At 53.7% G+C, this 56,271-nt stretch carries 57 protein-coding genes and 1 tRNA gene (1 of these 58 running past the window's edge); 26 read left to right on the top strand and 32 right to left on the bottom strand.

Going from position 1 to position 56,271, the window contains the following annotated elements; all coding sequences use genetic code 11:
• The first annotated feature begins 34 nt into the window (after nt 1–34).
• Both ACJJID_RS16740 and ACJJID_RS16735 read left to right on the top strand, forming a co-directional pair.
• The gene (locus ACJJID_RS16740; RefSeq protein ID WP_444920456.1) at nt 35–1,282 is read left to right on the top strand and encodes an efflux RND transporter periplasmic adaptor subunit; all 1,248 of its coding nucleotides are present in this window, start codon (nt 35–37) and stop codon (nt 1,280–1,282) included.
• On the top strand, nt 1,282–4,413 hold the full coding sequence (locus ACJJID_RS16735) for an efflux RND transporter permease subunit (RefSeq protein ID WP_444920455.1): 3,132 nt from the start codon (nt 1,282–1,284) through the stop codon (nt 4,411–4,413). The genes ACJJID_RS16740 and ACJJID_RS16735 overlap by 1 nt, the downstream gene beginning before the upstream one ends.
• A 14-nt stretch (nt 4,414–4,427) precedes the next feature.
• On the opposite strand, the gene ACJJID_RS16730 is transcribed toward ACJJID_RS16735, so the two are convergent.
• Complete coding sequence (locus ACJJID_RS16730; protein ID WP_444920454.1) at nt 4,428–4,550, bottom strand: hypothetical protein; 123 nt, start codon at nt 4,548–4,550, stop codon at nt 4,428–4,430.
• Here ACJJID_RS16730 and ACJJID_RS16725 point away from each other — a divergent pair.
• The 4 genes from ACJJID_RS16725 to ACJJID_RS16710 all read left to right on the top strand — a co-directional run bounded on the left by ACJJID_RS16725 (nt 4,549) and on the right by ACJJID_RS16710 (nt 7,040).
• Nucleotides 4,549–5,295 (top strand): 16S rRNA (uracil(1498)-N(3))-methyltransferase, encoded by a 747-nt coding sequence (locus tag ACJJID_RS16725; protein ID WP_444920453.1) that lies wholly within the window; start codon nt 4,549–4,551, stop codon nt 5,293–5,295. The two genes, ACJJID_RS16730 and ACJJID_RS16725, sit on opposite strands and share 2 nt — an antisense overlap.
• Before the next feature lie 50 nt (nt 5,296–5,345).
• A complete protein-coding gene (locus ACJJID_RS16720) occupies nt 5,346–5,711 on the top strand; it encodes a hypothetical protein (RefSeq protein WP_444920452.1) in 366 nt (121 codons plus the stop codon).
• 14 nt (nt 5,712–5,725) lie between these two features.
• Nucleotides 5,726–6,373, top strand: coding sequence for an HAD family hydrolase (locus ACJJID_RS16715; RefSeq protein WP_444920451.1), 648 nt, complete (start codon nt 5,726–5,728; stop codon nt 6,371–6,373).
• 73 nt (nt 6,374–6,446) lie between these two features.
• Nucleotides 6,447–7,040, top strand: coding sequence for an OmpA family protein (locus ACJJID_RS16710; RefSeq protein WP_152455732.1), 594 nt, complete (start codon nt 6,447–6,449; stop codon nt 7,038–7,040).
• Between the two features lie 77 nt (nt 7,041–7,117).
• Here the strand turns inward: ACJJID_RS16710 and ACJJID_RS16705 are convergent, their stop codons facing one another.
• Nucleotides 7,118–8,821 (bottom strand): phytoene desaturase family protein, encoded by a 1,704-nt coding sequence (locus ACJJID_RS16705; RefSeq protein WP_444920450.1) that lies wholly within the window; start codon nt 8,819–8,821, stop codon nt 7,118–7,120.
• Nucleotides 8,822–8,975: 154 nt separating this feature from the next.
• Here ACJJID_RS16705 and ACJJID_RS16700 point away from each other — a divergent pair, with 154 nt between their 5' ends.
• Nucleotides 8,976–9,182, top strand: coding sequence for a ParD-like family protein (locus tag ACJJID_RS16700; RefSeq protein ID WP_444920449.1), 207 nt, complete (start codon nt 8,976–8,978; stop codon nt 9,180–9,182).
• The gene (map, locus tag ACJJID_RS16695) at nt 9,175–9,951 is read left to right on the top strand and encodes a type I methionyl aminopeptidase (RefSeq protein ID WP_444920448.1); all 777 of its coding nucleotides are present in this window, start codon (nt 9,175–9,177) and stop codon (nt 9,949–9,951) included. The genes ACJJID_RS16700 and map overlap by 8 nt, the downstream gene beginning before the upstream one ends.
• 80 nt (nt 9,952–10,031) lie before the next feature.
• On the opposite strand, the gene ACJJID_RS16690 is transcribed toward map, so the two are convergent.
• The 5 genes from ACJJID_RS16690 to ACJJID_RS16670 all read right to left on the bottom strand — a co-directional run bounded on the left by ACJJID_RS16690 (nt 10,032) and on the right by ACJJID_RS16670 (nt 15,709).
• On the bottom strand, nt 10,032–11,534 hold the full coding sequence (locus ACJJID_RS16690; RefSeq protein ID WP_444920447.1) for a tetratricopeptide repeat protein: 1,503 nt from the start codon (nt 11,532–11,534) through the stop codon (nt 10,032–10,034).
• A 186-nt stretch (nt 11,535–11,720) separates the two neighbouring features.
• Nucleotides 11,721–12,353: a DUF6058 family natural product biosynthesis protein gene (locus ACJJID_RS16685; protein ID WP_444920446.1), complete on the bottom strand. Its 633-nt coding sequence runs from the start codon at nt 12,351–12,353 to the stop codon at nt 11,721–11,723.
• Between the two features lie 228 nt (nt 12,354–12,581).
• Nucleotides 12,582–13,400: a prolyl hydroxylase family protein gene (locus ACJJID_RS16680; RefSeq protein ID WP_444920445.1), complete on the bottom strand. Its 819-nt coding sequence runs from the start codon at nt 13,398–13,400 to the stop codon at nt 12,582–12,584.
• A 38-nt stretch (nt 13,401–13,438) separates the two neighbouring features.
• Complete coding sequence (locus ACJJID_RS16675) at nt 13,439–14,767, bottom strand: aldehyde dehydrogenase family protein (protein WP_444920444.1); 1,329 nt, start codon at nt 14,765–14,767, stop codon at nt 13,439–13,441.
• Between the two features lie 27 nt (nt 14,768–14,794).
• Nucleotides 14,795–15,709 (bottom strand): CmcJ/NvfI family oxidoreductase, encoded by a 915-nt coding sequence (locus tag ACJJID_RS16670; RefSeq protein ID WP_444920443.1) that lies wholly within the window; start codon nt 15,707–15,709, stop codon nt 14,795–14,797.
• 79 nt (nt 15,710–15,788) lie between these two features.
• Between ACJJID_RS16670 and ACJJID_RS16665 the strand changes: the two genes are divergently transcribed.
• Nucleotides 15,789–16,742, top strand: a complete 954-nt coding sequence (locus tag ACJJID_RS16665; RefSeq protein ID WP_444920442.1) for a LysR family transcriptional regulator — start codon at nt 15,789–15,791, stop codon at nt 16,740–16,742.
• A gap of 280 nt (nt 16,743–17,022) precedes the next feature.
• Entirely contained in the window at nt 17,023–18,417 is a 1,395-nt protein-coding gene (locus ACJJID_RS16660; protein WP_444920441.1) for a dicarboxylate/amino acid:cation symporter, read from the top strand.
• Between the two features lie 31 nt (nt 18,418–18,448).
• Here the strand turns inward: ACJJID_RS16660 and ACJJID_RS16655 are convergent, their stop codons facing one another.
• Complete coding sequence (locus ACJJID_RS16655; protein WP_444920440.1) at nt 18,449–18,883, bottom strand: DUF1810 domain-containing protein; 435 nt, start codon at nt 18,881–18,883, stop codon at nt 18,449–18,451.
• A 260-nt stretch (nt 18,884–19,143) separates the two neighbouring features.
• The gene (locus ACJJID_RS16650; RefSeq protein WP_444920439.1) at nt 19,144–19,569 is read right to left on the bottom strand and encodes an acyl-CoA thioesterase; all 426 of its coding nucleotides are present in this window, start codon (nt 19,567–19,569) and stop codon (nt 19,144–19,146) included.
• 935 nt (nt 19,570–20,504) lie between these two features.
• On the opposite strand from ACJJID_RS16650, the gene ACJJID_RS16645 reads away from it, so the two are divergent.
• From ACJJID_RS16645 to ACJJID_RS16635, 3 genes are all read left to right on the top strand, one after another.
• The gene (locus ACJJID_RS16645) at nt 20,505–20,984 is read left to right on the top strand and encodes a hypothetical protein (protein ID WP_444920438.1); all 480 of its coding nucleotides are present in this window, start codon (nt 20,505–20,507) and stop codon (nt 20,982–20,984) included.
• Complete coding sequence (locus tag ACJJID_RS16640) at nt 20,981–21,289, top strand: hypothetical protein (protein ID WP_444920437.1); 309 nt, start codon at nt 20,981–20,983, stop codon at nt 21,287–21,289. Before ACJJID_RS16645 ends, ACJJID_RS16640 begins: the two co-directional genes overlap by 4 nt.
• Before the next feature lie 237 nt (nt 21,290–21,526).
• Nucleotides 21,527–22,270 (top strand): ion transporter, encoded by a 744-nt coding sequence (locus ACJJID_RS16635; protein ID WP_444920436.1) that lies wholly within the window; start codon nt 21,527–21,529, stop codon nt 22,268–22,270.
• Between the two features lie 188 nt (nt 22,271–22,458).
• On the opposite strand, the gene ACJJID_RS16630 is transcribed toward ACJJID_RS16635, so the two are convergent.
• From ACJJID_RS16630 to ACJJID_RS16580, 11 genes are all read right to left on the bottom strand, one after another.
• Nucleotides 22,459–22,872, bottom strand: a complete 414-nt coding sequence (locus ACJJID_RS16630) for a hypothetical protein (protein WP_444920435.1) — start codon at nt 22,870–22,872, stop codon at nt 22,459–22,461.
• 562 nt (nt 22,873–23,434) lie between these two features.
• Nucleotides 23,435–23,758: a hypothetical protein gene (locus ACJJID_RS16625; protein WP_444920434.1), complete on the bottom strand. Its 324-nt coding sequence runs from the start codon at nt 23,756–23,758 to the stop codon at nt 23,435–23,437.
• A 291-nt stretch (nt 23,759–24,049) separates the two neighbouring features.
• Nucleotides 24,050–24,709, bottom strand: a complete 660-nt coding sequence (locus tag ACJJID_RS16620; protein ID WP_444920433.1) for a hypothetical protein — start codon at nt 24,707–24,709, stop codon at nt 24,050–24,052.
• The gene (locus tag ACJJID_RS16615) at nt 24,706–25,755 is read right to left on the bottom strand and encodes a tyrosine-type recombinase/integrase (RefSeq protein WP_444920432.1); all 1,050 of its coding nucleotides are present in this window, start codon (nt 25,753–25,755) and stop codon (nt 24,706–24,708) included. Before ACJJID_RS16615 ends, ACJJID_RS16620 begins: the two co-directional genes overlap by 4 nt.
• Nucleotides 25,756–26,066: 311 nt before the next feature.
• Nucleotides 26,067–26,142 (bottom strand) — tRNA-Phe (locus tag ACJJID_RS16610).
• A gap of 125 nt (nt 26,143–26,267) precedes the next feature.
• A complete protein-coding gene (locus ACJJID_RS16605) occupies nt 26,268–26,543 on the bottom strand; it encodes an oxidative damage protection protein (RefSeq protein ID WP_152455703.1) in 276 nt (91 codons plus the stop codon).
• 15 nt (nt 26,544–26,558) lie between these two features.
• The gene (mutY, locus tag ACJJID_RS16600; protein WP_444920431.1) at nt 26,559–27,644 is read right to left on the bottom strand and encodes an A/G-specific adenine glycosylase; all 1,086 of its coding nucleotides are present in this window, start codon (nt 27,642–27,644) and stop codon (nt 26,559–26,561) included.
• A gap of 239 nt (nt 27,645–27,883) precedes the next feature.
• On the bottom strand, nt 27,884–28,411 hold the full coding sequence (locus ACJJID_RS16595) for a hypothetical protein (protein WP_444920430.1): 528 nt from the start codon (nt 28,409–28,411) through the stop codon (nt 27,884–27,886).
• Nucleotides 28,412–28,779: 368 nt separating this feature from the next.
• Nucleotides 28,780–30,945 carry an AsmA family protein gene (locus tag ACJJID_RS16590; RefSeq protein ID WP_444920429.1) on the bottom strand — a complete coding sequence of 722 codons (2,166 nt, stop codon included), beginning with the start codon at nt 30,943–30,945 and terminating at the stop codon, nt 28,780–28,782.
• Between the two features lie 175 nt (nt 30,946–31,120).
• Nucleotides 31,121–33,265, bottom strand: coding sequence for a TonB-dependent receptor (locus ACJJID_RS16585; RefSeq protein WP_444920428.1), 2,145 nt, complete (start codon nt 33,263–33,265; stop codon nt 31,121–31,123).
• An 87-nt stretch (nt 33,266–33,352) separates the two neighbouring features.
• A complete protein-coding gene (locus ACJJID_RS16580) occupies nt 33,353–33,658 on the bottom strand; it encodes a hypothetical protein (RefSeq protein WP_444920427.1) in 306 nt (101 codons plus the stop codon).
• Between the two features lie 116 nt (nt 33,659–33,774).
• Here ACJJID_RS16580 and hisB point away from each other — a divergent pair, with 116 nt between their 5' ends.
• The 4 genes from hisB to hisF are packed head-to-tail and all read left to right on the top strand — an operon-like array spanning nt 33,775 to nt 36,557.
• On the top strand, nt 33,775–34,362 hold the full coding sequence (gene hisB, locus ACJJID_RS16575) for an imidazoleglycerol-phosphate dehydratase HisB (RefSeq protein WP_152455691.1): 588 nt from the start codon (nt 33,775–33,777) through the stop codon (nt 34,360–34,362).
• Complete coding sequence (gene hisH, locus ACJJID_RS16570; RefSeq protein ID WP_444922647.1) at nt 34,362–35,012, top strand: imidazole glycerol phosphate synthase subunit HisH; 651 nt, start codon at nt 34,362–34,364, stop codon at nt 35,010–35,012. Before hisB ends, hisH begins: the two co-directional genes overlap by 1 nt.
• A 52-nt stretch (nt 35,013–35,064) precedes the next feature.
• Nucleotides 35,065–35,796, top strand: a complete 732-nt coding sequence (gene hisA, locus ACJJID_RS16565) for a 1-(5-phosphoribosyl)-5-[(5-phosphoribosylamino)methylideneamino]imidazole-4-carboxamide isomerase (RefSeq protein WP_444920426.1) — start codon at nt 35,065–35,067, stop codon at nt 35,794–35,796.
• Nucleotides 35,796–36,557, top strand: a complete 762-nt coding sequence (gene hisF / locus ACJJID_RS16560) for an imidazole glycerol phosphate synthase subunit HisF (RefSeq protein WP_444920425.1) — start codon at nt 35,796–35,798, stop codon at nt 36,555–36,557. The genes hisA and hisF overlap by 1 nt, the downstream gene beginning before the upstream one ends.
• A gap of 121 nt (nt 36,558–36,678) precedes the next feature.
• On the opposite strand, the gene ACJJID_RS16555 is transcribed toward hisF, so the two are convergent.
• The 3 genes from ACJJID_RS16555 to gpmI all read right to left on the bottom strand — a co-directional run bounded on the left by ACJJID_RS16555 (nt 36,679) and on the right by gpmI (nt 40,928).
• Entirely contained in the window at nt 36,679–38,040 is a 1,362-nt protein-coding gene (locus ACJJID_RS16555) for a S41 family peptidase (RefSeq protein ID WP_444920424.1), read from the bottom strand.
• Between the two features lie 213 nt (nt 38,041–38,253).
• Nucleotides 38,254–39,381: a murein hydrolase activator EnvC family protein gene (locus tag ACJJID_RS16550; RefSeq protein WP_444920423.1), complete on the bottom strand. Its 1,128-nt coding sequence runs from the start codon at nt 39,379–39,381 to the stop codon at nt 38,254–38,256.
• Nucleotides 39,381–40,928 (bottom strand): 2,3-bisphosphoglycerate-independent phosphoglycerate mutase, encoded by a 1,548-nt coding sequence (gpmI, locus tag ACJJID_RS16545; protein ID WP_444920422.1) that lies wholly within the window; start codon nt 40,926–40,928, stop codon nt 39,381–39,383. Before gpmI ends, ACJJID_RS16550 begins: the two co-directional genes overlap by 1 nt.
• Before the next feature lie 227 nt (nt 40,929–41,155).
• Between gpmI and ACJJID_RS16540 the strand changes: the two genes are divergently transcribed.
• From ACJJID_RS16540 to smrA, 6 genes are all read left to right on the top strand, one after another.
• Nucleotides 41,156–41,572 (top strand): rhodanese-like domain-containing protein, encoded by a 417-nt coding sequence (locus ACJJID_RS16540; RefSeq protein WP_253868751.1) that lies wholly within the window; start codon nt 41,156–41,158, stop codon nt 41,570–41,572.
• Between the two features lie 39 nt (nt 41,573–41,611).
• Nucleotides 41,612–41,872, top strand: coding sequence for a glutaredoxin 3 (grxC, locus tag ACJJID_RS16535; RefSeq protein ID WP_444920421.1), 261 nt, complete (start codon nt 41,612–41,614; stop codon nt 41,870–41,872).
• Nucleotides 41,873–42,030: 158 nt separating this feature from the next.
• Nucleotides 42,031–42,525 (top strand): protein-export chaperone SecB, encoded by a 495-nt coding sequence (gene secB / locus ACJJID_RS16530; protein WP_152455675.1) that lies wholly within the window; start codon nt 42,031–42,033, stop codon nt 42,523–42,525.
• Nucleotides 42,526–42,645: 120 nt separating this feature from the next.
• Complete coding sequence (locus ACJJID_RS16525) at nt 42,646–43,098, top strand: acyl-CoA thioesterase (RefSeq protein ID WP_444920420.1); 453 nt, start codon at nt 42,646–42,648, stop codon at nt 43,096–43,098.
• Nucleotides 43,091–43,954 carry an SDR family oxidoreductase gene (locus ACJJID_RS16520; RefSeq protein ID WP_152455671.1) on the top strand — a complete coding sequence of 288 codons (864 nt, stop codon included), beginning with the start codon at nt 43,091–43,093 and terminating at the stop codon, nt 43,952–43,954. The genes ACJJID_RS16525 and ACJJID_RS16520 overlap by 8 nt, the downstream gene beginning before the upstream one ends.
• A gap of 19 nt (nt 43,955–43,973) precedes the next feature.
• On the top strand, nt 43,974–44,561 hold the full coding sequence (smrA, locus tag ACJJID_RS16515; protein ID WP_444920419.1) for a DNA endonuclease SmrA: 588 nt from the start codon (nt 43,974–43,976) through the stop codon (nt 44,559–44,561).
• Between the two features lie 169 nt (nt 44,562–44,730).
• Here smrA and ACJJID_RS16510 read toward each other — a convergent pair whose 3' ends face one another.
• Together ACJJID_RS16510 and ACJJID_RS16505 are read right to left on the bottom strand one after the other, a co-directional pair.
• Nucleotides 44,731–45,228, bottom strand: coding sequence for an META domain-containing protein (locus ACJJID_RS16510; RefSeq protein WP_444920418.1), 498 nt, complete (start codon nt 45,226–45,228; stop codon nt 44,731–44,733).
• 64 nt (nt 45,229–45,292) lie between these two features.
• Nucleotides 45,293–45,766: an META domain-containing protein gene (locus ACJJID_RS16505; RefSeq protein ID WP_444920417.1), complete on the bottom strand. Its 474-nt coding sequence runs from the start codon at nt 45,764–45,766 to the stop codon at nt 45,293–45,295.
• A 180-nt stretch (nt 45,767–45,946) separates the two neighbouring features.
• On the opposite strand from ACJJID_RS16505, the gene pyk reads away from it, so the two are divergent.
• Nucleotides 45,947–47,383, top strand: coding sequence for a pyruvate kinase (gene pyk, locus ACJJID_RS16500; RefSeq protein ID WP_444922646.1), 1,437 nt, complete (start codon nt 45,947–45,949; stop codon nt 47,381–47,383).
• A gap of 185 nt (nt 47,384–47,568) precedes the next feature.
• On the opposite strand, the gene ACJJID_RS16495 is transcribed toward pyk, so the two are convergent.
• The 6 genes from ACJJID_RS16495 to hutC all read right to left on the bottom strand — a co-directional run bounded on the left by ACJJID_RS16495 (nt 47,569) and on the right by hutC (nt 53,548).
• Nucleotides 47,569–47,745, bottom strand: coding sequence for a hypothetical protein (locus tag ACJJID_RS16495; RefSeq protein ID WP_226649190.1), 177 nt, complete (start codon nt 47,743–47,745; stop codon nt 47,569–47,571).
• A 454-nt stretch (nt 47,746–48,199) separates the two neighbouring features.
• On the bottom strand, nt 48,200–48,694 hold the full coding sequence (locus tag ACJJID_RS16490; RefSeq protein ID WP_444920416.1) for a hypothetical protein: 495 nt from the start codon (nt 48,692–48,694) through the stop codon (nt 48,200–48,202).
• Between the two features lie 97 nt (nt 48,695–48,791).
• Nucleotides 48,792–49,130 carry a hypothetical protein gene (locus ACJJID_RS16485; protein WP_152455661.1) on the bottom strand — a complete coding sequence of 113 codons (339 nt, stop codon included), beginning with the start codon at nt 49,128–49,130 and terminating at the stop codon, nt 48,792–48,794.
• A 284-nt stretch (nt 49,131–49,414) separates the two neighbouring features.
• Nucleotides 49,415–50,965 (bottom strand): histidine ammonia-lyase, encoded by a 1,551-nt coding sequence (gene hutH, locus ACJJID_RS16480; protein WP_444920415.1) that lies wholly within the window; start codon nt 50,963–50,965, stop codon nt 49,415–49,417.
• 107 nt (nt 50,966–51,072) lie between these two features.
• On the bottom strand, nt 51,073–52,749 hold the full coding sequence (gene hutU / locus ACJJID_RS16475; protein ID WP_152455657.1) for a urocanate hydratase: 1,677 nt from the start codon (nt 52,747–52,749) through the stop codon (nt 51,073–51,075).
• An 88-nt stretch (nt 52,750–52,837) separates the two neighbouring features.
• Nucleotides 52,838–53,548, bottom strand: coding sequence for a histidine utilization repressor (hutC, locus tag ACJJID_RS16470; RefSeq protein WP_444920414.1), 711 nt, complete (start codon nt 53,546–53,548; stop codon nt 52,838–52,840).
• Nucleotides 53,549–53,738: 190 nt separating this feature from the next.
• Between hutC and hutI the strand changes: the two genes are divergently transcribed.
• Complete coding sequence (hutI, locus tag ACJJID_RS16465) at nt 53,739–54,968, top strand: imidazolonepropionase (RefSeq protein WP_444920413.1); 1,230 nt, start codon at nt 53,739–53,741, stop codon at nt 54,966–54,968.
• Nucleotides 54,952–55,914, top strand: a complete 963-nt coding sequence (gene hutG / locus ACJJID_RS16460; protein ID WP_444920412.1) for a formimidoylglutamase — start codon at nt 54,952–54,954, stop codon at nt 55,912–55,914. Before hutI ends, hutG begins: the two co-directional genes overlap by 17 nt.
• A 50-nt stretch (nt 55,915–55,964) precedes the next feature.
• Here hutG and ACJJID_RS16455 read toward each other — a convergent pair whose 3' ends face one another.
• On the bottom strand, nt 55,965–56,271 hold the 3' portion of the coding sequence (locus tag ACJJID_RS16455; protein ID WP_152455649.1) for an organic hydroperoxide resistance protein. 116 nt of this gene lie beyond the right edge of the window; 307 of the gene's 423 nt are visible here — the last part of the coding sequence; its start codon lies beyond the right edge, outside the window — the gene reads right to left on this strand; the stop codon is at nt 55,965–55,967.

Here is a 56,271-nt window from a genome sequence, read left to right as displayed (position 1 = left end):
CAGTTCCGGTCACAGAATGGGGTAGAGGGTGCCTGTGAAAGTGTCGAGCAAGAACAAGCTTTTATTTACCGTTTTGGCTATTGGGGTGGCCGCCATTACTGCGGTGGTGTTATTGAAGCCGAAGCCGGAAGAAAAACCACCGGAAGCGGTGGTACCGCCGGTGGCGGATGTCCTATATGCGGAACCGGGGCGCCAGACCCTGTTGGTACCGAGCCAGGGAACGGTGCACGCCCGCCATGAAATCGAAGTGGTGGCTCGTGTCGGCGGTGTGATTGAAAGTGTGGGTGAGGCCTTTGTGCCCGGTGGTTTTTTTGCCGAAGGGGAATCGCTGCTTCAGCTTGAACAGGCGGACTACACCCACAAAGTGACCCGCGCCGAATCGCAGCTGGCCGATGCCAAGTCCGCCCTGGCACAAGAGCAGGGCAGAGCCAAGCAGGCCAAGCGCGAGTGGCGCGACCTGGGCAGCGAGGCCGCCAACGCACTGTTCCTGCGCAAGCCGCACTTACAGGCCGCCGAAGCTGCAGTGGCCGCCGCGCGCGCGGATCGCGACCAGGCCAAGCTGGACCTGGCGCGAACTGCAGTGAAAACGCCGTTTGCTGGTCGCGTAGTGGAGACCTATGTCGATCTCGGTCAATACATCACTCCCGGCACGCCCCTGGCAAAAATCCACAGCACCGGTATCGCCGAAGTGCGCCTGCCTCTGACCGACCAACAGCTGGCACTGCTCGATCTGCCTCTGGGTAAATCCTTTGAACATGGCCCCGAGGTACGCCTGCGGGCAATGGTGGCTGGGCTTGAGCGCGAGTGGCGTGCCCAGCTGGTGCGCACCGAGGCCAGCATCGATACCAATAGCCGCTTTATTTATGCCGTGGCTCAGGTACAGAACCCTTATGAAGGCGATGTTCCCTTGATGAACGGCTTGTTTGTGGAGGCCGATATTGCCGGTCGCACTCTGGACGGCATTGTGGTTTTGCCGCGCCAGGCCCTGCACGAGGGCGACCACCTGCTGGTGTTGGATGAAGAGAGCAAGCTGGTGTTCAAAACTGTGGAGCTGTTGCAGAGCATTGGTGACCAGGTGTGGTTGCGCGGCGACATCGCCATTGGTGACCGCGTCGTGGTGTCCAGCCTGGGCTACTCCCGCGAGGGTATGGCACTTACTGCTAATCCACTCAACGAGAAGCCAGCCGGTCTGATTGATAGTGTTAAGAGCGATGCTGAAGCCGATTCAAACACCACCGGCGAGACCGCAGCAACAAATAGTGCTGCCCACGGAGGCCACTGATGAACGGCATTATTTCCTGGTTTGCGCGCAACAGTAAGGCCGCAAATCTGCTGATGATTATGATCATCATCGGCGGTTTCTTCGGAATCAGTGGGATTGATCGCGAGGTATTTCCGGCGATTCAGCCCGGTATTGTCGAGGTGGAAATCTCCTATCCCGGTGCCGGTCCGGCGGAAGTCGAGCAGCAGGTGACCGTGCGTGTGGAGGAGGCTATCTCTGAGGTGAAGGGCATCAAGGAGGTGAACTCCGCCTCCCGCCGCAGCCACTCCTCCATCGAAATTCAAGCGGTGGATGGTTACGACGAGCTGCGTCTGCTCAACGATATCAAGGTGCAGGTGGATAGTATTAACACCTTCCCCGAGGGTATCGAGCGCCCGGTGATTCGCCTGCAGGAGTGGGATACCCAGCTGATGATGATCGCCATTGGCGGTCCGGTTTCCGAGCGCCAGCTCAAGGAGACCGCGCTGGATCTGCGCGACAAACTCACCCTGATTCCCGGTGTGCGCCGTGTGGATATCTGGGGCGAACGCCCGGATGAGCTGTCCATCGAGGTTTCCGAGCTGGACCTGCGCCGCTACAACCTGAGCTTCAATGATGTAGCCAACGCGGTGCGCCGCTCCTCCCTCGACCTGCCCGCGGGTATGGTGCGTTCGGATCGCGGTGATATCCAGGTGCAGACCCGCGGTCAGGCCTATACCGCTGAGGACTTCGAGCGTATTCCGGTAGTCAGCCGTGCCGATGGCTCTGTACTGCTGCTGCGCGATGTGGCCACCGTGCGCGATGGCTTCGAGGAGTACAACAACGTCATTCTCTTTAATGGCAACCCGGCTATGAACCTGCGTGTGGTTCAGGGGGAGCCGCTGGATGTGGTGGCCACTGCCGAGCGTATCAAGGCGTTTATGGCGGAGGCGCGCACCCAGTTGCCGCCGGGTATGGAGTTCGACGTCTGGTTCGACTTCTCCAAAGCTTTTGAAGGCCGCATGAACCTGTTGACCACCAACGCCTTAAGCGGCTTCGCCATGGTCTTTATCATGCTGATGCTGTTCCTGCGTCCGGCGCTGGCGATGTGGGTAACGGTGGGCATTATTGTGGCCTTCCTCGGTGCTTTCTGGTTGCTGCCGGTCACCGGGGTCAGCCTGAATATGCTGTCGCTATTCGCCTTCCTGCTGATTCTCGGCATTGTGGTGGACGATGCGATTATTGTGGGGGAAGCGGTGCATGCGGCCCACGATCGCGGTGTGACCGGTCTGGCCGCGGCGGAAGAAGGTGTGAAGCAGGTCTCCGCGCCAGTGATCTTCGCCGTGACCTCCACCATGGTGTTCTTTATCCCCATGCTGTTCCTGCCCGGATATACCGCGCAGATGATGTTGGCACTGCCGGTGGTGGTGCTCTTGTGTCTGGTGTTCTCCCTGGTGGAATCCCTGCTGATCCTTCCCGCGCACTTGGTGGGTATGAAACCGGAACAGCCGGCTAAATCGAACCTGGGCATCAAGCTGCAAAAACTGCGTGGCCGCTTCGCCGGGGCCATGAAGACCGCTGGTGACAAGTACTACTTGCCGCTGCTCAAGAAGTCCCTTGGCAACAGCCGCACCACGGTGATGGTCTTTTTCATGGCGCTGGTACTTGCCATCAGTGTCTTTAGCAGTGGTTATGTGGGGTCTTCCTTCTCGCCACAGGTACCGTCGGATCTGTTGGAATTGCGTGCCAGCATGGCCGATGGCGAGCCTTTCCATGAGGCCGAGCGCGTGATGAATCAGGTGCTGGAGGCCGCAGACAAACTTTCCACTGATGAGGAAATGCTGAAGCTCAACGACGGCGAGCCCTTCGTAATGAACTCCATGGTGTTCAATTGGCGCGGCAACATCTTTGTGATCTTGCAGCTCACCGACGGTGAGATGCGCGATGTGACTTCCAAAACCCTGTCGCTGCGCTGGCGCGAGCTGATCGGTGAAATGCCGGCCAGTGTTGAAGACCTCAATATTGATGCCACCATCAACGATGGCGGCAACGGTATGAGCTTGAACCTGAGCACCGCTTCGGGGGATATGGACGAATTGCGCGCTGCCGCCGATGCGGTGAAGAAGAAGATGAACAGCTATGCCGGTGTTTACGATGTGCGTGACAATCTCACCAGTGCGCGTCGCGATATCGAAATTCAGCTGAAGCCCCACGCCACCACCATGGGTATCAACCTGGCGGATGTGGCCAGGCAGGTGCGGCAGGGTTTCTATGGCGAAGAAGTACAGCGTATTCCCCGCGGTCGCGAGGACGTTAGGGTGATGGTGCGCTACCCGCAGGAAGAGCGCGCCAGCGAAGAGCAGATGGATCGTGTGCGTATTCGCACGGCGCAAGGTGAGGTGCCCTTCTCTGCGGTAGCCGAAGCGGTCTATGTGCCCGGTTACACCACCATCCGCCGCAACAACCGCGAGCGCACCGTGCGTGTGTTTGCCGAGCTGACGCCGAACACCTCCACTGCGCAGGAAATTCTCAAGGATATGCGCGAGACCCTGGTGCCTGAGCTGGAGCGCCAGTTCCCCGGTTTCTCCCTGAGAACCGCCGGTGAAATGCAGGAGGAGGAAGAGTTCAACGGTGCGATCCTGGCGTTCTTCGTACTGTCACTGTTCGCTATTTACGCGCTGCTGGCCATCGCCTTCCGCTCCTACTCGCAGCCGCTGTTGATCCTCACTGCAGTGCCGTTTGGCTTCTTTGGCGCGGTAGTGGGCCACCTGTTGATGGGCCACGATATCAGCATTATGTCCATGCTCGGCTTCCTCGCCGCAGCGGGGGTTGTGGTGAACGATAACCTGGTATTGATGGATCGCATCAACCAGCTTCGCGCCCAGGGCGTAGCTGTTATGGATGCGGTGGTGCAGGCGGGTCGCGATCGTTTCCGCCCGATTATCCTCACCTCTATCACCACCTTTATCGGGTTGGTGCCGATCATGTTCGAGCGCTCTATCCAGGCGCAGTTCCTGATCCCCATGGTGATCAGCCTCGCCTTCGGCGTCCTGTTTGCCACCGCCGTGACTCTGGTGCTGGTGCCAAACCTGTACAAGGTGATCGAAGTGCTGCGTCCGAAAGGCAAGCGCCAGGGCCAAATTGACACCCCGGTGTCTCTGGAAACGGCCTGATAGCAATTTGCGTTTCAGGCAATGGTGGGGGTTTTCTGCCATTGCCTGGCCTGCGCATTAATGCCTAAACTACCCGCCTGCAAAACGCCGACATTCCAGTCGGCTTTTTTATAGTGTTTTACAGGATCTTCACTCATGCGCATCCCGCGTATTTACTCCCAGCAGGCCCTGGCCGGTGTTTCGCAAATCGAGTTGGATGAGGGTGCCTCCCGGCATCTGGTAAAAGTTCTACGCCTCGGCGCCGGCCACCCGATGACTCTGTTCGATGGGCTGGGTGGCGAGTACTCTGCGGAATTGCTGGCTACGGGTAAGCGCGCGCAGGTGGGTGTTGGTGCATTTCGCGAAGACAATCGCCAGTCGCCTCTGGCGTTAACCCTGGCTATTGGCATTTCCCGCGGTGACCGATTCGACTGGGTGATACAGAAGGCCACTGAATTGGGAGTAGCGGCCATCCAACCGCTGTTCAGTGAGCGCTGCGAGGTCAAACTATCCGGTGAGCGCCTGCAAAAAAAGCTCGGTCACTGGCGCCAGATTGCTATCAGCGCCTGTGAGCAGTGTGAGCGCAATCTGTTGCCGGAAATTGCCGAACCGGTAAAACTCCCTCAGTATTTACAAACCTCAACCCAACAGGGCGAGCCGCAAACCAAACTGGTATTACACCACCGCACCGAGCTGGATCTGCGCCGCTGGGAAGCGGACAATGGCAAGCCGGATTCGGCCCTGTTGATGGTGGGGCCAGAGGGTGGATTGTCCCAGGCGGAGATTGATCTGGCCTTGGGCCACGGCTTTATGCCACTGCGCCTGGGGCCGAGGGTTATGCGCACCGAAACCGCGCCTATCGCCGCACTGTCGGTGTTGCAGTTCCAATGGGGTGACCTGTAGGAGCCGGCGCAACCCAAAATTGGATAGGATGAAAACCAGGAAGGGAAACTATGATTCGAGTGATTGTAGGGTTATTGGGTATTGCCATTGTCTTGTTGTCACTGGCAGTGATTGCCAAGCCCAAGTTGGCGCAAACCATCAGTGAGAGGCTCAGCGAAACAGGCTATTTCTTTTCCGCCTGGCTGCGCATTCTTGTCGGTCTTTTTCTGCTTTTGGTCGCCGACACTCGCAACTGGTATATCCTCTTCAACGCCCTGGGTGTATTGGTGCTGTTGAGTGGCGCCTATATGCTGCAGATTGGTTTTGAGCGCGGCAAAGCGCTGGCCATCAAAATCTCCCAGGGCAATGAAAACTTCCTGCGTATCAGCGGCATACTCGGGTTGATCATCGGTATTATGCTGCTCTCCGCACGCTGATTTTATGGGGTCCCATGTCTTCCACAGATTTGATCATTTTTGATTGCGACGGTGTGCTGGTAGATAGCGAGAGCATCGTCTGTCGCATCCTCGCTGAAGAAATGAATAAGTTGGGTATGGCCACCACTGCGGAGGAGCTGGATGAGCAATTCAGCGGCCGGCCCGCCAGGGATTGCCTACTGGAAATCGAGAAGCGTTTCGGCGGCCCCCTGCCGGACAATTATTTTGGTAATACCGAGCGCCGTATCCGCGAGGCATTCCACGCGGAGCTGGAGCCCATAGCCGGCATTGAGGGTTTGCTCGATCACTTACAGCAGATCGGCATGCGCAGCTGTGTGGCCTCATCGGGCTCGCACCAGAAAATGCAGCTGACCCTGAATAAAACCGGTCTCTACGACTACTTCGACGGCAGGATCTACAGTGCTGAGGATGTTTCCCGCGGTAAACCCTGGCCGGAGCTATTCCTGCATGCGGCCACTAGCATGGGGGTGAAGCCGGAGCGCTGTCTGGTAGTGGAGGACTCCAACGCCGGTGTGGAAGCCGCGGTAGCCGCCGGCATGCGCGTGGTTGGCTACAGCACCCATAGTCAGAGAGCGCCACAGCTGGAGCAGCGCGGTGCCCGGGTAGTTAGCGATATGATGGCGGTGTTGAACTTCCTCTAACGGCTAGACATCTCCTCCTTCCGGCAGCTTGTTCTACACTGAATTTGACGTCTGCAAACCGGAAGTTTTGTCTATGGCGGGCAAGCCTTTATTCGTCTGCTATCTCGCCCTGCTGGTATTGCTACTTGCCGGCTGCCCCAACCCCGATCCCAACAGGAAATACGCCCTTGAGCCTCAGTCAGTGGTGCAGTCTGGTGAGAGCGAGAAGCAGGCGCGGCAGGCGGCTCCTTTTGCCGATGATTTGGTGCGCTTCCTGCGTGGAAATTCCCGCAAAGGGGGGGATACTTTCCGGTTGCGTTTAGAGTTTGACCCCGGTGGTTTCGCACCGCGCATGGATAGCATCGCCGACCTGGAAGCACTGCTGGTGATCATGCGCGATTTCCCCGAGATGCGTATTACGATTGAGGGGCACACAGATAATGACGGTGACCCAAAGAAAAATCTGCATCTTTCTCAGTGGCGTGCTGACTGGGTGCGCAATTTTTTGATAGAGCGCGGTATCGATGGCGAGCGCATGCGCGCCCAGGGTTATGGCGATACCGATCCTATAGCCGATAACGAGAGCAAGGCGGGGCAAAGGGAAAACCGGCGCCTGGTTATCCGGGTGCTTAATTTTGATCGAATGCCCAGTAGATTGCCTCGATTGAAGACATCTCCGAGCCCATAAATTCAAATAAAAAACCCGGCGATAAATGCCGGGTTTTTTATTATTGCGGTTGTCGAACCATCTTTATTGTCGGCTTATCAGGTGGATGCTTTACCCAACTCCTCACCGCCGCTTGCCGGAGCCTGGAAAGGCTGGCCACTAATAACCTGACGCATCAACTTCCCACCCTGGCGCAAGCCGAGAATGCTCTGGGCCGTTAGTACCCCCGAGATCATCGCCCCAGCCACGCCACAGCTCATTACATCTTGGCCGGTGAGATAGAGCCCATTGAGTCGCGTCTTGGGTCTCAGCCAGCGCTGCTCAAATCGCTTGGGATCGTGGTCGAGGCCATAGATTTCACCGCGTGGATAGAAGCAGAAATAATCCGTGGACAGTGGTGTGGATAACTCGTAGTAATCGATTTGCCCACGAAGATGAGGGAAATGCCTGTACAGGTGCTCCAGTAAGCGCTGGCTGAAGGCCTCTTTTAGGGTCTCGTAGTCATCACCGCGCTTGCCCCAGGGTTTGTCACTCCACTGGGCGAACCAATCGTAATTGGCTGGGGCAACGATTTCGATAGTGGCCCGCCCAGGATAGCGCTGGGTAAAGGTGGGGTCCTTGGCCGAGGGGAAAGAGATATAGGCTAGCGGAATATCTTTGTCGCTATCCTGCAGGAAGGCCTGCATATCCTCCTCGTAGTTCTCGCTGGTATAGAGCCAGTAATTGGTTTTTGGCAGCTGTAGTTCTTCGGCGGTTTTTTCCAGGCCAATGTACAGGCACAGATGAGACATGGAGGGAGTGACAGTTTTCAGGTCGTGCAGATAGCCGAGGCGCTCACTGGCACTCTGGGGCAGCAGTCTCTCGAAGGTATTAAATACACCGGCCCCGGAAATCACCACGGGCGCCTCGATTTCGGTGCCATCGCTCATGCGCAGGCCGCGAACCTTATTGCCATTTAACAGAATGGTTTCCACCTTGGCATAGGTAAAAACATCGCCGCCACTGGCCTGAATCTGCGGAATAATGGTCTCGGAAATCTTGCTGGCACCGCCTACCGGATAGTAGCCGCCATACAAATAATGCTTGGCGATCAGGGCGTGAATAATAAAACTGCTCTGTGCCGGCGCCATGCCGTTGTCGCCCCACTGGCCGGTGAGCACCGAAATCAGTTTTTCATTGCCGGTGATCTCGCCCAGCACTTCGCGGGTGGTTTTGTTCAACCAGGAAGGATCGCGCAGCTTGCGCCACAGGCGCATAAAAGGGCCACACCAGCTGGGAAACAATTTCTCCATTGCCATGCGCTGCATGGACTTGGCCACCTCGTTGAGACGGGCCAGGTAACGTTCAATATTCTCCCGTTCGGCGGGGAAATGTTTGACCAATTCATCGATAAACGCCTGGCGACCGGCGCGCAGATCAAACTGCTCCTCGCCGATACAAATGCGATCGTAGGTGTCGTCCATCGGCGCCCAATGCAACTTACCACCGGTGATAAAGTCGAAAATCCTGCTTGTCATGGTGGGGTGTTCGCCCACATCGCCAATGTAGTGCACGCCGACATCCCACTCGTAGCCATTGCGATCGTAGGCATGGGTATAGCCGCCGGCGGTGTAGTGCTGCTCCAGGACCAGTACCTTCTTACCGGTGGCACTCAGCATGGCGGCGGTAGTCAGGCCGCCGATTCCAGAGCCGATTACCAGGGCATCGTAGGGGCCGTTCAAGCGACTGGCACGGTAACGCTGGCCAATACGCAGGCGGCTGGGCTTGGGGGCGCTGCGTTTCTTTTCAGTAGTTTCGGACATGGTGGCCTCATCACTTTTATTTTTATCTCTCAACCATATCGTTCAAATATTGACTATGCAACAAGTTGCATAATTTCAACCTTTCATACCGCCTTGCCTATCTAATATAAGGCGATATACACTATGTATATAAATTATATATACGGTGTATAAAATGGGTATCGTTAAGATCTCGGATGAATTACACGATGAAATCCGTAAGGCGAGTACCACGCTGGCACGTTCTATTAACGCCCAGGCCGAGTACTGGATAAAGATCGGTATGTTGGCCGAGCTGAATCCAGAGCTCAGTTACAGCCAGTTGTGCAAGAAGCTACTACGCACCGAATCATTTACTCTGGAAGAGCTCATTCGTGAATAACATAAAAATCAAGACCGCCAGGGAACAGGCGTTGATGCGTAACTCCGGTGAATTATTGAGCCGCGTGTTCGCTATGCTCGATGGTATTGTGAAGCTGGGTATTACCACCATGGAAATTAACGACCGGGTGGAAACGTTTATTACCCGGGAGTTGCAGGCGCGCCCGGCCAGCAAGGGGCAATACGATTATCCCTACTCTCTTAATACTTCGATTAATGAGGTGGTGTGCCACGGCATGCCTCGCGAGGGGCAGGCGTTGCGCGATGGGGATATCGTCAACGTGGATATCACCCTGGAAAAGTCCGGTTATATCGCCGACTCCAGCAAGATGTATATGATCGGCAGCGTAACGCCCATTGCCAAAAAACTGGTGCAGTGTTGTTACGATGCCATGTGGGCCGGCATTCACACCGTAAAACCCGGCGCGACTTTTGGTGATGTGGGTCATTCGATCCAACAGTATGTTGAAAAGCGCGGGTTCAGCGTGGTGCGTGAGTACTGTGGCCACGGTATTGGCCGTGAAATGCATGAAGAACCCCAGGTAATGCACTTTGGCCGAGCGGGCAGCGGAGCTGTTTTACGCGAGGGAATGACATTTACGATTGAGCCCATGATTAACCAGGGCAATCGCAAAACCAAGCTCAAGAAAGACGGTTGGACCGTAGTGACCAAAGATGGCAGGCTCTCCGCGCAATGGGAGCACACAGTGCTGGTTACGGCGGATGGGTATGAAGTACTGACTTTGCGGGAAGAGGAAAAGAAGAGTTAGGGGAGAGGCTAATTTCTTCGCTTTCATAACACGTAGAGAGCAATTCTCTACGTGTTATGAGCTTGATCTAGCGCTCGGACTCAGGATACCTGTCCTGAACTCACTCCACTGTCAGTGGAGGTTTCCTTTGCTACCCAATCGAGCAATTTTTTAGCGCGTGATCGAACCTTGTGATTGTGGGACCAGGCCAGAGTTCTCTCCAGAAATGGTTTTGCAAGCTTTGGCTTTTTAAGTTTTGCGAGGTGAAAGCCAATAGCGCTATTTATTTCAATACTATTTGGATTCTTCTGATAGGCCGCCATCATGGTTTTCAGCGCGGCAACACTTTCGCCTTTGTACTGCTGAGCCATCCATTTGTACTGGTAAGCCGATAGGGAAGCCGGATTTAGCGCTATAGCCATATCTGCATAATGCACCGTTTTGGTATAACTCCCCTCATCCCATTGTCGGGATTCAAGCATATTCTGTAAGCTATATAAATGGTACATAGATAGATTCGTTGCTGCTGTATGATTCAAATCAGATATTTCTGATAATTCCTGAAGTAAAGCCTGTGCCGCAGCCTCCTGCTGATTGTGCATTAATAGATTCGCTTTCAGAGCGATAACTCCAGGTAACTTGGCAGCATCTTTTTTTACTTTATTCAGATAACTTAACGCCTGATCGTATCTTTCTAGATCAACTGCGCGCTCCGCCAGTAATAGGGACTTTTCATTATGGTTCAGTTTGCGCTTTTCGATTTTAAAGACATTTTTGGTTAGATTAACCTTGTAGCCGGACAGGCGCCGTTCCTTCAGGTAACGAGTTAATGCGATATCCAAATCTTCCACTCGGATATCATAATGCTGGCTAAAGAGATCTAGTGGATCTCCACCATTATTAATATCCGCTAGGTAATTTCTGGTTTTTTCATGATATGCCTTTTCTCTGGCATCTTCGCTGAAAAATAAATAGTGTAATAATAACCATGCACTGGCGTAATACTGACTGCTATGTTTCCAACCCTTTCTACTGTAATCCGGCTGAAGAATTTCCCTGACTTTCAAGGGACCCTCTTCCAAATCGTAAGCTCTCCACTCAGGGAAGTTGCCGATGGTGATGGAATCCTGATCAATAGTCGCGCTGGCTAGTAACTCTGCGAAGCCTTCTGAATACCACCTGGGGTACCGCATGGAACCGCGCTCACGCATAAGATGGTGAACATATTCATGAAACATGATTGCTTGGCCGTTCAATATGCCACGTTTGTTTTCCTGGGAAAAAATTAAGGGGCCATCGATGGTATTGATGTAGAAGCCTGCGATACTTCTTTTTCCAGAGAATTTTTCAAATTCTCTAGACTTATTAAAGTGATAGACCCTAAGCCTAGAATTTTCAGGACGATCTTCCATGCCTGTTACCATAAGTGAGGCACTGCGAAATTTTTCCAGCTCGCGCAATAAAGCCTCAGCTTTTTTCGATGAAACATCGGAGTAGACGGTAAAGTTAGTGCTTTTATATTCCCGCCAGTCTCTGGCGTAGGCTGATACCGTCAAGACGGATAGCAACAGAAAGGATATAAGGCAGTAAACTCTGCTTTTCATGGAATATCTCTAATATAAGTGCGGAGAGGCTTGAGCCAATTAAAGGGGCGGGATTTTATAGGGGCATATACGTTTAGTACATGCAAAATCTTATGGTCATTTGGTATAAGTGTTGTCTATCCCGCTTTCCTTGGCCTATGGTGACGGCATGTCTCTCAGTTTGTGTCGTTGACTTTTACAGTGTCTTTATCTGAGATTAAATTGTTGACGAATGTCATTGATCAGTATTTTCCTCGAACTCTTGTGGCGCTCATGAGGTGCGAAAAGGCTGCTGGCGCTCTCTAACAGGTCAATAGCCCTCTGTAATTTTTGTAGGCCTGTTCTGCTGAGATTTTTCTCTTTCGCTAGCTCCTTGATCTCTAGGGAGGCCAGTTCTTTACGGGCTATATCCTCGGGGAGTCCGCTTTTGGTGCATAACCCATAAGTTCCATCGATAAAGTGTTTCCACTCGCTTTCGATATGTGTGGCAAGCCCCTTGTTCATTCTTATATCGGAACAGTTATGGCCAATAGACTTTAACTGATAGATTGTGTCGGTGTATCTTTTCTTAAATAGATCAAAAATCTGTTTCGGATTATTTTGTAGCCGAAGGTCTTTTAACCAGGACACATAACCTTTGGCGTAGAACTCCTGGTTATGGGATTCATTATGGGTGCCGAAGAATGAATGGCATTGCAGGTCCAGTACCAGCGTGTAGGAAGCTTTAGGCATAACAAGGGTATTCTGGTAGTTTGCAAACTCTTCCTGCCTTAAACCGCTTAGCGATAGCAGTTCCTCTTTGCTATAAAAGTGACTCTGTAAATATTCTATCAATTTCATAAGTACACACTCGAATGTGCTGTTGCGATCAGATTGGCAGTGCAGATTGACATAAATCTTACGGCAACACTTCGATGGAGGGCGTAGTATGAAAGTCGGGCCTTAGATTATATACAGCGGCTTTGGGGAAGCTCTAAGTGGTGATTTATTGTTATTTTGGTTCGAGCCGCTTCCTTGCGACTGAATGCTTTATTAATATTTTTTAAATAAAATTGTTAACCTTGTTAATCAATCCTGAAGAAATAATATATCTGTACGAATAATATATTTTATTCCACGAGTAATTGGCGTTGAGCTGTGGATCCTATGCAAGGGATGCATGCCATGGGGGAAACACAGTACAGATCCAGCGGGGGTTCTTACATCAATATCCATCATGGAGTGCCGGCTGGGCTGTTGGTAGGGGTTATCTGCATTGACACGAAAACGTGTGGCACCGCCATCAAAATCTTCACTGAGTAACACTAGAAAAGTCATTTCGCTAAAACGGTCTGGAAAACCATTAGCCACCAACTGGCCATCTATAATTTGGCTGCCCGGCCAGGCTCCATCGGTGTGAAATTGAAAGTAATCACCTTCTCCATAACGATAAAAGCGAAAGCGCTGATTGAGTCCCACTGGCTCCCGCCCTTCAAAGTAGTCTTTGGGGTCCTGCATAAATGCGCTGCACCGCTGCCAGATTAGCCGTTCGGTAGTTTCATCTACCACCCAGGTAAGGCTGTCGTTATGGCGTACCTCCCTGGGCAAAGAAACGGCGGCATCTGGCAGATAACCGATATTTTCAGTGATATCGATGAGGCGCTGACATTCCTCATTGGAAAATACATTGAGTAATTGAAAAGCGCCGGGCACCTCGGCAATCTCTCTGCGCTGAACCAAAGACGGGGCGCTATCTTTGAGTGAGGCTGGGTTTTCAAATCGTGCGGCCCAGGTGGGCAGAGCAGGATGTTCCGCACCGGGTTCCCTGGCGATAATAAAGAAATCCTGCTCAAGGCTGCTGTTGGCCTCAGTTGCTGGATTCATCGCGATGTCTGGAGAGTTTGGCATAATGACTTCGTCCAAAATATCTGCACTCGGTTTTTTAATTAATGATTAATAAGGGTGAGCTGGGCAAATTGTCGGTGTCCCTCAGCCCCACCGTGGTAGCCAAAACCACTCTGTTTGGCGCCTACCCATGGTGTCCCACCGGCACCTTGGTTAATACCAATCATGCCCGCCTGTAGTTGATTCGCGACTTCCTGGGCATCCGCTTTGCCAAATACCACGGCGCCCAAGCCGTATACAGAGTCGTTGGCTCTGTGAATCCCCTCTTCAATGGTGCTGAACCGGTCTATTGCGACTACTGGGCCAAAAGTTTCTTCGTCCTCAAGTTGCATACCTGGTTTGATACCACTGATGACCGTGGGAGGAATAAAAGGAAGTTCGGGGGATTTTTCGCCTAGCAAAAGCGTTGCGCCTTTCTCTATGGCGTCATGAATATGCCGAACCACTTTTTGATGCTGACGGGGATTGACCAGTGGACCTATATCGACATCCCCTTCTGGCCAACCACCAGTGTGATAATTTTTTGCAATGGCAACTACCGCTTGTTCAAACTGGTCCGCGATACGCTCGTCAACATACACACGCTCGGTTGAAGTGCACATTTGTCCGGCATTTTCAAAGCTGGAGGCTACAGCGAATTGTGCGGCGCGGTGAATATCGGCGCTGGCCAAAACCAGCATGGGATCATTGCCGCCCAACTCCATGATCAGGCGTTTTAACTTGGGAGCGGCATTGGCCATGATGGCCTGGCCGGTTGCACGGGAGCCGGTGAAAGCGACCATATTGATGTCCGCTTTCACCAGGGCTTCTCCGGTTTTCCCATCCCCATGGGCAATCTGTAATACTCCGCTGGGCATCGACTGGTTCAGGGTTTTTACCAGTAGGTCCGCAACCAGAGGGGTTTCTTCGGAGGGTTTTAAAATCACGCTGTTACCGGCAATCAGTGCCGGCACGATCAGGTTATTGGCCATCGCCAGGGGATAATTCCAAGGGGAAATAACCGCGACCACGCCCAACGGACGATATTGAATTTCACTGTTACTCTGGCGCTGGCTGCGCAGGGCCTCACCGGAATCTCCGGCCAACCAGGGGCCACTGTGAATGGCGCCACCCGCCTCGTAGCTGGCCCGCCGCGCATCTTTGCCCATCTCACGGCTGATCAGTTTTGCCAATTTCGCCTGTATGGGTTCAAGCTTTTTATAGGCTTGTTGTACAAGCTCTACACGCTGCTGAATGGATTTTTTGCCCCACTCAATCTGTGCCTGCTTGGCCTGTTGCAGCAATTTTTTTAAATCGTCTTCATAACAAATTTCGACACTGCCGACGACTTCGTTATTTAAAGGGTCTATTGAGTTCAGGGTTTTATTCATGACGAATTGATCGATATTTCAATTTAATTAATGTTTAAACAACGCGATAGTGCGAATTTCCAGGCTGGTACGCCGGGGGGCATTTTCGCTTTCCGGTAAGTCGAAGGCGCAGTGGGGGCTGCCGGTAATCACATCGCTGTGTTCGCTATCAAAAACCCGCAGTAGCAACCCTTCGCCGGGGCGCATATCACTAAACCAAATCCAGCGGTGATGAGGGTTGGCGCTGATGACAGAAATCTGCCCTTCCCGTTCTGGATAAATCAGGCGCATTTTGTGGAAATCCGCTGCTTCCACGCTGCGCAGATCCGCCATAGCCAGGGGGGACTCTTCAACCCGGTGCAGCAGCGGCAGCCACAGGTTCACAAATTTAAACCGGGAATAATCGTCCGGATTTAAGCCGTATTCCGGTAGTGTCTGCTTGAGCTGGCGCTGGGCAGACCAGGGCGTGTAATCGTTGTGCGCGATTTTTACCGGGGCGCGGCGACTGCGGCTCTGTTCAGCGATGACGTCTGCTTTAGTCTGAGCGCGCAGCGTGTGATCGAAGGTCACAACCTGGTCCGCGCCCAAATAAGCAGCCAGCCATCGCTCAATCGCCGGATACCACTGAGTACGGATCAAGGTGTCTCGGGATTCTGGCGAAAGCACTGTGCTATTGGTTGAAGGCCTGCCGCTATCCAGCGCTTTTAAAGTGTCATCCAGCTGGTGCAGGTCGATACCGAGGCTGGGCTCTACCAGCTCAAACCCCTGCTCGTCCAAACGGAAGGTCTCCCCCGCAGCCTGTAGTTGCCTGCCGTCATGAACTGTCACCTGGTGGGGGATTACCTGATCAATCAGGCTAGCGGGGCCGGGGCCTGTATGGCGCTGGTCGTAGACCAGCTCTGCGCTGGGGTCCGCGTAGTTGATATTTGCCCGCATTGAGCGGTGCAGAGTCGCGCCTGGCATAGTGGGTTCCTCACACATGGGAGTCTATGTATCGGCAATGCTAGGCTGGAGCAGATACAATGAAAATCAAGTAACGATTGTGAGTGATACAGGTTTGACTAGGGGTAACAGGGCCGATCGCCTGGACCGGCTGGAACTAAAGCAACTGCGGTTGCTGCAGGCAATTCTGCGGGAATTAAATTTATCCCGGGTGGCGGATCAGCTCGGTGTGACTCAGCAGACTGTGAGTGAGCAGTTGAAGCGACTGCGGGAAATCTTTGGCGACCGTTTATTTATTCGGGCCAGCAACGGAGTGGTAGCCACTCCCCTGGCAGAACGGCTGGCACCGAGGATCGATAGCGTATTAAACGATATCGCCTCACTGTTGCGTGGACACGAATTCCGGCCGGCCGATTACTCCGGCATTTTTACCATCAGCGCCACCGACTTTGAGCAGCGAGTGGTATTGCCGGGGCTGCTGAAAAAACTGCGGGAACAGGCCCCGGGCCTCAAAGTGGTTGTGCTCAAGCTGGAAATCGACCGCATGGCGCAGCAGCTACAAACCGGCGAGGTAGATTTGGTCTTCAGTACACCCGGTTTTGTGCCGGACAACTGCCCGACAATGCTGCTGTATCGGGAGCACTATGTTTGCGTGTGCTGCCGCCATGCAAAAATACCCGGCCTGTTAAAAGGGAAGACTCTGGCATTGGCACAGTTGGCGGCGCTACCGCAATTGGTGGTGTCTCCCTCCCGTGGGGAACTGCGTGGTATGGCGGATACCTGGTTCGAGGAGTTTGGCTTGCAGCGCAATGTGGTGTTGTCGGTTCCCTCTTTTGCCGCTGCAGCCGAATGTATTGCCTCCACCAATACCGTGGCTTTCCTGCCGTCGCGCCTATTGCCCGATGAGCGCCTGAGTACCCTGCTGATTGCCGACCAGCCCCCCGGTTTCGATGTGATCGCCGCCTGGCACAGCCGCAGTGGGCAGGACCCGCTGCACAAATGGATCAGGGATTTATTGGCGCAGCAGTTTGCTCCAGCGTTCTCTCATCAATAAAAGCTCGGAAAGGCGTTTTTATTGCTCCCGGTATTGCGCAAAACATCATTGGCAATTGTGAGTACATGGGGTCGGTGTTGGTTTAGAGTGGTGTTTTCTCGATCCTGCAGCAAATCGAATTGATCTGTACAGCGCTCTCTAATGCAGGGACCAAGACGTAATCTTTCTGCAACAGGTCTTGCCAATGATTGCTTGGGCCCAATGTTCGCCTACCTTGGTACAGGATTAGCTGGCCCGCACTTGATCTGACTAAAGGGTTTTGCTGTAGGCTTACGGAATAATGGAGGCTTTCCTATGGAATGGCTGTATTAATGAATTCGGATTTGGTTATTCACACATGAATTATGGTTCTAATGTTTACCTGTTCAGAATGGTGGAATCCCTGGGCCTGTTAATGCGCACGCGCCTGTGGATGCAAATCCTGTTCGCTATGGTACTGGGGCTTGGGATTGGCCTACTGCTGTCGCCGGAAGGAGCTGGGCTGGTCGATGAGAATCTCAGCGTAATATTGGCCAGTTGGTTCAAGCTGCCAGGCGCCCTATTCCTGAATATGATTCAGATGGTGGTGATTCCACTGGTGGTCTCCTCCATCATCCTCGGGCTCTGCGGCAGTGGGAATGTATCCCAGCTCAAGCGGGTTGGGCTGCGCATAGCGCCCTATTTTATTGCCACCACTACGGTAGCGGTGATTATTGGCATAGTCCTGGCCCAATTTATTCAACCGGGTAACTATATCGATGAGGCCCTGCTCACCGCGGCTACTGAACTACCCAGTAGCGCAGCGCCACAGATGCTGGAATCCAAGCCGCTACCGGAGCGCATCGCCGAACTGATACCAGCCAATCTGAATCAGAGTATCGCTATGCGCAATATGCTGCAGCTGGTGGTCTACGCGATTTTCACCGGAGTGGCAGTGATGTTGCTGCCGCAAAAGCAGCGTGAAACTGCAGTCTATGCCTTCGGCATAGTGCAGGAAATCGCCCTGAAAATAGTCGGTTGGGCCATGCTGTTCGCGCCGTTGGCGGTATTTGGATTACTGGCGGATATCGCCATTCGCGTGGGTTTAACCGCAATCGTGGGGATGTCTGTCTATGTGGGCACGGTTATTCTGGGGCTACTGATCCTACTGCTGTTTTATCTGTTGATTGTCGCACTGGCCACGCCAATGCGGCCATTGAGCTTCCTGCAGCGCATCAGTGGCGTACAGCTACTAGCCTTTTCCACCTCCAGCTCCGCGGCCGTAATGCCGCTTTCAATGCGCACTGCCGAGACTTCCCTGGGAGTGAAACCTTCTATAGCCAAATTTATTGTGCCCCTTGGCGCTACGGTGAATATGGACGGCACTGCCCTCTATCAGGTGATCGCGGCGATTTTCCTCACCCAGGTTTATGGCATTGACCTCAGCACGGCACAGCTGGTGGGGCTTACCGTGACCACCGTGGGCGCTTCAATCGGCTCCCCGAGTACACCGGGTGTGGGGATTGTGATTCTCGCCAGTATCCTGGCCGGAATAGGTGTCCCGCCAGAGGGTATTGCATTGATTCTCGGTGTGGACCGCATACTCGATATGTGCAGGACGGCCGTAAACGTCACGGGCGATCTCACCGCCTGTCTGGTGATGGATAAATTACTAGGCAGTGACAGCCTGGAGGAACCTGAAACCCAGACCGCTTGAGTGTTTTTTCGGGAGGTTTGGGGGCTCGAGATTAATCAGAGCTTTGCAGGATCTCCAGGGTGCGGGGGTCCTGTTTGCCCTCATAATATTTCTCTAAAACCTGCATAAATAGATTATCAGTGCCACCCGCAGCAAGGGCGAACAGGGTCATACTGGACCTGACCTTGATCGCATCAAGGCTACCGAATATTTCCAGGGCGCTGAGATCTTGCAGGTTTAATAACTCCTGACAACACTCCCGCAATCGAGGGCCAAGCTGTGGATGCTTCAGATAAGCCTGCGCCTCCTCTAGACCTGTCACCCCATATCTTTGTGACGTGATACTGTGGCCTAGCCCTTTTAGCTGCGGAAAAATATACCAAATCCAATGGCTGTGTTTGTGCCCCTGCCGCAACTCCTGCAGGGCCTGTGTATAAGAATCGTTTTGTGCTTGGCAGAATCGCTCCAGGTCAAAATAATCATTCATAAACATTTTTCCGTAAAAGGTCATTGATGTTTTACAGGAAGAAAAGCGTAGCTTGAATATCCATGGGTTAAGTTATAGCGGCCATGTTCTGGCAGGAGTAGTAAAGACGTAGTAATTGTCTGCCAAGCAGGTGCTTTTGATACCTGTGTACACGTGGTGATCAAACCCTTGTCGATTAAGCCCTGTTTAACGGTAAAATTTTTCAGGATTTATTATTTGAAAGACGGGGTTAACCGTCTTTTTGATTGAAGAAACCCAATTTATGCGGTGGGCAATAAAGCCCGTATATCATCAGGTACCGGCATAGATTTTCCAGCCTGTTGGTCTACCCAAACAATCTTAGCTTCACCGGTGGTGTAGAGTTTATCGGTCTTATCCGCATCTCGGATTTCGTAATAGCTATTAAAGCTACTACGCCCGGGAGTGCCGCCATACATACTAACAATAATGTTGGCTGGAAATACCAATGGTAATTGAAAATTGGCCGAAGCATTGAGTAGTACCGGGCCGTCTCCTTGGTTACTGCTAACCGCGCCGGAGCGTTTAATAGCTGCTAACCAGCTGCAGCGGCACTGCTCAAAGTAGGTGAAGTAGGTGGCGTTGTTGATATGTCCTAAGGCGTCCATATCACCCCAGCGTACAGCTAAGGTTTCCTGATGTAGAAGGTTGCGGGGGGCTTCACTCATTGTCATTACATTTAAATTGATACATTAAGGATGTTGATTGTAGTGAGTTGACATAGCTATGGATAGCTTTAGGTATTTTTCATTTTGGATCAAAGTAAAGCTTTAGATAGAAATCTATATTGCTATAGATTTTCTTTACTCTCAAAACGAATTTGATAGCGGCTCAAATTTAGAGCCGCTTAGGAGGGTGTGTTAGCTGGCTTTAAATGGGTTAGGTAAGAGCAAGTTTTTTATGCCTGGTCTGAGATCTCTTCTCAAATTTTACTATAGCCGTGTTTTGCCATTAATACATCGAGTTCATAGGCCACGTCTGGCAACATAGCTGTATTGTCAATTCCACCTAAAACCTTAACACCCTTCTCCCTATCTTCCGACATTTTGTCAATCATTTACCAAATAAAATGACTGAAATAGTAGGCGTCATCTTCTGATTGCAGACCTGACTCAAGAATATTGATCACTCTCTGTTATCTAGCTGATGGGCATAATACTGAACAAGGTCATGAGCATGTGGGGATCTGACAATTAAAATCACTGTGCTGCACCCATATCTTTTTAACAGGCATTCTATCAGTCAAGCATTTTAGTTTTTCTGCCAGGGTTCTGATCTTCATTTTCTTATTCACAGTTAATAGATAGCGACCTTTAGCAGAATTTGAAGCCCTTTATATGGTTGAAATGACATGCTTTCAAGTAATCCGCTCGCGATAAAAATAAATATACCTAATTTTTTTTCGGTTCAGAGTGAGATTACTTATAAAACATCGTAAAAATGAATATAGAACCCATTAATAAAATATAATTTGTTATGTCTGAAAGGTCATTTATTTGGTTTGACCAAATGATATGTGATTAGTTAAGTTCGCTATTTGATCTATAAGATTGCTGAATAGAAGAGCTAAGTTAAATTTTTATCAGAGAGATAATGGATTATTATGTCTGAATTGCTGCAATTGAAGAGCCTGTCTGATCTTCAAAAGTTTATTGCCGAGATTGAAACTTATAAAGGAAGACCTACGATCAGGGGGAAGCATCCCACGCTCTATGAAGAAAGAACGGAAGGCCGCTTCAGAACTGTGATGGGGGTAAGGGTGTGTGACTTTCAATTTTCATCTGATGAAAGGTGGGTATTACCAAATCCTGCAATGGGGCTCTCTTTTTCAGCCACCTGGGACAACCTCAAGTTTGTTTACGGTATGTTTAAGAAAAGAGCAAAGAAGAAGCCCGTTGATATATACTGGGTCCTTTCTGAGGCAGATATCCCACCAGGTCTTGCTTTTACGAAGGATACTGGGAATCCAGGTCATTATTTTTTGGCAGTTACAGAAAGAATGCTTGTTGAGCAGCTAGTAGAAAAACTACGTCTCGTTGCACAAAGAATGGCGGTTATAGAAGATGGGGGAAGAGCACTATGATTAAGTTTACAAGGTATGAGCATGTTAATGATCTAGTATCTCATTACATTGAAGTGTTAGATCGAGACGATATTGCACAAATCCTTATTCAAGGAATAAATAATACAGAGGATGCTGAACTTTTTTCTAAATTCATTTGGCAACTTGTTGGCCAAATGAATGAAGATGAAGAGAATGAAGTTGTAGTTCTAGGAAGTGTTGATAATTCAGAGATGATTCCAGATATACATTATGAGATTACAAAGCTTATGAGGGATTCTGGATTTTATGGGGTTTGGGAGTCAGTTTCTGAGAAGGAAATGTAATTTTAAATAAGGGTTTTCCCATTCTTTGCGAGTGATTTTTATTTTAAGGAGTGTTTTAATTAAAATTTTCCTGTCCATGAGTGTTCTGTATTTTTTGTGAGTTTATATTTGTTTTGATGAAATATTAAATTATGTTTTTTCGGCGTATAACTTTTTCTATTTTCTTGCTTGTCTATTTTTGAAATAAGTGGGTGATCATATCTAACAATTAATTTTTTTATGTAGAGGCAAGATGCTGTGATTGAAGAGAGAGGAAGATATATAAATGCTCAAGGTAATCCGGATGCTCATAGCGAGTATAAGTTTCAAGAAAGGGGGAATGTAATATATCAGCTATTTCTTTTGGTGCTGAGTATATACGTTCTGAGTGTTGTTCTGGTTGATCTTATTTTTGTAGAAAATGCTGAAATACAACGAGTTCTACAATATATAGATATTACGATATGTTGTATATTTTTATTAGATTTTTTTGTTAATTTATTTGCCTCTAAAAGTAAGCTCGGATATTTAAAATGGGGATGGATTGACCTTGTTGCATCAATTCCTGCCCTTGATCCTTTAAGATGGGGTAGGATTTCAAAGGTTGTGCGGATCTTAAGGTTCTTGCGCACAGTAAAATCGTTAAGATTATTATATGCGGTTTTAAAAGAAAATAAGCTCCAAAGTATCACTTTATTTGTATTGCTAATCTCTTTTGTATCTTTTTCCTTGTGCGCCACTTTGATCCTTCAATTTGAGAGTAGCAATGGTGGCAGTATTGATACAGCAAATGAAGCTTTATGGTGGGCCTTTCTAAATATTATGAATGCGAAGGTGGCGATCAATCAAGCCGTATCAGTGGGCGGAATATTTTTGACGGTATTGTTAAATAAGGTAGGTCTATTGCTCTTTGCATACCTTAATGCAATTTTAATTGCATGGCTATTAAACAGGCGTACTGAGCATAAAAAAAGCCCCGTTCTTGCGGATGAGCCTTTTTAAAAATGGTGTCCGGAGGCGGAATCGAACCACCGACATGAGGATTTTCAATCGCTTTTGATTAACAAAACACCAAACCTCACAATAGGGACAGTTTCTGTAACCTATTGATTTGTAAGTATTAATTGGTTGAGTTAAGCTATTTTTAACTGCTGCTTGTTCTGGGGAACTGTGACACAAGTGTGACGTAACTATTGTTGATGAACTTCTGACTCAGCAAAATGCAGTATCCACCACTGGGTCTTGGGAATTGAGCGATAAAACTCGCTGTTACTTGATACCCAAACCCCTTCATTCAATCCGAAATTATTCTCTTTCCCGCATTGCCAATGCTTTCGGCTGATTATTTTACAATCCTTGTGTTCATCTATTGGCCAGCCTTCACTTGTTTCCCAAGATAATACTGTTCCAGCCGATTCATTGACTTTAAAAGTTCTCCTTGGGATGTGGGCCCACTTACATTCCTCTCTATCATCACATTTTTTTTGCTCAAACTGCACAGTTATTTCGTCCTTCCAAGGTCCCCTGATATCAAAGTGCCAGCATGCCCAGATAATTCCTGCAAGTATCAGTACGGGTGTTATGTCGGCTTTTAACAAGTGCATGAAGTAGGTGTCCTAACATGGCAGATATGTATAAAGGTGTCCTTCAGAGAGCCCTGAGTGGATGCCAGAAGTATTTGAGGCTAGACTGTCTGAGAGCCATACAGAGAACTGTGTTGCGGAGAATAGGGCCTTGTGAGGGCCATGGCTAGTCCGTTAGCGGGACTGGGAGTTTTCTATTGAGGAGTGCATTGCGAGTGGAATAGGTGGTGCTGCTGTATGTTTTATGTCGAGCTTGCCCGCACATTCATCAATGGGAAGCCATGTAAAGGCATAGAGACTGCATTTGTTGAGGCCACCTTGCCGGGTAAGCATTACCAGGTCCACATCTATAAGGGCCTTGAGAGCTCTTCTAAGGGTGCTGTTAGAAGTCCAACCTCTTGAACCCATAACCTTTAGAGTTACGCTAAAATCACCGTTCTACTGCCTTGCCATGTCCATAAGTAGCGACTTGGCTGGGTGTGGAAGAGCAATGTAGGCTGGAAGGTCTAATAAACGATGGTATAGCTGGAAAAAGGGTGGTGAAGCGCCCTTCTTCCTCATTTTTAGTCGGCTCCTAGCCATCTCATCTCTTGCTATTTCGCCGTTTTTCCCAGATCAGAACCTTAAAAGCATACTTTTGTCCTTGTTCTCCCGCGCGCATGATTTCTTCTGAAGGCAGGTAGTACACACAGTAGCGGGCATTGCGCCCAGTGGGGTCTAAAGTACGCTCTTCGCGCCATTGGCTGATGATAGGCCAGCCGAACTCATTTCGAAGCCTTTCTATGGGGGCAGATAGTCGATAAGAGGCCGTTTCATTTTGAAAGGTGCGATGGGAAATCCTTTGGGCCCGGAGTAAACGAGTGAGTGCTCTGGAGGGCATTGCTCCAATTTGTGGAGGGTACTTCATCTTATAACCCTCCTTTATCAGCTTGTTCGTCAAGCCAGGATTCAAAGGCATCAAGGTCTATCAATACTTTCCTGCCGACTCTAACAATGCAGACTGAGAAGCCATTTTGCGATGCGTTAAAGATTTACCAGCGTATGATACTTGGAGTGAAACCTGCATCAGGGTAGTAAGATGGTAGGTTCTTTACTGTGGTAAGTCGTTTCGTGGTAGGCATTTATAGTTCCATTCATTAAGAGTGAGGCTTAATTGTGGATTTTGGCTGCCTCCCATGAAACGGGAGTATTTAGCAATTTAAAAACTGAAATTATCTCCTTGCTTTTTTAGGATGTCTTTAACCCTGCCGGAGATGTAATTGACGTCATATCCAGGGTATATATCCATATAAAATAGGCACGTAGCGGTAAACTGCTGATTTTTCCTTCTCGCTTCATCGTTTTTACTTTTGAAATAGAACTTGTTTAAATTAAATACGAGGTCTTCAATTAGCAGCCTCTCTATATTATTGGGGCCCCTCTTATCTGAAATACTATCTAGTATTTTCAGGTTTTGGTTAGCATTTTTAGCTAAAATATCTAGTGTTTCTTGAAGCTCAAAAAAGCTGAAAGAAGTGTGTGGGCACTGTTTTTTTAGTGAGCGCTTTTCTTGAAGAGAAAGCTTGTTAATAACCTCTGAGAGCCCCCCAGCTAGTTTTGAAATATTCCTATACTTCGGTACTGACTTAGCCTTTGTCGAAGCTCTTTTGTCATTTGCCAGCTTTATGTAGTGATTGTTATATAGCCCATTTAAAAAAGTGGCGATGTCTTCTGGTGAAATCTTATTTAAATCAAATTTTGTAATGATATCCTGACAACTATGCTTACCATCGGCTAGCTCTTCAGTCGTTGGGACGAATGGATTATTTATTTCCCAGGCGGTCAGGGAGTCATCACTCAAATTTTGATTCATTTTCATGAGCCAACCCCAAAGATGGTGCTATTCATCGATTCCAGTACCTTAGAAGTATGTTGCTCGGATAGATGCGCATACCGCTTAACCATTTGTAAGGTTTTGTGTCCTAGAATTTCTGCAATCTCAGTTAGGGATGCGCCGTTCATGGCGAGATAGCTAGCTGCTGTATGGCGGAGGTCGTGGAACTTGAAATTGCTTATAGCAGCCTGTTTAAGTGCTTTACCCCAAGGCGAGCGGATAAAAATTGGAGCTGTGGGTTTAGAATCACTGAAAAAAAGTAAGTCAGTATCCAGGCGGCGAACTTCGGCTAGTTCCGATATGAGCTCTTTTGCGTGTCCAACAAGAGGAACAGAGCGACGCTCCCCTTTTTTTGTTTCGTGTAAAGTTATGTAACCACGGTTAAGGTTTATATCTCTCCATTTCAGGCCCATAATTTCTGACTGACGCATGCTTGTAGACAAGGCCAGAACGACTACCGGATATAGCTGCCTGCAATTTGAACTTTTACAAGCAACAAGAAGTTTTTGTCTTTCGCTCTCACTAAGGAATCTCACCCTCCCTCGTGGTCCTCTGGGTTTACGAACTTTACGTAAGGGGTTTTCTTCGAGCCACTCCCATTCGTTAACTGCGACTGTGAAGGTATGAGAGAGGGCTGCCATGTATCTAACAACAGTCGCCAGTTGGCGCCCTTGGTGAAGTTTGTCGCGGGTTTCTGAGAGAAGTGCGGGTGTAACATAAGCTAAAGAGCGATAGCCCAGTTTATTTTTCCACCAGGTAAGTTGTCTCCCTTGAGCGTTCATGCTCTTTGGTTTGGTCGAGAGTACATCGCTGATGTAACGATCGATTAATTCGGCAAGTGTTCGGCGTTTAGATTCTGTTGTTTTGAAATGGCGGCCTTCCCGAATAGCTGCTTCAGTTTGTTGAATCCAGCGCTTCGCATCAGTCTTGCGATTGAAAGTTGCGTTCTGTGGAGGGAAACCTTTTAGGCGTACTTGTGCCTGGTAGCGCACCTCCCCTTTGCTATTTTTTCTTTCCCTAATTGAGGCCACTGAAATCCTCCTTGCCGCTTTGGAAAGCTGTCCAATAAGGTATGTGAAGTGCCAAATAAGCACAACAAAGGACTAATAATCACCGTACGGGTTATTGGAGAGCCTAAAAAAATCTTGGAATATCAGTGGGCTCCTAGATTTATTGAGTGGAGGCTTTGAGGCGAGTCACGCATAGGACGCACTAGGATACCGAGGTGTGTTGAATGAGGTTAGTTATCTTGTGAGGTGGTTTGTTATCGCCAAGTGTGAAAGGAGTGTGACGCGGCTAGAAACAAAAAAGGCCCACAATTTCTTGCAGGCCTTTATTTGTATGGTGCCCGGAGGCGGAATCGAACCACCGACACGGGGATTTTCAATCCCCTGCTCTACCGACTGAGCTATCCGGGCTTTGCGATCTTGCTGGGCTTCCCCTGCGTCGCGAGGCGCGTATTAAAGCCTTATCGCGGGGCTGAGTCAACCCCTTGATTGTAAAAAGTTTTTTTTCTTTTGCGGGGAAGCTTTGCGGAGCCCGTTTACTGCTGTTCCGGGGGTACGTAGCCGTCGGCTGCGTCGTACTCTTCACCGCTCAGGAACTTCATCATCTGCTCGCTCAGGTAGGCGCGGCTGGAAGGTTCCATCATGTTGAGGTGCTTTTCATTGATCAGCATGGTCTGGTGCGACATCCACTCCTGCCAGGCTTTTTTGGAAACGTGCTCGAAGATATCGACGCCTTTGGGGCCGGGGAAGGGCGGTGCGTCCAGGCCTTCCAATTCCTCTTGGTACTTGCGGCAGAATACGGTTCTGGACATGGACTCCTCCTGGTTCTAGTCGGCCGTAGTTGGGGCGAGCAGGGGTGCCTGCAGCGCCAATAGTTGTTTTGCCAGCTTTACGATTGGGGCGGGTAGCCCCAGTTCTTGGGCCGCGCGGGCGCGGTTTAGTTGTCGCAGTTTATACCAGCCGGCGTCGCTCTCCGCCACCTGGGTGGAGACTTTGTCGAGCTGTACCCACAGCGGGGTAATATCCAGGTGGAAGTGGGTAAAGGTGTGTCGCAGCAGCGGCAGCGTGTGTATTTCACTTGCGCGCCAGCGCTGTTGTTTGAGCCAGGCCTTGGCATCTTCTGCCTGGGGAGGACACCAGAGGCCACCCCAAATACCGCTGGCGGGGCGCTGCTCTAGATAAATTTCGCCCCGGTATTCCAGTAGTAACAGGGTGGCGCTGCGCACCGGTTTTTCCTTGCGCGGTTTTTTGCCGGGGTAATCCTGCGGATTGCCTTGGGCGTGGGCCACACAGGATTTCTTTAACGGGCACTCTTCACAGCGGGGTTTGCTGCGGGTGCACAGGGTGGCACCCAGATCCATCATCACCTGGGTGTAATCGTTAACGCGTTTGTCCGGGGTGTAGGTCTCGGCCAGCTCCCACAATTGATTGGCCACGGCGCTCTGCCCCGGCCAGCCTTCCACGGCGTGGAAGCGCGCCAGTACCCGTTTTACGTTGCCATCCAGAATCGGTGCCCTGAGCCCCATGCTGATACTGGCGATGGCGCCGGCGGTGGAGCGGCCAATGCCGCTCAGTTCGGTGAGCGCCTCTACATCCCGTGGAAATTCCCCACCGTGTTCCTGCAACACCGTCTGTGCACATTTATGTAAATTGCGCGCACGGGCGTAATAACCGAGGCCGCTCCAGTGGGCTAGGACCTTATCCAGCGGTGTGGTGGCGAGGCTCTCCAGGGTGGGAAAGCTCTGCATAAAGCGCTCGAAGTAGGGGATCACCGCGCTGACCTGGGTCTGCTGCAGCATGATCTCGGAAACCCACACGCGATAGGGATTGATATTCTGCTGCCAGGGCAGGTCCTTGCGCCCGTGTTTGTCGAACCATTTGAGAGCGGCGTTTTGGAACTGCTTTGGGGTCATGGAGATACTGCGGGCTGGAGTTTGTGATGGAAACCTTGGGGCCGTGCACGAGTTAACCTCGGTGCACTTTGCCTGGGTCTTAGCGACGGAAGAGATTTTTCATGGTTTCTCTCAATTCGTCGACCTTTTCTTCAGCCTAATCGCCATATTTTTTCGGTGAGCGCAGGCCTTGCCGTTCATCTTATCTAGTTCAGGTCTAGCTCAGTCTGAGCAGCACCGTGACAATCTCCCCTTAACGATCAGACCTGTATGCCCTCTTCCGGCACATAGAAATAGCCGACAAAGCGATAATTGGTGGCAGCCATACCATAGTTATGGTTTGCGGTCTCTAGCTGCTTGGGCAGAATCACAAAACCGGGCCCGTAGTTTTTCACCCGGTGAGCGCCGGGTTTGTGAGTCCAGTAGCCGGTTTCCGGGTCCCGCCGGTACCAGTGGTGATCGGTTGTGGACTTATACAGGGCAACACAGTAATAACCTTTGGTGAAAGGCGGGGGATCATTTGCTGGGGCGTTGGCTACATAAGCCATACCATCGCGCTTGGCGCCCTCAATCAGGCGGTCATTGTCCAAGCCCGCGTCATAACCGGAGTAGGAGCCGGGATCAGGCTTGCCCTTGTGGGGCTCCTCGCAGTTTGCGGCCCAGGCATAGCAGTTCACATGGTGGTTACCCCAGGCCTCCTCTGCAGGTGTGTTTTTTGCAGCGCTAGTCACCAGCTTGGTGATCACCTGCTTGGACTGATTGTCTCGATTCCGTTCCAGTAATGGCATTTGTTATTCCTGTTATTTGACCAATTAACCCCATAGAGTTTGAACGAATTTTGGGAAAAGAAAGTGCAGGTAATAAGGAAATTGTCGTGCGATGAGAAAAAGCTCAACTGGTGTAAAAAATAGCTTGAGTGATCTCGGCGCACTCGATGGCCACCCCCACACATAAGCTAAGGACCGCACTAAGTCATTCGCAATAACACCGCCTTTTGAGCGGATTATTCGAATTTTCTTTATCTGGTTATTTTTCGCTCTTGTACTTAGGGCAGTATTTTTACAACTGCTTTGGAGTTACGGCAAGGATTGCGCAACTGAACAGCGTGGGTGACTGGGGGGAGTTGCGCACCGGGCGGAACCCGGTGCGGCTTACATTAACGGCCGAAAAGATTTTTCAGTTTGTCTTTCAGCTCGTCGACTTTTTCTTCTACCTTATCGCCATATTTTTTCTTGGCTTTGTATTTCAGCTCCTCGCGCACCAAGTCATCGAGGCGGCGGCTGTCGGGTTTACAGGTTGTTGGGCCCACATCGTCGAAGTCGGCTTTGCAGCGCAGGGGCAGCGGGCGGTTGCGCCAGCGTTTGTTCTTGACGGTGCAGCCATCGGCGGAGGTGCTCTCACCCACTAGAGCGAGGCCGAGGGCGAAGTCGAAGTCCTGTTTCTTCAGGTCCACCTCGCCGTCGCCGGTCATGGCGATATTCTCGATGCCGGCGAGAATTTCGGTCACTTTTACTTCGTCACCTTTCACCGCGATGGTGGCGCGCACATCTTGCAGATCGGTCTGGGCGGGCCAGTTTCTCTCCGGCAGCGGAGTATTCTCGGCGTAGCTGAACAGCTGGCACATGCTCTTCTCCAGATTGAAGGGCGCTATGGATAGCTCCTTGCTGGAGACATTGACGGCGGCGCGCAGGTTTTGTTGCAGGTCCGTGGAGGTCTTGCCTTTGGTCTGTCCGTCCCAGTTGACGCTGGCTTCGCCGGCTATCTGCACTTTTTCACTGGGGAACAACGCTTTCTGTACCTTGCCGATATCCACACCGACCAGGCCGCCGCGCACCTGGCCCTCTGCGGTTTGGGCGCGGGCGTTGAACTGGCCGTTGCTATTGAGCTGGCCGCCGTAGAGGTCGGCACTGAGTTTTTGCAGCTGGTAGAGGCCGTTATCTACGGTGAGTTGGATTTCCGGGCTGTCCAGTTGCAGGCCGGCAGCCTGTAGCTGGTCTAGGGCCAGACTGATATTGGCGTTAAAGCCACGCAGGTCGCTGAGAGGCAGGGGTTCGGCGGGTAGCTGCTCACCGGCTTTGGGCTTGGATTTCTTTTCCGTCTGCTGGGCGCTCAGGGTCTCCGCGGAAGTCGGAGTCTGGGTAGACTCCTCACTCTGTGCGGTGGCTTCGGTAGAGGGGGCCTTCGTTGCTGGTTCCCCGCTTGTTTGCTCGCCAGTCTTCTCGTTCTTCTCTTCTGCCGGTGGCAGATAGTTATCCAGGTTGAAGGCGCCGCCGCGCAGGCTCAGGTCGAGCCCCGGCATCTCTGCATTGCGCACTTGGGCGTTACCGTTAAAGGTGGTGCCGTCGAGCTTTAATTGCAGTGGTGTCAGGTTGAGTTTTTGTTCGGTGCCTTCGATGCTGGCTTCGATATTCAGCTTTTGAAGTGCGGCGCTGTCGCGAGTCACGACTTCACTGCCGGTCAGTTCCAGCCAGGGGCGCAGAGGATCGACGCTGGCGTTTAGGTTCATCTGCACGCGCCAGGGTTGGTTGCCGTTGTCGCGGCGCACATAGCCGCGCAGGTGCATGGTGGCCTGGGCGTTGTTATCGGAAGTGAGCACCAGCTGCAGAGGTTGCAGGCGCAGGCCGTTGAGGCCTTCGTCCAGGGCCAGGGTACTGTCCATTTTAAGTTTCAGTGGGTAGCGTAAGTCGCTGCCCGTCACACTGGCATCGGCGCTGAGTTGACCCGGTTCGCCGCCGGGCACCAGGTTGTCGGCGCTGATATTCAGGTTTTCCACTTTATAGGCTTTGCCCGTGCGGGCGTCGCTGTAGGAGAGCAAGCCCTTTTCAATGCGCAGCTTGTTTAGGCTGAGCTCAACCTGTTGCTCGGCCGGTGTCTCTGTTTCCTTGGGGATCTCAAGCTTGGGCGGCTGTTTTTTCTGCGCTTCCAGTGCCTCACTGATCAATTCCCAGTTGCCGCGCCCCTCTTTGTCCACCGTGAGTTCGATCTGCGGTGCCACCAGCACGATTTCCTCGGCTTCCACCCGGCGTTGCAGCAGCGGCTTGAGGGCGACACCCACAGCAATTTTATCGGCGCGCACCAGGGTTTCTTTGGGCAGCTGTAATGGCGCCATGGTGACATCGTTTAATTGCAGCCCTACCTGTGGCCACAGTTGCCAACCAATATCGCCCTGCAGTTGCAGAGAGATTCCCTGCTTGGCGGCGAGTTTTTCCAGTTGCGGCTTGTATTGATTGATGTCGAGGCCGGCCAATAGCCAGGCGACAGCGCCGGCGAGCAGCAGGAAAACGACCAATAGAGCGATAAGTGTGCGCTTGATCCAGGCCATGGAGAGGATTGTCCCTGTGTTTTTTTGAAGGTACGTCGAGCGTGTAGTAATACCTCAGACGCCGCGGTGGGGGTTGATGTTCCCACAGGTTGTCACCGAGAGCCTATCCGGCAAGTGTAGGAGATGCAGCCCCGCGGAGCTGGGCGCGCCGCGGGGCCATTGAAGCAGTTGTGGCTTAGAAAATAAACCGCACGCCGGCTTCGATACTGCGGCCTGGCGCCGGAGCATAGTCGCGCAGCAGGGAGGTGGAGTTGCGAATTTCTTCGTCGAGCAGGTTGCGGGCGCTGGCGAAGAGCACGGCGTCGCTGCTGCCGATCTTGAGGTTGTACTCGGCGCTCAGGTCCATGCGGGTGTAACCATCGGTGGGTTCTTCATAGGCGCCGGCGCGATCCTGGTCCGCCGCCTTTACAGTGCGCCATTCCCAGCCCCACTGGTCGTACTCGGCCCCCAAGGCTAGGCCAATACGCAGCGGCGGCATACGCGGTACATCGGAGCTTTCGCCGGCGATGGCATCATCAAAGCTGGCGCGCACTATATCGCCAAACAAGGTGACATAGTGGCCTCCCTGTAAGGGGAAGGTCACCGAGGCCTCGGCACCGTAGAAAGTTGCATCGCGGTTGGCATAGGCATAGACCGGCAGCTCCTCTTCCTCACCGCCGGTGTTTTGCGCGTAGATATAGTCACCGATCTGGTTGTAGAACACACTGGCCTCAATGCGCGCCGCGTGCCAGCCGCTGGCGGCTTCGTTGTGGTGGTGATAGCCCAGTTCCAGGTTAACGCCGCTCTCTTTGTCCAGCGTATTGTTACCCAGGAGGTAGCGGGATTCCGCCAGGTGGGCGCCATCGGCAAACAGCTCTTCTGCCACGGGGGCGCGCTCGGAGTGGGTAGCGCCGAAGCTGATATGCTGGTGCTCGGCGAGGAAGTACTGCAGTGTGGCGCTGGCGCCGACCAGGTTGAAATCGCGGTCTTTGTCGATTTCCGGGTCTATCTCCACCCGCTCCAGGCGTGCGCCCAGATCCAGGTGCCAGTCGCCCCACTCGCGCTCTTTCATGGTGAAAAAGCCGGCACTGCGGGTACGTGAGGGCTGGATAAAGGCTTCGTCGCCAGCTGCGGCAAAGTCTTTGTCGGTCAATTGCAGGCCGTAGGCACCGCGCCAGCTGTTGCCGGCATCGTGGGTTATTTCGATTCGGCTCTCCCAGGCCTCATTGGTGAAGCGGGTGCCCGGATTGCCGGCATCCAGCTCCACATGCTCGTAATCGTTGTAGCCGATGCGCAGGCTCAATTTGTCCCAATAATCGCCGTCGAAGCGGTGCTCACCTTTCAGGTCATAGCGGGTTTGCACCAGGTCGATACGTACCGCATCGATCTCACCGGCCTCGGCGTGCTCTTCGTGTTCATCATGGTCATGTTCATCGTGATCGTCGTGGTCTTCACCCGCATGTTCCTCATCATCATGGTGATGCTCATGGGTGCCCAGGGGGATGCCGTAGTTGTTTTCCAGCCGGTTTACGGAGAAGCCGATAAAGCCGCTGTCGCTGATCCAGGAAACCCCACCGCTATAGCTGTGGGCGCGGGCACTGGTGTTGCCTACGAAGCCATCGGTGTTGAACGCCTCCTCGTGCTCGCCTTCTTCGTCGGCGTGCTCTTCATGATCATGGTGTTCTTCATGTTCACCGTGCTCAACGATAGCGAGGCCCGGGATTTCGGTATTGTCATTTTCCCGGTAGACACCGTCCACATACCAGGCCAGCTGCCCGGCGCCACCGGTGAAGCGAAATACCGAGGCATCCTGGTTGTCGGCGCTGTTGTGGCGCAGCTCTACCGCGCCTTCCACTTTCTCGGGCACGGCGGTGGGAATGCGTCCGTCGGTAATATTCACCACACCGCCCACGGCACCGCTGCCGTAACGCAGGGCGGCGGGGCCGCGCAGTATCTCAATGCGCTCGGCCAATAGGGGTTCGATGCTGGCGGCGTGATCGGCGCTGGTGTTGGAAGCGTCGGATACATCCAGGTTGTCACTGAGGATTTTTACCCGATTGGCACTTTGGCCGCGGATAACCGGCAGGCCCACGCCACTGCCGAAAGAGGCATTGGCCACACCGGGCTGGTCTTGCAGAGTCTGGCCCAGGGTCGCGGCTGCGGATTTGCGCAGTGCGTCGCCGGAGAGAATGGAAACCGGTGCCGCTACGGCATCGGCGGGTTTATCCAGCGGCGAAACGGTGACATTCACCTCTTCCAGTGCCGGGTTGTTTTCAGCAGCGTAAATAGCGGGCGCAGCCAGGCTGGCAATGGCCAGGGCCAAGGTATTGAACTTGGTCATTTGTTTTTTATGTCCTGTCACAGGCGGATGCTGCCTAACGCGCACATGCGCGGGCATCCACAAAATAAATTGTTGGTTTTTTTAGGGTTAGCTGAGAGACAGGGACAGGGACAGGGGAGGGGCGCGCGCGCTCTGGCGCTCCGGCTGGCGATCGCGCGCTGCTAGCGCAGAGGGCCGGTTGTAGTGACTTTGGGGCTCAGCCTGAACGAGCGGTGGCTCGCTGCCGAGTGCTGCAGGCGAATGCATGCAGCACAGGTCACACAGTTCCACCTGGCTGTTACCGAGATGGAAGTGCTCCGCCCACAGCGGCTGAGCTGCTACTAATGCGAGTAGCAGGAACAGGCTGGCCCAGTAATGGGATTTTCGGCGCTTTAAGGTAACCATACCGCGCATGATATGTGCTTGTGGTTACGAATCAAGTTTCATCTGACACTAGCGAACCACAGAAGGCATCATTCATCTTATAATCTGCGCCCTCTGTCTTATTGCTCATAAAAGGAACGCTTTCGATGCGCAAGGCTAGCGTCACCCGCGACACACTGGAAACCAAGATTCAAGTCAGCGTCAATCTGGACGGCCAGGGGCACGGCCAGTTTGCCACCGGCGTTCCTTTTCTCGAGCATATGCTCGATCAAATTGCCCGACACGGCATGATCGACATGGATATTCGCTGCGATGGCGATATCCATATTGACGACCACCATACGGTGGAAGATATCGGTATTACCCTCGGCAAGGCCATTACTCAAGCTCTGGGGGACAAGAAGGGCATGACCCGTTACGGCCACAGCTATGTGCCCCTGGACGAGGCGCTCTCCCGCGTGGTGATCGATTTCTCCGGTCGCCCCGGTCTGGTGATGGATGTGCCCTTTACCCAGAAACGCATCGGCAATTTCGATACCGAGCTGTTCTATGAATTCTTCCAGGGCTTCGTCAACCACGCCCTGGTGACCGTGCACATAGATTGCCTGCGCGGCCACAACGCCCACCATCAGGTGGAGACCGTATTCAAGGCCTTCGGCCGCGCCTTGCGTATGGCGCTCACCCTGGACCCGCGTATGGCCGGCACCATGCCCTCTACTAAGGGGGTGTTGTGATGGGCCGGATCGCGGTTCTCGATTACGGTATGGGTAACCTGCACTCGGTTGCCAGTGCCCTGGATAAGGTGGCGCCGGAAGCCGAGGTGGTGCTGGCGCAAACTCCGCAGCAGGCCCAGGGGGCCGAGCGCTTATTAGTGCCGGGTGTGGGCGCTATTCGCGACTGTATGGCGGGCTTTGTTGAAGCGGGTTTTGCCCCGTTGTTGAAGGACGCTATTGCGGCGGGTACACCGGTGTTGGGTATTTGCGTGGGTATGCAGATCATGATGCGCCACAGCGAGGAGAATAACGGCATCGACTGCCTGGATATCTTCCCGCAACCGGTGAAGTTTTTTGGCAACGACCTGCCGTTGGCAGCCACCGGCGAGCGCTTAAAAGTGCCGCATATGGGCTGGAACCAAGTACAGCAAACCCGTGGGCACCCGCTGTGGGCCGGCATTGCCGATGGCAGCCGTTTCTACTTTGTGCACAGTTACTATGTACCGGCTGAAGACAACGGGGATCTGGCTGGGCGCACCGATTACGGTGTGCCTCTGGCGGCTGCGGTGGCACGGGAAAATATCTTCGCCACCCAGTTCCACCCTGAGAAGAGCGCCGATACCGGCCTGCAACTTTTAAAGAACTTTGTCAGTTGGAATGGCCGGGCCTGAGCCCCGCCGACGATTCCTGACTTCGATAACCACCGCCGACGAAAGGCAGAGCATGATTGTAATTCCCGCTATCGACTTGAAAGACGGCCAGTGCGTGCGCCTGCGCCAGGGCGAAATGGACGACGCCACCGTATTCTCCGACGACCCACTGGCGACCGCCCAGCACTGGGTGAATGAGGGGGCCAAGCGCCTGCACCTGGTAGATCTGAATGGTGCCTTTGCCGGCAACCCGGTCAATGGTGAAGCGGTCACGGCCATCGCCAAACAGTTTCCCAATTTACCGGTGCAGATCGGCGGCGGCATCCGCGATTTGCACACCATCGAACGCTACCTGGATGCTGGGGTGCAATGGGCCATTATCGGCACCGCCGCGGTGAAGCAGCCGAAGCTGGTCGAGGAGGCCTGTCGCGAATTCGAGGGGCAGATCATCGTTGGACTCGACGCCAAAGATGGGCTGGTCGCTACCGAGGGCTGGGCCGAAGTGTCTGAGCTGAAAGCTACCGAGTTGGCCAAGCGTTTTGCAGATTGCGGCGTCAGCTCCATTGTGTACACCGATATCGCCCGCGACGGCATGATGCAGGGCGTGAATATCGAAGCCACCCTGGAATTGGCCCGAGCGGTACAGGTGCCGATAATCGCCTCCGGTGGTGTCAGCAGCATTGAGGATATCGAGCAGCTGCTGGAAACCGGTGAAATTTACGGTGCGATTACCGGCCGGGCTATTTACGAGGACAAGCTGGACCTGCGCGCGGCGCAGCAGCTCTGCGATCAACGGAGCAAGTAATGGCACTGGCGAAACGTATTATTCCCTGCCTCGATGTCGATGCCGGACGCGTGGTGAAGGGTGTCAATTTTGTCGATATCCGCGATGCCGGAGACCCGGTAGAAGTCGCCCGCCGCTATAACGAGGCGGGTGCGGATGAAGTCACATTCCTGGATATCACCGCCACCCACGAGCAGCGCGACACCATACTGCACACCGTGGAAAAGATGGCCCACGAAGTGTTTATTCCTCTCACCGTGGGCGGTGGTGTACGCACCCTGATGGATATTCGCAACCTATTGAATGCCGGTGCCGACAAGACCGCGATCAACTCCGCAGCGGTGAAAAACCCCGAGTTTGTGCGCGAGGCTGCCGAGCGCTTCGGCAGCCAGTGCATCGTAGTGGCGATTGACGCCAAGCAGGTGGGGGAGAACCGCTGGGAAATCTTTACCCACGGCGGGCGTCAGCCCACCGGCATAGATGCTGTAGCCTGGGCGAGACAGATGGCGGAGTACGGAGCCGGAGAAATACTGCTCACCAGTATGGACCGGGATGGCACCAAAAATGGTTTCGACCTGGCCCTGACTCGCGCAGTTAGCGAGGCGGTGCCGGTGCCGGTGATCGCCTCCGGTGGCGTCGGTAACCTGCAACACCTGGCCGAAGGGGTTTTACAGGGGGGCGCCGATGCGGTGCTGGCGGCCAGTATCTTCCACTTCGGCGAGTACAGCATCGCCGAAGCCAAGGCCTTTATGCAGGAAGCGGGAATAGAGATGCGCCTCTAGTCTCATGGACTGACGCTTGAAATGGACTGACGCTTGATAGAAGGGCGGGGCGTTTTAGCCGGGGTGGCTGCAGCCAGAGTGGTTGCGCTGGCGGCGGGCCGGAGCCCGCCGCGCGCCGTTACTACTGTTCATCTGCGCGCGCAAAGCGTTCGTGCAGACCCCGGTCCCTGTGAGCGTAGAGATTCAGCCCTTTAAGTACATTGAGTGCTTCGAAGATCTGGTTGTCGCGATCCATCCAGTTGTCGCGCTCCCCCTCTTCCCGTTCTCGAGCGCGGTCTTCCGAGGTGCGATCGGCACCACCGTTACCATTGTTCAAATGTCCGGCCAGATCTGCCTCGGTGGGGCGCTGCATGTCTTTCAGGCGGGTGACCTTGGCGCGTTCCACAACGATGTCTGGCGTGATGCCCTGGGCCTGGATGGAGCGGCCATTGGGGGTGAAGTAGAGTGCGGTGGTGAGCTTGATGGCGCGCTCGTTATTGATGGGGATGACCGTCTGTACCGAGCCCTTGCCGAAACTGTCGGTCCCCATCACCACGGCGCGGCGGTGATCCTGCAGGGCGCCGGCGACAATTTCCGCTGCCGAGGCGGAGCCGGCATTGATCAGTACCACCAGCGGGGCGCCCTCGGTCAAGTCGCCGGGTTCGGCGGAATAGCTCAGGTTGGCGGCCTCATTGCGGCCTTCGGTGTAAACCACTAACCCTTCTTCAAGAAAGGCGTCGGCCACTTCCACCGAGGACTGCAGCACACCACCGGGGTTGTTGCGCAGGTCGATAATCAGGCCCTTGAGAGTGCCTTTCTTCTGAAGTTTGATCAGCTCTTCCGCCACATCGGCGCCGGTATCCAGCTGAAACTGGCTGATGCGCAGATAGCCGTAGCCTTCGTCGAGCACTTTGCTGCGCACACTGCGCACGCGCACGGTGTCGCGCTTGAGGGTGACATCGAAGGGTGCCTTGTGGCCCTTGCGGGCGATGGTGAGGGTGACGCTGCTGCCCTTGGGCCCACGCATCCACTCCACCGCCTCATCGAGGCCGACCCCTTTCGTTGATTTGCCCGACAGTCGCAGTATCACATCGCCCGCCTTGAGGCCCGCGCGGGAGGCTGGGGTGTCATCCATGGGGGTGATAACGGTGATGCGGTTGTCTTCGATGCCCACCTCAATCCCGAGGCCAGCAAACTCACCGGTGGTGTTGGCCTGCAGGTCGTCGAAGGAGCGGCGGTCCAGGTAGGAGGAGTGGGGATCGAGGCCCTGCAGCATGCCTTTGATGGCGTATTCCAGCAGGGTGCGGTCGTCCACTTCTTCCACGTAACCCTGGCGAATCTGCTCGAACACTTTGGCGAAGCTACGCAGATCTTCGAGGGGGAGGCGCCCGCTATTTACGGTGGTGGCATCGGGTTGCTGGCCACCTTCGCTGAAACCCATCAATGGCAGGGTTGTGAGGGCGGCGGCTCCGAGAAATGTGGTGAGCGCCTTAGAGATGGACATATTGTTGTGACCTCTGCCTTATTTCTTCGCTGCTTTGCGAAAGTGTAGACCGCAGAGATTGGCAGGGATTCTAATGCGCCGCCAAATTCTACTGTGCCAGAAGCTTAGTCGCGAAAAGCCGAACTCCCTTACAGCGGCTCTGAGTACTGGCGCACGGGTACGGCGCCAGAATAGAAAAACCGGTAAAAAGCAGTTGGAAAAGGCGGGGTTCGGTCAGCCACGACACCAGGCGGTGGGATCCTGGGCTTGGCCGCGATGGCGTATTTCAAAATAGAGGCCGCTGTGCGCGATGCCACCGCTGTTGCCGACCCGCGCGATGGTATCGCCGCTCTCCACCCATTCGCCAATATCGCGGGTGAGGGATTGGTTGTGGGCGTAGAGGCTCATATATCCGTCGCCGTGATCGAGAATCACCAGCATGCCGTGACCGCGCAGGTAATCGGAAAAAACGACGCGCCCGCGGTGTATCGCGCGCACGGGCTCTCCCTCGTTGGCGCGGATAGTCACTCCCTTCCAGGTAATCCCATTGGCGCGGCGCTGCCCATAGGCATTGGCGCGGCGGCCCTGAACTGGCCACTGCAATCTGCCCCGCTGCTTCGCGAAGGGCTTGTGTTGGTCCGGGTTGACCAGTGTGGCAATAGCCCGGCCCACCTCATCAATCAAAGTCTGCAGGCGTTTGCGGTCACCCTGCAGCTGCTTGAGTTCGCCACCGCCATTGGCGAGCCGCGCTGCCAGTTTCTCCAGGGTGCGTTTGCGCACCTGCTGCGCGCTGCGCAGTTTGTCCTGGCGCTCCTGCAGCTGGGCCCGCTCCGCCTGCAGACTGTTGCGCTCGCGCTCGATCGAGGTGGAAACCGTTTCCAGCGAGGCGAGGGTTTGCAGGTAGTTGTCGATAACGCGGCTGCGTTTTTGGAGGAAGTAATCGTGGTAGCGAAGTTGGCGGGCGATGTTCTGTGGATTTTGTTGGTTGAGAAGGAGCTTGATCTGTTCTTGTCGGCCCAGTCGGTAAGCGGCGGCGATCTCCTGTTCGACCCGCCGCTGCATACTTCGTCGCGCCTCTTGCAGCTGATTCTGCTCCTCTTGCAGTTCTCGCAGTTTATCCGTGCGGCTGCGCATATCCCGTCTGATCTGGTCTATGCGTCGGTGCAGCCCGGAGATGTCTTTCTCGTTCTCTTCCAGATCCTTGAGCAGCTGGTCGCGCTGGCCACGCACCTGATTGAGTTCCTGTTGTAGGGATTCAATACGTTGCTTGATTTCTGTGAGGCGCGCCTGCTGGTCCGCTTCCGCCTGACTCCAGGCGGGCAGTGACAGCAGGGCGATCAGGAAGAGTACGAGAGTTTTCATCAGTCCATTTTTACCAAGCTGTGGCCGGTCATTTCCGCCGGCTGTGGCAGATCCATCAACGCTAACATGGTTGGCGCCACATCCGCCAGACTGCCTCCGTCACACATTTGCACATTGCGCTCGCCGATGTATACAAAAGGTACCGGCAGGGTGGAGTGTTGTGTGCTGACCTGGCCGGAACTGGTATCGAACATCTCCTCCACATTGCCGTGGTCGGCGGTGATCAGCACTTCGCCACCGGCAGCCAGGGCTGCGTCCACGACGCGCTCTACACACTGGTCCAGGGCTTCCACGGCTTTTACCGCGGCTTCGAAGACACCGGTGTGGCCGACCATGTCGCCGTTGGCGTAGTTACAAATAATCGCGTCGTACTCGCCGCTATTAATCGCCGCGACCAGCTTGTCGGTCACTTCCGGCGCGTTCATTTCCGGTTGCAGGTCGTAGGTGGCTACGTCTGGGGATTTGATTAGCTCGCGGGTTTCCCCTTGATAGGGCTCTTCGCGGCCGCCGCTGAAGAAGAAAGTCACGTGGGCATATTTTTCGGTTTCGGCGATGCGCAGCTGGGTCTTACCCTGGGCAGACAGGTATTCACCGAGGGAATTCACCAGGTTTTCCGGGGGGAAGGCGCAGCTGGCGTGGATATCGGCGGCGTATTCGGTAGTCATGACAAAGTCTGCCAGCTTGGGCTGGGCTTTGCGCTCGAAGCCGCTGAAGTCCGCTTCGGTAAAGGCGCGGGTCAGCTGGCGCGCGCGATCCGGGCGGAAGTTCATAAAGATCAGTGCATCGCCATCTTTGATGGGAGCGGGTTCGCCGATTACTGTCGGCGCGACAAATTCGTCGTTTTCTCCGCGCTCGTAGGCGGCAGCCAATCCCGCCAGGGCGTCAGTGGCTTTGTGTTCTGCGGTACCGAGGGTCAGCATATCGTAGACAGATTCAGTGCGATCCCAGCGTTGGTCGCGGTCCATAGCGAAGTAGCGGCCAGCCAAAGTGGCCATATGGGCATTGCCGACGGAATCGCAGACCTGCATCAGGCGCGCGATAGAGGGCTCGGCACTGCGCGGGGGTGTGTCACGGCCATCAAGGAAGGCGTGTACGTAGATGGCGCGGGCTCCGCGCTGTGCCGCCAGGGTCACCATGGCGACGATATGATCTTCGTGGCTGTGTACTCCGCCCTCGGACAGCAGTCCCATAATATGAACCGCACCGTTCTTGGTGATGGCCTTATCCACAGCAGCGGTGTAGGCGGGATTGCGGAAGAAATCGCCGTCTTTAATAGCCTTATTGATACGGGTGAAATTCTGGTAAACCACGCGCCCGGCTCCCAGGGTCATGTGTCCCACCTCGGAGTTGCCCATCTGCCCTTCGGGTAGGCCCACCGCCATGCCGGAGGTCTGGATCAGGGTCTTGGGGCGGGTTGCCCAGATGTTGTCCCACACCGGAGACTTTGCGGCGCGAATCGCGTTGTACTCGGCATTGTCGCTGTGGCCGAAGCCGTCCAGAATCAGCAGGACCAAGGGGCGTTTGTGCGGGGCTTGCGAAGCGGCCATAGCGACGGGTTTCCTCTATCGGGTGGTTTGGGTTGCGGACGCGGATTTTAACCCGTTCGGCCATCGTTTAACCATGTCGAATAGCGTTGGATGGGTCCATTAGCGTCTTTAAGGGTACCGCCGGGGTATGATTTTGCTGGTTAGAAATTCGCCACAATCGTGTATACTCCCGCCAGCTTTGGCGCAACTGCGTCGTAACGATAACCACTATGGATTTTGGGGGCGGAGTGGATTTTTTCGTCTTTTTGAGTGAGCAGTGGCTGCTGGTCGGCCTGCTCGTGGCACTGCTTTATGCGCTGGTTCTGAGCGAGCGCTACAAGGCGGGTGTGCCGGTTTCCCTGCACGAAGTGACCCGGCTGATCAACAGCGATGGGGCCAAGGTATTGGATGTGCGCGACCGCAGCGAGTTTACCGCTGGGCATATCGTCGATGCTTTGCATATTCCCCACGGGGAAGTGGCCGAGCGCATCGCCGAGCTGGAACCTTTCAAAGATAAGGTGGTGATTGTCGCCGATAAAATGGGGCAGCACGCTGGGCCTGCGGGTCGCCTGCTCAAGCAGAAGGGCTTCCAGGTGCGCCGCCTGCAGGGCGGTATGAGTGAGTGGAGCAACCAGAACCTGCCTCTAGTAAAGGGCAAGGGCTAGCTAAACCTTTTAATTGACGGCCTCAGGCGGAGTTTTGTAATGCAGGAAGTAGTCATCTATACCACGCGCTTTTGCCCCTTTTGTATTCGCGCTAAGTTGCTGCTCGATAACAAGGGTGTGGAATATCGCGAGATCGCGGTGGATAACGATCCTGAACTGCGTGCGCAGATGGCGGAAAAAGCCGGTCGACGCACGGTGCCACAGATCTGGGTGGGTGAGTACCACGTAGGTGGCTGTGATGAGCTGATGGCCCATGAGCGTGCGGGCAAGCTCGATAAATTGCTGAAAGCGGCTGGCTGATAAAGGTTGACGCCGCGTGCCTCACGCGGCTTTGGATATTTGCTATTAATCCGGTCCGGGCCTTGAAACGGTATTTGCAGGCCCCCATCTGAAGGCTCATACAAGGAGTCTTTCTCACGGAAGGCATCAATAAACTTTTTATAAAAACAGGCAGTAACATGGCTGAAGAATTAAACGGCGCGGCAAACGCAGAGGCTCCACAAGTACAATTCGCGATGCAGCGCATCTACCTGAAGGACCTCTCCTTCGAGACCCCCATGGGTGTCGAGGTTTTCAAAAAACAGTGGAAGCCCCAAGTAAACCAGGAGCTGAACACCAAGACCGCCAAGGTTGACGAAGACCTGTACGAAGTGGCGCTGACGCTCACCATCACCGTGAAGCTGGAAGAAGACACCGCTTTCCTGGTGGAAGTGAAGCAGGCCGGCCTGTTCGGTATCAAGGGTCTGGAAGGTCAGCAGCTGGCCCAGGCTTTGAATACTGCCTGCCCACAGATTCTGTTCCCCTATGCTCGCGAAGTGATCGACAATGCCGTTGTTAAAGGTTCCTTCCCGGCTTTGATGCTGCCGCCGGTCAACTTCGACGCCCTGTTTGCTCAAGCCCTGAATCAGGCGCAGCAGCAAGCCGAAGGCGCCCAGGCTAAAGCGGACGCATAATCCCGCCAGCTTGTGAAAAAGGTCCCATCAGGGGCCTTTTTTTATATCTGTTATTTGTGCACCTTGGGGGCTCAGTAGAAATAAAATCCGATGGTTTCGAGACTTAGCCGGGGGCTGACTATGCAATGGGATTTACCCAATCCTTTTATCCACAAGGTAAAGGTGGGGATTGAGCATGTGGATGGTTTACACCACGCCAATAACGCCGAGTATGTGCGCTGGTGCGAAGCTGCTGCCTGGGCCCACAGTGCCGCACTGGGCCTGGATGTCATAAATTACCAGGATCTCGATCGGGGAATGGCCATTCGTCACGGGCAGTATGACTATATACTGGCGGCGAAAGAGGGGGATGAACTGGTATTCGGTACCTGGCTCACAGAGGTGGACGGGCGCCTGAATATGACCCGCCACTTTCAAGTCTTTCGCGCCGCCGATGGAGCATTGGTATTGCGGGCCCAGTGGCGGTTGGTATGCATCGAGCTTTCCAGTGGTAGACCGAGGCGCATGCCGGCGATCTTCAAGGAAATCTACAGTCCGGCAGTGACTGCCCCGGAGGCTGAAAACAATGAGTGAAGAGTTTGTAACCCTGACAGAAAACACAGGGGCGCTTAAGGACAAGACCATCTTTATCACCGGCGCCAGCCGCGGCATTGGCCGCGCCATAGCGCTCAAATGCGCGGCGGACGGCGCTAATATTGTGATCGCCGCCAAGTCCGCAGAGCCCCACCCGAAGTTACCCGGCACCATCTTTTCTGTGGCACAGGAAGTAGAGAGTGCCGGCGGCAAGGCCCTGGCCCTGCAGGTGGATGTGCGCGATGAGCAGCGGGTCGAAGAAGCGATGGCGCAGGCGGCGGACAAGTTCGGCGGTATCGATATGGTGATCAATAACGCCGGCGCGATTAATCTGACTAATGTGGAGTCCACCCCGCCTAAGCGCTATGACCTGATGCTGAACATCAATAGCCGCGCAGTGTATTTGACCGCGCACCTGGCGATTCCCTACCTGAAAAAGTCGGATAACGCCCATATCCTCAGCCTGTGCCCCCCGCTCAATCTGCAGCCCAAATGGTTGGGGCCCTTCGCGCCTTACGCGCTGTCCAAATTTGGTATGACCATCCTAAGCCTGGGATTGGCGGAGGAGTTGCGCGAGGCGGGGATCGCCGTCAATACTCTGTGGCCGCGCACTCTGGTGGCTACTGCCGCCATTGAGTTTGCGGTGGGTAATCGCGAGATGTTCGAGCAGAGCCGCAAACCGGCGATTATGGCCGATGCCGCCTACGAAGTACTGGTCACAAAAGGGGCCGCTCTGAGCGGGTGCCAGCTGATCGATGAGGAACTTCTGGTGGAACGCGGGGTAAAAGATTTTACCGACTATGCCCATAACCCCGATAATGCGGGGAATCTGACCAAGGATTTATTTTTGGACTGACGCTGGCGGGGGGTATTTCATGAGCAGCGACAGCAAGTTATTTAAAGACGCTCTCGGTGAACTGGGAGACGTCAAACCGCTAGTGCAGGAGCGCCGTGTAACCCTGCGAAAGGAAAGCGAGCCTTCCGAGCGTATCTTGCGTGAGCGTCGTGCCGCTGCGACTCGTTTAAGCGAGCGCGAAATGAACCCCCTTTCCGGTGAATATATCGAGCTGGTGGCGCCCTGGGACCCCATCGAGTTCAAGCGCGACGGGGTGCAGAACGGGGTCTATCGCAATTTGCGCCTGGGCAAGTACACGGTGGATGCGCGCCTCGACCTGCATCGTCACTCGGTGGAAATGGCGCGTAGCGCCGTTGTGGAGTTTGTGCGCGACTGTGTCGAGGCGGATGTGCGCTGTGCGCTAATCACCCACGGCAAGGGTGAGGGTCGCAAGCAGCCCGCCCTCTTGAAAAGCTGCATTAATCACTGGCTGCCGCAGTTGCATGAAGTATTGGCATTTCACAGTGCGCAGAAACAGCACGGTGGCATGGGGGCTACTTACCTATTACTACGCAAGAGTGAACGCAAGCGTCAGGAGAATCTGGAGAGGCATCAGCGGCGTTTTTGAGGTCCGCTATGTCATTTTTCTGTCATCTGTGAGAACTATGATGCGCGCCGAGGCTTTCCAATGCGATTGCGCATCTGACTCATCTTTTTGATTCTTCTTGATTGTGATATTGGCGACCCATTGGGTCGCCTTTTTTTATGGTTGTTCCAGTGGTAGCGATACCAGCGACTCAGCGCATAATCTCATCGACCCGGTTAAATTCGAGCCGTGTGGCTCTGTCGTTACTGCTTAGGATCAACTTGTCACCCACCACTTCGAGAAAGCGGGTTTTGCGCAGGGCTCTCAGATAATCGGCTTCCAGTTCATCACTGGGGCGTCCGTTTCCAACCCTGGAAATGACCGGTGATCTGGGCCAGGAGAGTTCTCCGCTGTTCTCAAGGGAGAAGCGCCCCAAATAGGGGTTGATGCCGCCATTACCGCGAACGTAGCCGAACCGATCACAGGTGAAGAACGGACGTTCGCGCCAGAACTTTTTCCACAGTAGCGTGTATTCGTAGTTGTTCTCGCCATCCTGCAGGTTCGACAGTATCCAGTCGTGCTCACAAGCGGACCAGGCCGGCTGCCGGAGTGGTTGGGGGGCCGGCTCATTAAAGGACATGCACCCGGAAAAAAACAGGCTCAATAGGGTTGGGACTACAAGCTGCAAGCGAAGGTGAGATCGCGGCATGATGTCGTTCTCATTGTTTTTGCGACATTTAATCGTAAAAGCTATCAGTGGTCTGTGGTGGTGTTCAAGATCCTGCCCTGACATATTCGATATAAATATCGCCGGAGGCATCGCGCAGGATTAAACGCTTCCCGCGGGACTTAGTAAATGCCTGGCGAGTTCCAGCAAGGGCGCGCAGGTAGGTGTTCTCCTGTTGTAGCAGATCCTCTGGACCGCCCATCTTGGTGGAAGCGAAGCTGGAGCTGTCCCACAGCATCAGGCCATTGTCGGTAACCTGTAGCTCGCCGCGGTAAGTGTTGATGCCACTGCGCCCCATCACATTGCCATCGAGGTTACACACGAAGGTAAAGTCTGCGGGCTTATGGATCGACACGGCGCCGCCATTAATGCGCAAACGCACCAACTGCCACTTCTTATTGCACACGGAGCTTGCCGTTCCCGCGCTCTGTACAACTCTGGCTTCTTCCACACTGTTCGATAGGCATCCGCCGATGACCAGCAGAGCCCCCATTAGCCACAGTTGCACCAACCTGCTCATCGGCGAGTTACTCCCTGACCCTTGCATCTACAAACTCGAACGGGCCTATCGACATAACCTGAAACCCGGTCTACGCAAAGCTTAGTCGCTGCCCCCTGTTAAGAGATGTCAGGCATGACAAGCTATGCTTCCCCTGTGAAAGAAGGCGCTATCCAGGCGCAAAGTAAGGCTAGGTGCGGCATGATCCGACGGACAAAAATAGTCGCTACGCTCGGCCCCTCGACCGATAAGGGGGACACCCTGCATCAGTTGATCGCCGCCGGGGTGAATATCGTGCGCTTGAATTTTTCTCACGGCGAAATTGAGGAGCATCGCCGCCGCGCCGAACAGGTGCGCGCAGAGGCCGCCCGCCAGGGCTGCCATATCGCCATACTGGGGGACCTGCAGGGTCCGAAAATCCGCGTGGGAAAATTCATCGATGGGGGTGTGCAGCTCACCGCTGGTGCCGAGTTTATTTTGGACCCCTCTTGGCCCAGGGAGCGGGGCAGCAGCGCCGGGGTATCGGTAGACTATGCCGAGCTGGCCGGGGATTGTCGCCCGGGGGATACGCTGCTTCTGGATGATGGGCGCCTCAGCCTGCTTATAAAGAAAATTGATGGCCATGTGGTTACCACTGAGGTGCAGGACGGGGGCTGGCTCTCCAATCGAAAAGGAATTAACAAGCGCGGGGGCGGCCTCACCGCGCCCGCACTAACGGATAAGGATCTGCGCGATATTCAGGTTGTTGCCGATCTGCAGTTGGATTATCTGGCGGTGTCTTTTCCCCGCGATGCGCAAGATATTCACCGGGCACGGGAGCTTCTGCAGCAGGCAGGGGGCAACAGCCAGATTGTCGCCAAGATTGAGCGGGCAGAGGCGATCTCGACCGATGAGCACCTGCAGGATCTGATTTTGGCGAGCGATGTGATCATGGTGGCACGCGGCGATCTGGCTGTGGAAATTGGCGATGCGGAATTAATGGGGGTGCAAAAACATTTAATCCGCTTTGCTCGCTACCTGAATCGCACAGTGATCACCGCAACCCAGATGATGGAGTCGATGATTTCCAGCCCTGTACCCACACGGGCGGAGGTGTGCGATGTCGCCAATGCAGTGCTGGATGGTACCGATGCGGTCATGCTATCGGCGGAAACCGCCAGTGGGGACTATCCGGTTGAGACAGTGCGCCATATGGCCGAGGTCATTATTGGAGCGGAAAAGCACCGCGCTACACAGAGACCCTCGGATAGTCTGCGCGGCGATTATCCGGCCGGCGATGCCTGTATCGCCATGGCCGCGATCACCATTGCCAATCACTGTCAGGATATCAAGGCCATCATCTGCCAGACAGAGACTGGTAATACCGCCCTTTTGATGTCCAGGGTGCGTGCGGTGATCCCGATTTATGCCTTTTGCCGGCACCGCAGAATTTGCAATCGGGTTGCCCTTTATCGCGGAGTCGATCCGGTTTTGATGGCGGTAGCGGGTATGGATGGACCGTCGCGGGACAATAAAGCAATCAGTCATTTAAAGCAGCGCAATCTTTTGAAGACGGGCGACTTTGTGCTGGTTTCTCGGGGTTATCGACAAGATACCGGTGGTCAGACCGATACCCTTCGGGTCGTCAGGATTGAATAAAATTTTCTTTCGTATCCGGGCCAATCATTTCTGATAAAGCTGAAAACTAGATGTTTTTCTCGAAAGGCAAGGGCAACGCCCGTGCGATATTCAGTAGATTTAAACTTGTGTACTTTTAATAATTTTCCATACCCGAGACAACTTAAAATATTTAGTTTTTCACGTTTTTACAGCAACTTGAATTTTTAACCTGATCGGGCACAGCGCACCAGGGTTTTGGTTTCCAGCTCTTGTTCAACACAGTGAAATTTTTTTCCGTTTAGCGATAGCGACTTTGGACTTCCCTGTGATGCAGTTGTGGCGCAACCGGCAATACCTGTTACCAGTGCTACGGCAAGCAGCGTCGGCAGGAGTTTTTGCACTGCGGTTACCTCACAGATTGAGCCGGGTTGGCTGGGGTTTTCGTTTGTCTTATCTCAGAGTAGAGGGAATAGCTGTCATTATGAGGAATAAGGCGTCATTTTGTGAAATGTGGCGACAGTGAGGCAGAGATTACGAAAACAAACTAGGTTCCCCCGCTTTTGATAAGTGATCAAGGGTTTTCCTGTGCATTTTCTGTGGGTTATCGGTAGGCGTAACCGCAAAAATTAATCAGTGATCTGCAGTTAATTACAAAATTACAGGTTTGAATTTTTTTAGTAACTTTTTCAATGAAGTTGATGGGCTGGGAGAGAACAAACTTTATGATCGCAGCGTTATCGCCAGAATAACCCGCGAAATACCAGTGTATTTATTAATTTGCACAGGCATTTCGCGGGCGCTGTGAAATATCAGAATTCTCAGCTATTTCACGGTTAAGTTAATGGCAGCTACGCCTTAACGTCTTCTGTGATGGTGCCCACCGCGAATGCGATGATAACCACGGTGGCTGCGATATCCCCGATGGCCCCCGCGATAACCACGGTGTTGGGCGCGATAGCGTATTTGTGCAGCACCGGGGGAATTAAAGCGGTTGTAGTAGGGAAGCCCGCGATAATAATACCTGGCCCGGTAGCGGGCATTGCCGCGGAAGCCAGGTGCGCGGTAATAGGAATAGGCACCGCCATAGCCACCATAGTAGTACCCATAGCGCGGGGTCACCCGGTAATACTGGTAAACCGGCGTACGGTAAGAGACATAGATATTACTGGAAGGGTAGTAGTTGGGGGTTGCATAGGGGTAAACAAAAGAAGAGGTATAGGCTACTCCCCCCCCTCTATAGTAACCGCCATAGTAGCCACCGTTATAGTAACTATCGGTTGCACAAGCACCCAGGGTCAGGGCCGTGCATACCGTGACGGCAATGAAGGCCGCCTTAACAGCTCTATTCATAGTGCAATCTCCGGTAAGCGGAATTTCCCCCCGGAGAGGCCCGGCAGGGGCCAAGCCCCTTTATGTGTGCCAAATGGGCGCACGCAGAATTCCGGTCTTAGTAGGGCCTGGCTTGATAGGGCGGGTCGGGCGGATCGATAACCTGGTAGCCTCTGTTCACTACTGCAGGCGGTCTCAGGCGGTAAAAATTCCCATCCCAATAAAAGTTGCAGTGCTGCATGTTGTGGCAGACCCCATCGGGGTGGCAGTGGGCGTAGCGGCCCCGCAGGTTGTAATATGACTTGCTGTAATAAGGGCTATATCCGTAATAGCTAGCTGAGCAGTCATAACCTCCACAGGGGTATCCTGTGCCATTGCAGGCCGACAGGGAAAACCCCGCGGCAATGGCCAGCGCATAGCCCGAGTGACGAAGCAGCCGAAGCGACAGCGGTTTCATCTAGACCTCCACACCTTTTGGCGGGTAAAACGTCTAATTCTCAGCCTAGCACTTTTGGCGCGAATTTCCTCACATAGTAAAAAAATTGTTCTACAGGGTTTAATGGATGTGACGGGAGACTGATGGGAGTTATCCACGTTGCAATTTCTGTCGGTGGACAATTGGCTACTTTAAGGTCGCTGTTGTTGCCGGACCAAAAACGATAAAAAAAGACCGGGGAATCCTGCCCCGGTCTTTTGTAACTTCATCTTCTATAAAAACCTATTTATAGAAATTTCTGGAAATCAATGGGTACTCGGCAGCAGGGTCGGATCAATAGATTCCAGATAGGTGCCGCTACTGAGGAGTTGTTTAGCTTCTTCAATATCCGGAGCAAAATAGCGGTCTTTATCATAGAAGGAGACACGCGCGCGCAGTTTTTCCTTGGCCGCTTCCAGTTTTTCTGTAGATTTTAATGGCGCGCGGAAATCCAGTCCCTGACAGGCCGCGAGCAATTCTACTGCCAGAATGCCGCAGGTGTTATCGGCCATATCCCGCAGGCGGCGACCGGCAAAGGTGGCCATGGATACATGGTCTTCCTGGTTGGCGGAAGTGGGCAGGGAGTCCACGCTGGCGGGATGCGCTATGGATTTATTTTCACTGGCCAAAGCAGCGGAAGTAACTTGGGCGATCATAAAGCCGGAGTTCACCCCGCCGTTTTCCACCAGGAAGGGCGGTAGGCCGGACAGGTTATTGTCGATCAACAGCGCCATGCGTCGTTCGGACAGGGAGCCGATTTCCGCTATTGCCAGTGCCAGGTTGTCGGCGACCATAGCCACTGGTTCCGCATGGAAGTTACCGCCGGAAATAATGTCGGAGTTCTCCGGATTTTCCTCGTCGGTAAAGACGAGCGGATTATCGGAAACACCATTGGCTTCGGCCAGTAGTACTTCGGCAGCGAAACGCATCTGCTGCAGACAAGCACCCATCACTTGGGGTTGGCAGCGCAGCGAGTAGGGGTCCTGCACTTTTTCACAGAATTGGTGGGAGTCACCGATCTGGCTGGTTTCGCCGAGCAGGTCGCGGTAAATCGCCGCTACATCGCGCTGAGCCTGTTGGCCACGAGCGTTGTGGATGCGATCGTCGAAGGGGCGGCGCGATCCCTTGGCAGCTTCCAGCGTCATGGCACCGGTAACCAGGGCACCGGCGAACAGGTCTTCACTGGCGAACAGACCGAGCAGGGCAAAAGCGGTAGAAGCCTGAGTGCCGTTGAGCAGGGCAAGGCCCTCTTTGGGGGCCAGGGTAATGGGCTCTAGCCCCGCGGCTTTGAGGCCTTCATGAGTGCACTTGCGCTCGCCGTTTATAAAGACTTCCCCTTCACCGAGAAGCACCACGCTCATATGAGCCAGCGGTGCCAGATCTCCGGAAGCACCCACAGAACCTTTCTCTGGAATTGCAGGGTAAACCCCAGCATTGACCAGCTGCATTAAAGCTTCAATAACTTGCGGGCGCACCCCGGAAAAACCCCGTGCGAGGGAGTTGATTTTCAACACCATCAACAGGCGCACGGTAGCTTCACTCATAAAGTTACCGGTACCAGCGGCGTGGCTCAGTACGATAGCGCGTTGCAGGTTTTCCAGATCGTGCTTTTCAATACGGGTGTTGGCCAATAAGCCAAAACCGGTATTGATACCGTAAACCGTGCGGCCCTCGGTAATTACCTGGGCAACGGTGTGGGCGGAGGCTTCGATGGCCGGATAAGCGCTTTTTGCCAGAGATAGTTGTACTGGCTCGCGGGCAACGCGGCGCAGTTGCGCAAGACTTAGCTGACCGGGATCGATTTCCAATTGATACATAAATTATTTCACCAAAAAAATTTACAGCTTTGGTGTCGGCAGTGCGCGGCAGAAAAATATAGGGCCGCGCATTAATTTTCCGACGGTATTTTTATTGCGGTAAAAAATCAGTCTTTTAGCATGGGCAGGTCCAGGCCCTGCTCTTTTGCACATTTTTTTGCGATCTCGTAGCCGGCATCGGCGTGGCGCATTACGCCGGTGGCTGGGTCATTCCAGAGAACGCGCTCGATGCGCTTGCGTGCCGCTTCGGTGCCATCGCAGACAATCACTACACCTGAGTGTTGGGAGAAGCCCATGCCTACACCGCCGCCGTGATGCAGGGATACCCAGGTCGCACCAGAGGCAGTGTTTAGCAGGGCGTTTAGTAGTGGCCAATCGGAGACAGCGTCGGAGCCGTCTATCATGGATTCGGTCTCGCGGTTGGGGCTGGCTACAGAGCCGCTGTCGAGGTGATCGCGGCCGATCACAACCGGTGCTTCCAACTCACCATTGGCAACCATCTCATTAAAGGCCAATGCCAGACGCGCACGATCTTTCAATCCTACCCAGCAGATACGTGCGGGCAGTCCCTGGAAGTGAATACGCTCGCGGGCCATATCGAGCCAGTTGTGCAGCTGCGGGTTATCGGGGATCAGTTCTTTAACTTTGGCATCGGTCTTATAGATATCTTCCGGGTTGCCGGAAAGGGCCGCCCAGCGGAAAGGGCCGACACCTTCACAGAACAGCGGGCGAATATAGGCGGGCACAAAACCGGGGAAATCGAAGGCATTTTCCACACCTTCTTCGAGGGCCATCTGGCGAATATTGTTGCCGTAATCGAGAGTGGCGGCGCCGCGCTTTTGTAGCTCCAGCATGGCTTCGACCTGAATCGCCATAGATTGCTTGGCTGCCTTTACCACTGCGGCTTCGTCTTTTTTGCGCATTTCTGCGGCGTATTCCATGGTCCAGCCCTTAGGCAGATAACCATTTAAAGGATCGTGTGCTGAGGTTTGGTCGGTAACGGAATCTGGCAGAATATTGCGCTGCACAATTTCCGGGAAAATATCTGCTGCGTTGCCCAGCAAGCCAACGGAAATAGCTTCACCTTTTTCCATGGCCTCTTCAATCATTTGCAGCGCTTCATCGAGGCTGGTGGCTTTTTTGTCTACATAGCCGGTGCGCAAGCGGAAATCGATGCGCGTTTCATCGCACTCCACCGCAATCATGCAGAATCCGGCCATGGTCGCCGCCAGTGGCTGCGCGCCGCCCATGCCGCCGAGGCCACCGGTGAGAATCCACTTGCCTTTCGCTTCGCCATTAAAGTGTTTGCGAGCAACAGCGGCAAAGGTCTCATAGGTGCCCTGTACGATGCCCTGGGAGCCAATATAAATCCAGGAGCCTGCAGTCATCTGGCCGTACATGGCCAAGCCTTTCTTATCCAGCTCGTTGAAGTGTTCCCAGTTGGCCCAGTGCGGTACCAGGTTGGAGTTGGCAATTAATACGCGAGGCGCATCGGCGTGGGTTTTAAATACGCCCACCGGTTTTCCAGACTGTACCAGCAGGGTTTCGTCGTCCTCGAGGCGTTTCAGTACCTCGACAATTTTGTCGTAACACTCCCAGTCGCGCGCGGCGCGGCCAATACCACCGTAAACCACCAGGTCTTCCGGGCGTTCAGCCACTTCCGCATCCAGGTTGTTCATCAACATGCGCAGTGGGGCCTCGGTCAGCCAGCTCTTGGCATTGAGCGAACTGCCGCGAGGCGCGCGGATTTTGCGACTGGGATCGTGACGTTTATCAGCGGACATAAATTCCTCTCAATATATTTGGTAAAAATTCTTACGCCCTGTAGTTATCAGTCAAATATTGTTGGGGCGCAGGGGATACATTCAGAAATTAGAACCTCAGTTGCGCGCCCAGGCGGTAGCGGTTACCCGGGTGCACCAAGCGGGCAAAGCTCACAGTGCCGGCGCTACTCTTGGTACGCCGCCACACCTGTAGGCAGGCGTCGCCGGTGGCGATCTCCAGCGCGTAGGCAATAGAGGCCTCTGCGGCAATCGCCTCCACCGTGGTGTCGGCCTCGGTCAATGGCGCGACCCTGGAAAGATAGGCGTTGGGTGTGGTGTGGGCGAAATCTTGCTGTAGATATTCCGGGGCCAGGGTCGGGTTAGTGAAGCGCTCCTCCCACTGAATGGGTACACCGTTATCGCAGTGCACAATAATGGTATGAAAAACCTTGGCCTGCTCCGGTACTTCCAATGCACGGGCCACTTCGGCGTTGGCCATACACTGCTGTGCCAGCAAAATTCGGTTGCTGTAGCTATGACCGCGTGCGGAAATCTCATCGGCAATATTGCGCACTTCTAAGAGGGAGCCTGCCGGTACCGGTTCGGCCACAAAAGTACCGAGTCCCTGAGCGCGCATCAGCACCCGCTCATCGGTTAATTCACTCAATGCGCGTCTGGCGGTCATACGGCTGACACCGAATTCCTGTGCCAGCTGATTTTCCGAGGGTACCTGGAAATGCACCGGCCAGGCTCCTTTCTCGATTTGTTGCCGGATATGGCGCTTGATCGCCGCGTAGCGTGGCTCGCTTGCAGTATTCATAGGCTTGAGTTAGATGCCTTTTAGGCTTGTATATGGTTGTATATACAAGAAATAATAATAGCTACTATGGTTGTCTTAAAGATGACTGTCAAGCCGGGGCGATGGTCTGTATCCTGACTGCCCTAAATCTCGCTCGGTATTGGACTGGGCATCTATGGTTAAAGAAGGAAAAGCGCGCCGCTAGAAGCTTATGACAGAACGCTGTGACCTACTGATTACTAATGTGAATGCCGCCACTATGGACCCTTCTATTGTCGGGGGCTACGGTGCTGTAGAGGATGCCGCTGTGGCGGTAACCAGTGGCAAGATTGTATGGCTGGGGCCGCGCCGCGAGTTGCCGGACTGCGCTCCAGACGAGGTGATCGATGGCGAGGGCCAATGGCTGACCCCGGGCCTGATCGACTGCCACACCCATCTGGTCTACGGCGGTCATCGCGCCGGGGAGTTTGCCCGCCGCCTGGGGGGCGAGAGCTACGAAGAAGTGGCTCGTGCTGGCGGTGGCATTATTTCCACCGTACGCGCCACTCGTGCCGCCAGTGCCGAGGAGTTGTATCGCCTGTCGGAGCCGCGTCTGCGCGCCCTGATGTCTGAGGGGGTTACCACTGTCGAAATTAAATCCGGATACGGCCTGGACTTGGATACGGAGCTGAAACAGCTGCGCACAGCGCGTCGACTGGGACAGCACAATCCTGTGGAAATCGTCACTAGCTGCCTGGCCGCACATGCCCTGCCGCCGGAATACGATGGCCGTGCCGATGAATATATCGATCTGATTTGCGAGCAGATATTGCCGGCGGTTGCGCGCGAGCAACTGGCCGATGCGGTGGACATGTTCTGCGAAACCATTGGTTTTACCGTAGAACAGTGCCAGCGGGTGATCGATGCCGCCAAGCAACTGGATATGCCAGTTAAAGTGCACGCTGAACAGCTGGCGCGCACCGGTGCTACGGAGATGGCAGCTAAGTCCAGCGCCCTCTCCGTGGATCATATTGAATACATCAGCGATGCCGATGTGCTGGCCATGGCCGAAAGTGGCACCGTGGCAGTACTACTCCCCGGAGCCTTTTATACATTGCGCGAGACCCAGGTGCCGCCGGTAGAAAAGCTTCGCGAGGCGGGGGTTTGCATGGCCTTGTCCACCGACCTGAATCCCGGTAGCTGCCCCATCGGGTCACTGCGGTTAATGATGAATATGGGCTGCAACCTGTTTGGCCTGACCCCGGCTGAGGCGTTGGCCGGCGTGACTCGCGCTGCCGCACGCGCTTTGGGGCTCTGTTGTTCTCGCGGTGTGCTGCGCCCTGGGTTGCGCGCGGATATGGTGTTGTGGCCAATGGATACCCCGGACCAGTTGGCTTATGAGTTTGGCGCGCTGAAACCTGCACAGATTTTCCTGGGAGGCAAAGATGTTACAGCTGGCTGATATGCGCCTATGGAGTGGCCGCACCGACAGCGAGGACGGTCGCGCCGGAGAGCGCTGGCACCAGCGTATTTCTCCGCTGCAACTGGATAACCCTCCCGGGATCGCCATTCTCGGTTTTGCCTCGGATGAAGGGGTGCGACGCAATAAAGGGCGTATCGGTGCCGCGAAAGGGCCGCGAATCCTGCGTTTGGCTATGGCCAATCTGCCCGCTACTTTTGACTTACCTCTTTATGATGCCGGCAATGTGCGCGTTGACCGCGAGGATCTGGAATCCGCTCAGGCTCTGCTCGGTGCGCGTATCAATGAGTTGCTCGACAATGGTCACTTTCCCCTGGTCCTGGGGGGAGGACATGAAATTGCGTATGGCAGCTATCTGGGTATAGCGCGTTGGATGCGCGAGCTGCACCGGGAAAAGACGTTGGGTATTATCAACTTCGATGCTCACCTGGATCTCCGTATACCCTCGCCTAAAGGATCTTCAGGCACGCCTTTCTATCAAATTGCGGAACAGTGCCAGATCAATGGCCGTCCCTTTAACTATCTCTGTGTCGGTGCTGCCGATAATGCTAACACCCCGGCACTCTATAACCGCGCCGATGAGCTGGGTGCCGAAGTCATTCGCGATCGAGAAATCAGTAGCTGGAACCTGGATAAGGTTAAGCAGCAAGTCCAGGATTTTATCGATAAGGTGGACTTTGTTTATCTCACCGTTTGCTTGGATGTATTGCCAGCGGCAGTAATGCCCGCGGTCAGTGCGCCCTCCGGGCGTGGGGTAGCACTGGAGTTGCTCGAAGAGCTACTGGATACCGTTTTGGACTCAAATAAGGTTTGCTTGGCGGATATGGCCGAATTTAACCCCTATTTCGATATTGAGGATCATGGCGCGCGCACCGCCGCACGGCTGGCTTTTCAGATGGCCAATAAGGCCGCACGCGTATCGCGCTAGGGGTAAGAGGTTTGCAAGAAGGGCTGCCAGTGACTGGCAGCTCTTTATGGTTAAACCGTAATATGCAACTTTACGGTAATGTTATTGCGAGTCGCATTGGAATAGGGGCAGACCTCTTCGTGTGCTTTTAATGCCACTCTTTCTGCCACCACCTTATCCATCCCTGGTAGCTCAATATAGAGGTCCACCTCCAAGCCAAAGCCCTTCCCGCTGGGCCCTATGCCAACTTCAGCCCGCACGCTGGTATCGTTCGGTGTGGCGACCTTTTCCTTGTCCGCAACAAATTTCATCGCACCGATAAAGCAAGCCGAATAGCCTGCCGCAAATAATTGCTCGGGATTGGTGCCACTTCCGCCA

The sequence above is a fragment of the Microbulbifer sp. CnH-101-G genome (assembly GCF_052466775.1).
Note: the sequence above shows the minus strand (reverse complement) of the source record. Positions and strands in the feature narration are given on the sequence as shown.

Bases quoted from the DNA above. Each gene is read 5' to 3' on its own strand.
- ACJJID_RS16605 (WP_152455703.1), bottom strand. From the start codon at position 26,543: ATGTCCAGAACCGTATTCTGCCGCAAGTACCAAGAGGAATTGGAAGGC.
- pyk (WP_444922646.1), top strand. From the start codon at position 45,947: ATGATCCGACGGACAAAAATAGTCGCTACGCTCGGCCCCTCGACCGAT.
- ACJJID_RS16505 (WP_444920417.1), bottom strand. From the start codon at position 45,766: ATGAGCAGGTTGGTGCAACTGTGGCTAATGGGGGCTCTGCTGGTCATC.
- gpmI (WP_444920422.1), bottom strand. From the start codon at position 40,928: ATGGCCGCTTCGCAAGCCCCGCACAAACGCCCCTTGGTCCTGCTGATT.
- ACJJID_RS16655 (WP_444920440.1), bottom strand. From the start codon at position 18,883: ATGAATGATTATTTTGACCTGGAGCGATTCTGCCAAGCACAAAACGAT.
- hutH (WP_444920415.1), bottom strand. From the start codon at position 50,965: ATGTATCAATTGGAAATCGATCCCGGTCAGCTAAGTCTTGCGCAACTG.
- ACJJID_RS16685 (WP_444920446.1), bottom strand. From the start codon at position 12,353: ATGAAATTGATAGAATATTTACAGAGTCACTTTTATAGCAAAGAGGAA.
- ACJJID_RS16680 (WP_444920445.1), bottom strand. From the start codon at position 13,400: ATGCCAAACTCTCCAGACATCGCGATGAATCCAGCAACTGAGGCCAAC.
- ACJJID_RS16490 (WP_444920416.1), bottom strand. From the start codon at position 48,694: ATGAATAGAGCTGTTAAGGCGGCCTTCATTGCCGTCACGGTATGCACG.
- grxC (WP_444920421.1), top strand. From the start codon at position 41,612: ATGCAGGAAGTAGTCATCTATACCACGCGCTTTTGCCCCTTTTGTATT.
- ACJJID_RS16590 (WP_444920429.1), bottom strand. From the start codon at position 30,945: ATGGCCTGGATCAAGCGCACACTTATCGCTCTATTGGTCGTTTTCCTG.
- ACJJID_RS16580 (WP_444920427.1), bottom strand. From the start codon at position 33,658: ATGCGCGGTATGGTTACCTTAAAGCGCCGAAAATCCCATTACTGGGCC.
- ACJJID_RS16595 (WP_444920430.1), bottom strand. From the start codon at position 28,411: ATGCCATTACTGGAACGGAATCGAGACAATCAGTCCAAGCAGGTGATC.
- hisF (WP_444920425.1), top strand. From the start codon at position 35,796: ATGGCACTGGCGAAACGTATTATTCCCTGCCTCGATGTCGATGCCGGA.
- ACJJID_RS16625 (WP_444920434.1), bottom strand. From the start codon at position 23,758: ATGAAGTACCCTCCACAAATTGGAGCAATGCCCTCCAGAGCACTCACT.
- ACJJID_RS16670 (WP_444920443.1), bottom strand. From the start codon at position 15,709: ATGCCAGGCGCGACTCTGCACCGCTCAATGCGGGCAAATATCAACTAC.
- hisA (WP_444920426.1), top strand. From the start codon at position 35,065: ATGATTGTAATTCCCGCTATCGACTTGAAAGACGGCCAGTGCGTGCGC.
- secB (WP_152455675.1), top strand. From the start codon at position 42,031: ATGGCTGAAGAATTAAACGGCGCGGCAAACGCAGAGGCTCCACAAGTA.
- ACJJID_RS16630 (WP_444920435.1), bottom strand. From the start codon at position 22,872: ATGCACTTGTTAAAAGCCGACATAACACCCGTACTGATACTTGCAGGA.
- ACJJID_RS16735 (WP_444920455.1), top strand. From the start codon at position 1,282: ATGAACGGCATTATTTCCTGGTTTGCGCGCAACAGTAAGGCCGCAAAT.
- ACJJID_RS16520 (WP_152455671.1), top strand. From the start codon at position 43,091: ATGAGTGAAGAGTTTGTAACCCTGACAGAAAACACAGGGGCGCTTAAG.
- smrA (WP_444920419.1), top strand. From the start codon at position 43,974: ATGAGCAGCGACAGCAAGTTATTTAAAGACGCTCTCGGTGAACTGGGA.
- ACJJID_RS16620 (WP_444920433.1), bottom strand. From the start codon at position 24,709: ATGAAAATGAATCAAAATTTGAGTGATGACTCCCTGACCGCCTGGGAA.
- ACJJID_RS16510 (WP_444920418.1), bottom strand. From the start codon at position 45,228: ATGCCGCGATCTCACCTTCGCTTGCAGCTTGTAGTCCCAACCCTATTG.
- mutY (WP_444920431.1), bottom strand. From the start codon at position 27,644: ATGACCCCAAAGCAGTTCCAAAACGCCGCTCTCAAATGGTTCGACAAA.
- ACJJID_RS16700 (WP_444920449.1), top strand. From the start codon at position 8,976: ATGGGTATCGTTAAGATCTCGGATGAATTACACGATGAAATCCGTAAG.
- hutG (WP_444920412.1), top strand. From the start codon at position 54,952: ATGTTACAGCTGGCTGATATGCGCCTATGGAGTGGCCGCACCGACAGC.
- hutU (WP_152455657.1), bottom strand. From the start codon at position 52,749: ATGTCCGCTGATAAACGTCACGATCCCAGTCGCAAAATCCGCGCGCCT.
- ACJJID_RS16710 (WP_152455732.1), top strand. From the start codon at position 6,447: ATGGCGGGCAAGCCTTTATTCGTCTGCTATCTCGCCCTGCTGGTATTG.
- hutC (WP_444920414.1), bottom strand. From the start codon at position 53,548: ATGAATACTGCAAGCGAGCCACGCTACGCGGCGATCAAGCGCCATATC.
- ACJJID_RS16715 (WP_444920451.1), top strand. From the start codon at position 5,726: ATGTCTTCCACAGATTTGATCATTTTTGATTGCGACGGTGTGCTGGTA.
- ACJJID_RS16645 (WP_444920438.1), top strand. From the start codon at position 20,505: ATGTCTGAATTGCTGCAATTGAAGAGCCTGTCTGATCTTCAAAAGTTT.
- ACJJID_RS16485 (WP_152455661.1), bottom strand. From the start codon at position 49,130: ATGAAACCGCTGTCGCTTCGGCTGCTTCGTCACTCGGGCTATGCGCTG.
- ACJJID_RS16725 (WP_444920453.1), top strand. From the start codon at position 4,549: ATGCGCATCCCGCGTATTTACTCCCAGCAGGCCCTGGCCGGTGTTTCG.
- ACJJID_RS16640 (WP_444920437.1), top strand. From the start codon at position 20,981: ATGATTAAGTTTACAAGGTATGAGCATGTTAATGATCTAGTATCTCAT.
- hisH (WP_444922647.1), top strand. From the start codon at position 34,362: ATGGGCCGGATCGCGGTTCTCGATTACGGTATGGGTAACCTGCACTCG.
- ACJJID_RS16525 (WP_444920420.1), top strand. From the start codon at position 42,646: ATGCAATGGGATTTACCCAATCCTTTTATCCACAAGGTAAAGGTGGGG.
- hutI (WP_444920413.1), top strand. From the start codon at position 53,739: ATGACAGAACGCTGTGACCTACTGATTACTAATGTGAATGCCGCCACT.
- ACJJID_RS16705 (WP_444920450.1), bottom strand. From the start codon at position 8,821: ATGTCCGAAACTACTGAAAAGAAACGCAGCGCCCCCAAGCCCAGCCGC.
- hisB (WP_152455691.1), top strand. From the start codon at position 33,775: ATGCGCAAGGCTAGCGTCACCCGCGACACACTGGAAACCAAGATTCAA.
- ACJJID_RS16660 (WP_444920441.1), top strand. From the start codon at position 17,023: ATGGAGGCTTTCCTATGGAATGGCTGTATTAATGAATTCGGATTTGGT.
- ACJJID_RS16675 (WP_444920444.1), bottom strand. From the start codon at position 14,767: ATGAATAAAACCCTGAACTCAATAGACCCTTTAAATAACGAAGTCGTC.
- ACJJID_RS16730 (WP_444920454.1), bottom strand. From the start codon at position 4,550: ATGAGTGAAGATCCTGTAAAACACTATAAAAAAGCCGACTGGAATGTC.
- ACJJID_RS16550 (WP_444920423.1), bottom strand. From the start codon at position 39,381: ATGAAAACTCTCGTACTCTTCCTGATCGCCCTGCTGTCACTGCCCGCC.
- ACJJID_RS16720 (WP_444920452.1), top strand. From the start codon at position 5,346: ATGATTCGAGTGATTGTAGGGTTATTGGGTATTGCCATTGTCTTGTTG.
- ACJJID_RS16650 (WP_444920439.1), bottom strand. From the start codon at position 19,569: ATGAGTGAAGCCCCCCGCAACCTTCTACATCAGGAAACCTTAGCTGTA.
- ACJJID_RS16585 (WP_444920428.1), bottom strand. From the start codon at position 33,265: ATGACCAAGTTCAATACCTTGGCCCTGGCCATTGCCAGCCTGGCTGCG.
- ACJJID_RS16690 (WP_444920447.1), bottom strand. From the start codon at position 11,534: ATGAAAAGCAGAGTTTACTGCCTTATATCCTTTCTGTTGCTATCCGTC.
- ACJJID_RS16555 (WP_444920424.1), bottom strand. From the start codon at position 38,040: ATGTCCATCTCTAAGGCGCTCACCACATTTCTCGGAGCCGCCGCCCTC.